Below are 55565 nucleotides of genomic sequence, written 5' to 3'. Positions count from 1 at the left end.
CGAGCACACGCCACATGTCTTCCTGCCGCCACATGACGCCTTTCGGCATGCCGGTGGTGCCGCCGGTGTACATCATGAACAGGTCGTCCGCGGTGCGAGTGACCGAGGGGCGGAACGGTTTTCCCGCCTCGACGAGCTGCTCGTACAGGACCGCGCCGGTCTCGGGGGTGCCGACGTCGCGGTCGTCGTCGACACAGATCGACAGGCGCACCCCCGGCGCGAGCGCGAGGCCGGCGCGGACTGTCTCGGCGTAACAGGCGTGGTACAGCAGCACTTCGAGGTCGGCGTTGTTGTAGACATAGGCCAGCTCGGTCGGGCCGTACCGGTAGTTGATATTGATCGGGACGGCGGCCAGCTTGAAGCACGCGAGCAATGTCTCCATGGTCTCGATGCTGTTGTGCATCTGGAATCCGACGTGCGTGCCGTGGCCGACGCCCGACTCGGCGAGCCGGTGCGCGAGCTGGTTGGCACGAATATCCAGTTCCCGGAACGTCACTCGACGATCGCGCTGAATCAGCGCGATCCGATCGGGCATGGCGTCGACGGAGTGTTCGAACAGGTCGGCGAAGTTGTTGGCCATGTCAATCCATCTCTCGACGATCTCTCACACGACGGTGAGCGGCAGGGGTTTGCCCCGGTCGGTGAAGGCGAAGCCCGCACCGGTGCTGAAGCGGGTCACCGCGACCTCGGACGCTTCGCGGAACGGTTGTTCGGCCAGGTCGATCTCGACGGTCCAGCCGTGCTGGTCGGTGGCGGCCACCCGTGCGACGAATCGCGGGTCGACCCCACGCACAAGGGCATCGAGCGGGCGAAGGTCCTCGGGCGTCAGCATCGAGGGCCACGCACCGTCGGTCCGCGCCCCGCTGGCATGCGGAAACCGCAGACGCACCCCGTATTCCACGACGGAGATGTCGATTCCCGTGTAGCCCAGCGGGTTCAGCGCGGGATGCACGCGCAAGACCCGGGCCAGCGCGTCCGGATCGCGGCCGAGGTTCAGGCAGTTGCGGATGCGCTCGGAGGTCAGTCCGGCGATTCCGGCGAACTGCTTGCGCCCGATCCCGAGGGCGGTCGCCGCATCGGCGCGTTCCCCGATGGCGACCATGAACCCGAGAGTCAGCAGGTGCTGTTGCAGGCAGATCTCGTCGGCCATCCGGCGCAACGCGGCATGGGAGAAATCGGCGAACCGCAGATCACTCAGCAGCGGCCCCGTGTAGTCGGCCCTGCCCTCCTCACCCACGTCGATGTCGGCCAGCTCGAGCTGCGCGGCAACGGAGTTCGTGAGCAGCGCGGCGTTGCGGGGAACCTCGGGCGGGACGTGCGCGGCATCGATGACGACCGTCCACGCGCACACCGGGGTCCGGTCGGCGGGCTTGCGCGGTGGGCGGTGCACCGGCCGCACCTGGGCGTGCGGATTGGTGGCCAGCGCCGTGGCATCGAAGGTGGGGTCCTCGATGTCGTGGCACATCGCCACCACGAACTCCTCGCCCATCGGCTCCACATCGGCCAGTGCCCCGCAGTGATCGAGCCAGAACTCGCCGTGATCGTGGTCGTCGACGCGGAACCGGAAGTCCATGAACTGCGGTGGCGCGCCGATGTCGAGTTGCAGCCCTTTGAAGATGGTTTCGACGCTGTCGCCGGTGAAGCGCAGCGCGCGCTGCATCCGGCGGGTGTAGATCGGACTGGCCAGCTGCCACTCCTCGATCGCGACCGCCGTCATTCCCTCGCGGCCGAAGGCGGCGATGGTGTGCGCCATCCCGGACCGGTCGATGAGGTGACCGCACAGCAGCAGTTCGGGGACCAGTGCGGCCAGCTGGTCCCGGGACAGCTCCGCGTATCTGCTCATCGACGTCACCACAGGGAAGCGGGCGATTCGCCGATGGGGTACCAGCCGGGCAGCGGGTCCCGCGAGACGGAGCGCTCGATGCGCTGGTGCATGCCCGGCGACAGCGCGTTGTCGGTGATCATGTCGAGGAACATCGCCGAGACATTGCCGAAGTCGAAGAAGTCACGCTGCCAGGACCATTGGAAGTCGCCGCCGTAGCGGAACCAGCTGCCGCCGATGCCCTCGGGGGAGTAATGGCGGCCGTCGGCGCGCTTGCCCTCGTTGATCTGCTTCCAGAAGCCGATGACGGTGCCGCTGCGCTCGTCGACGACGAACTCCTGATACGGGTAGGTCCAGCCCTCGAGGCCGAGCATCTCCTGGCCCAGGGCGTAGTCGCGGATCTCGTCGCGGCCGACGGCCATGAACTCCTGCTTGGGGCCGTAGTTCCAGCCGTAGGTGGCGTCGGCCGTGTACATCTCGGCCAGGGGCTTCCAGTCGCCCTTCTCCTCACATCGCTGGTTCTCCACGACCCAGCGCCGAACCATCTCGTCGAGTTCGGCCCGCTCGAAATTTGCCATCAGTCTGTGCCTTTCGCAGGGGAGTCGGATTCGCCGCCGTCGGCGATCGACAGAGCTCGGGTGGGGCAGTAGCGGATCGCGGCCTCGACGGCCTTGTGCTCCGCGGCGTCGGGGGTGGCGTCGGTGATCTGGACCGGGCCGCGCTTGGGCACGGTGAAGACCGCGGGCGCCTCGTCCTGGCAGACGCCGTGTCCCTGACACAGGTCGAGGTCGACCACGATTCTCATGACGCGCCTCCGTCCGGCGTCGGCCGCAGCGGTGCCTCGGGCTGCACCTCGACCAGCACCATGTGGGCACCTCGCGGGACCGAGATCACCGTCGCGACCGCGTCGGCGAGGTGGTGCGGTCGCAGCATGTAGGGGTGGCGGGCCAGGCCCCAGTCCTTCCAGTCCTGCAGTACCGGCCCGACGATCTCGGGAGTCGAATCCATGCCCATCCCGGTGAGGGTTGGGCCGGGACGTACCAGCGAGGCGCGAATTCCGGTGCCCTCCAGTTCCATGCGCAACTGACCGACCATCGCCTCCAGCCCGTTCTTGGCGGCGCTGTAGGCGCCGGACCGCGGCCGCGGGTTGTCGGCGCAATCGGAGCTGATCACGACGAGATCGCCACGGCGCCGCGCGGTCATCCCGGGCAGTACCCGGTGGACGAGACGTTGCGCGCCGACGAGATGGACCTGGACCTGGAACAGGAAGCGTTCCGGGTCCATCTCCCCGACCAGGGAGAATTCGATGTCGCCCGCGCCGGAGACGAGGATCTCGGTCGGGCCGAGCGTGCGCTCGGCGGCCGTCACGAACTCGTCGACGGAGTCGGCATCGGTGACGTCGAGACGGTGGGCGTACGCCTCGCCGCCGCCGGCCCGGATCTTGGCCGCGATCTCCTCGCACAGCTCGACCCGGCGCGCGCCCAAGGTCACCGGATGGCCGAGTTCGGCGAGCGCGACGGCCGTCGCGGCGCCGATACCGGAGGACGCGCCGGCGATCAGCGCGGGCCTGCGGTCGGGATGGGGTTCGAATCGGGGCACTAGCTGACCTCTACTGTGATGGGGAGTTTGGCGAAGCCACGGACGTTGGTGGAGTGCACCCGTTCGATGCCGTCGGCGTCGACCTCGTATCCGGTGACGCGCGAGGCGAATTCGCCGAGCACGATGGTGGCCTCGAGCCGGGCCAGGTGCGCGCCGAGGCAGAAGTGCACGCCCGCGCCGAAACTGGCGAGCGCGCTGCTGTCGTTGCGGTCGATCACGTAGCTGTCGCCGTCGTCGAAGGCGGTCGCGTCGCGATTGGCCGAGCCGATCAGCAGCAGCACCTTGGCGCCTGCCGGGATGGTGCCGCCGTGGTAGTCGAGGTCGACCGCCGCGGTGCGGGCCACGATCTGGCTGGAGGTGTCGTAGCGCAACGTCTCCTCCACCCAGTCGCTCACCAGTTCCGGGTCGGCGACCACCTTGGCGTACTCCGCGGGATTGGCCGCCGCCCAATAGAGTGCGTTGCCCAAAAGCTTGGTGGTGGTTTCATTTCCGGCGACGACCATCAGGAACATGAAGCCGATGATCTCCTCGTCGGTGAGGGTGTCGTCGTCGATTTCGGCGTCCAGCAGCGCCGAGGTGAGATCGTCGGCGGGCGCGGCGCGGCGCTGGGCGACCATGTCGGCGTAGTAGCCGAACAGCCGAATCGAGGCGTCGATCGCGTCGACGGGCACATCGAGAACGCCCTCTTCGCGGTGCACCACGAGATCGGCCAACCGGCGGATCTCGGCACGGTCGGGTTCGGGCACGCCCATCAGTTCGGAGATGACGTCCATCGGCAACTTGCCCGCGACGTCGTCGATCCAGTCGAAGCTGCCGCGCGCGAGGGCGGGCTCGAGATGCTCGAGGGTGATCTCGCGGATGCGGACTTCCATCTCGGCGACGCGTTTCGGCGTGAATCCCTTGAAGACGAGTCTGCGCATCCGCATATGCCGTGGATCGTCCATCGCCAGGAACGACATCACCCGATGCGCGTGCGGACCCCAGGCCGCCGGATCGAGGGAGACGCCATTGGCGCTGGAGAGCCGGTTGCTGTCCCGAAAAGCCGCGATCACATCGGAATGCCGGGAAAGGGCCCAGAAATCGAGATCGGGATTGTGATAAAGCGGCGCCTCGGTGCGCAGGCGGTGGTAAGTCGGATACGGATCATCGTGGAATCCGTAGTCGTACGGGTCGAAAGTCAGGGGTTGCACAGCGGCGCTCGTCATCGTGAATACCCCGGTTTCGATAGGTCGTCGCCGCCGGGTGCTGGGGTCGATCGCACCGAAGGAGACAGGTAGCTGGACATGTGTCTGGACGGTACCATCGACACAAGTTCAGCACAACGGTTTCCGGGCCGAAGGAGGGCCTCGACCGGCCGTTGTCGGCGGATTTCGAGGCTGGTCAGAAATCTGGACCAGTGTCTGGAATGTGGTCCAAATCATATGGTACGGTCACCGCCATGGCAGGGGTAGACGGCGAAGTCGCACCGGCTCGGGTCGGTGCGGCGGACACGGCCGACCCGGCTGTACCGGAGGCGGAACAGGCGAGTGCGGCCCGGATAATTCGGCGCAACTTCTCCGAGACCGTCCTTTCGAGCGTGGCAACGCTCGGCCGGGCATTGCGGATGGGCGCCGGCGCCGTCTATCTCGGGGCGAACGACGCCGTTCGCGGCCGATTCCAGATACACGAAACTCTCGCGCAGGCCTGGTTTCTGATCAGAGTCACCGCGGTGCCGAGCATTTTGATGGCCATTCCGTTCGGTGTCATCGTTTCCGCCCAGGTGGGCAATATCGTGTCCGAACTCGGCGCCGATTCGATGATCGGTGCCGCGGGTGGTCTCGGCGTCATCAAACAGGGCGCGCCGATGGCCACCGCGATGCTGCTCGGCGGTGCGGGTGCCGCCGCGATCGCCGCCGATCTCGGGGCGAGAACCATCCGAGAAGAAGTCGACGCGCTCCGGGTGATGGGCATCGACCCGGTGCAACGGCTGGTGGTGCCCCGCATCGCGGCCATGATGCTGGTCGCGCCGCTACTCAATATCTTGATCATCTTCGTCGGCATCAGCTCCGGGTTCGTGGTCGCGGTATCGGCGTTGAACGTCACCCCGGGCAGCTACTGGCAGTCCTTCGGTTCCTTCACCACCTCGATCGACGTGTGGGTCTCGCTGGTCAAGGCGTTGATCTTCGGGTTCCTGGTCGTCGTGATCGCCTGTCAGCGCGGGTTGGAGGCCAAGGGCGGGCCGCGCGGCGTCGCCGACGGGGTCAACGCGGCCGTGGTGATGTCGATCGCCGCGGCCGTTGTGCTGAACACCGTGATCACCCAGGTGGTCACCATGTTCTTCCCGGTGAGGATGGCCTGATGAGCGCCGCTCCGTACTATCCCGCCGGGCTGCGCTGGGTGGGCAGACTGCGGCGCCGCCGCATCCGTCCACTCGGTCCGATCGAATCGATCGGCTTCGTGATCGGCTTCGGTTGGCAGGTGCTCTCGTCGGTGCCCTACACGCTCGTGCACTACCGGCGCCAGACGGTCACGATGGTGACGGACATGACGTGGGGTCGCGGTTCGGTGATCATCGGCGGCGGCGTGGTGCCCCTGATGCTGTTGCTCGGCGCCGCCATGGGAGCGTCCATCGGCATCGAGGCGTTCAGCGCGCTGAACCTGTTGTCGCTGGGTCAGCTCAGCGGCCTGATCTCGGCCTTCGGCGTGACCCGCGAGCTCGCGCCGATCGCGGCCGGGATCGGCTTCGCGGCCCAGGCCGGGTGCCGGATGACCGCCGAGATCGGTTCGATGCGCATCTCCGAGGAGATCGACGCGCTGGAATCACTCGGGATCCGGTCGGTGCCCTTCGTCGTCACGACGCGGGTCATCGCCGGGATCTTCGCCGTGGCACCGGCATTCGTGGTCGCGCTGATTCTGAGCTACGCCTCTTGCGCCTTCATCGTGACGACCATCCACGGCACACCGACCGGAACCTACAACCACTACTTCGATCAGTTCGTGGTCGGGTGGGACGTTTTCGCCGCGACTGTCAAGGTGATGGTGTTCGCCATCGCCGTCGTGCTGATCCATTGCTATCAGGGCTATTTCGCCACGGGCGGCCCCGAGGGCGTCGGTATCGGCTCCGGGCGCGCCATTCGGGCGAGCCTGGTGGCCATCATCGCGCTCGACATGGTCGCCACCATCGCACTGTGGGGATTTCAATCCCCCGTCACGTTTACCGGGTGATGCCATGCCTGCTTACGCCCTGCCGGGCACCGAAGTCGGGCCGCTGCGCGCCCGGATCCTCGGCGCGCTCGCCATCGCGCTCGCGCTACTCGCCGTGCTGGTCTGGCGCGTGGTGCCCGACAGCGTGCCCGCCGACCAGATCCGGGTCGCACTGCTGGTCGGCGCGGTCGGCGAGGGCGTGGGGGAGGGCACCGATGTCCGGCTCGACGGCGTGCGGGTCGGCTCGGTCGACACGATCGACTTCGCCGGCCGGAGCAAGCAGCGAATCGAGCTGACGCTGAGCGGGTCTCAACTGTTCGGCCTGACCGACGCGCTGGCCGTCGACTACGCGCCGGGAAACCTGTTCGGCATCAGCGCCATCGAGCTGCACTCGACGGTGGGCGGTGCTGAGCTGGTCGACGGTTCGACCGTCGACCTGACCGGTCGCGACGCTGCTCGGGTACACGACGCCACGCTCTCCGCCCTGCTGAAAGCAACGGGACAACTCACCGACGAGGTACTGACACCGAAACTCGTCGCATTGCTCAGCACCGTCTCCCGCGATCTCACGGCGTTCACCCCGCTGCTGGAAGCGATCGGCACGACCGCCCGCTCGTACGCGGAGACCAGACAGCTACCGCCCTCGGTGCTGTTCGAACAGTTCGGTTCGGCGCTGACCGGTCTGCCGCCGATGCTGACCGGTGGCCTGACGTTGCTGAACGCGGAATACACGAACAAATACCTGGCGGTCCCCGATCAGCTCCAGCGGTTCGGCCGGATGTTCGAGGGTGTCCAGTACCAATTGCTGCCGACGGTCACGCGACTGTTCAGCACCTCTCAGCAGTACTTCGGGGAGATCCTGCCGATGCTCAGCCTTGTCCTCGACCGACTCGCCGCCTCGGTCAGCACCCCGCAGCGCTCGGCGCAGCAGCTGAGCGAGCTGCTCACCCGACTCGACACCGCCTTCCAGGACACACCCGAGGGCCCGGTGCTCCGGGCCGAGGTCGCGCTCGACGGTGTGCCGGGTCTGGCGGCGCCGCTGGCCGCGATGCTCGGGGGCGGGCGCTGATGACGACGCGTGCCCTGCTGATCCGGGTAGCCACCGCGGTCGCGCTGATGGCCGTGGTGCTGGTCGGCGTCCTGCGCGTGATCGAGCGACCCGTCGACGGCGAAACCGACACCTACACAGCGCTGTTCACCGATGCGAACGGCCTGCGCAGCGGTGACGACGTGCGCCTCTACGGGGTGCAGGTCGGCAAGGTGCAGGCCGTCGAGCTCGACGGCGCGCTCGCCCGCGTGCGCTTCACCGTCGCACGGGATCGGACGCTGTTCCTCAACTCCCGGATCGCCATCCGCTACCAGAACCTCACGGGTTTCCGGTATCTGGGCGTCGAGCAACCCGACCAGCCGACGGGCCGACGTGATCCGGCGTCGGTTTTCAGTACCGCGGAGACGGTGCCGGACTTCGACATCACCCGTCTGTTCAAGGGTTTGCAGCCGGTGCTGGCCGAACTCTCCCCCGAGGATCTCAACCAGTTCGCGACCAGCATCCTCGCCGTGATCCAGGGCGAGGGCACAGGTCTCGGGCAGGCACTGGGCGCCATCGACAAGCTCAGCCGCTTCGCCTCCGACCGTCAAATGGTCCTGTCGACCCTGGCGCGCAACCTCGCCGAGGTCGCCGATCATCTCGACGGAAAGTCGGGCAACGCCATCACGCTGCTGACCAATCTGACCAACCTGTTCATGGCCATCACCGCGAAACTGCCCGGGCTGGTGGACTTCTCGATCGGCATTCCCGGTGTGCTGAAACCGCTGCGCAGCATGCTGACCGTCTTCGGGGTCACCGGCGAGCCGAACAGCGATCTCGACGCGGCGCTCACCCGAGCCTTCCCCGATCCGTACGAGGCGGTGGCCGCGTTCGAGAGCCTGCCCGGTCTCATCCAGTCGATGACGCGGGCGATTCCGCAGACCGGGCCCGGCCTCACCTGCTCGCACGGTGACGCCACCGCACCGCCACCGCTGCAAGTGCTCATCGCCGGACAGGGGATCGTGCTGTGTCACCGATAACGCGCCGACGCGCCATCAACGATCCCCGCGCCGGCGAATTGCGCTGGGGGATAGCGGGAATGTGCGCCGCGGTACTGCTCCTGGTCGCGATCGGTTTCGTCTATGTCACCGGAACCACCTCGCAGAGAACCTATTCCGCCGACCTGACAGAGGCGGGTTCGGTCCGCGTCGGCGACGATGTGCGGCTCGCCGGGATCCCCGTCGGGAAAGTGACCTCGCTGGACCTGCTGCCCGACCGGGTCCGGATGAGGTTCACCGTCGCCGCCGACGCGTTCATCGGCGATCAGACCACCCTCGATATCCGGATGCTGACCTTTGTCGGCGGCTACTACGTGGCGGTACTGCCCGCGGGCACGCAACCGCTGGGTGATGCGGTGCTGCCCGCGCAGCGAGTGATCGTGCCCTACAACCTGACCCGGGCATTCCAGGACGCGGTGGAGCCGGTGCGCCGCATCGACGGCGAGGTCTTCCGGCGCGATCTCGCCGCGCTGTCCACCGCGATCGACACGAGCCCGGACGCGGTGCGCTCGGCCGTGCGCGCCGCCGGTGACGTGGTCGCGATCCTGGACGAGCAGAACGCGGACATCTCGCGCACCCTGTCCATCGCCGACGAGTACCTCAGCGCACTGCGGGCCAACGCCGATGTGCTGGCGAACCTGATCACCACCCTCGGCACGCTCGAGCAGATCATCCAGACCAACAAGGTGGTGGTCGCGGATTCCCTGATCGATCTGGCGGTCGTGCTGAAACAGGTCACGCCGCTCGGACGCGCGTGGGATGCCTCGATCCAGCAGCGGGTGGCCCCGCTCGCCGCGGCGGTCCCCGCGCTCGAAGAGCTCGGCACGCGCCTGGGCGCCCTGTTCGATTCCGTACGCGCACTGGAGGAGCGGTTGCTCCCGCTGCTCCCACCGGGCGGCGGGGTGAGTGTCGATCAGTCCGGGGCGACGATCCAGCTGCCCGCCGTCTGCGTGCCACTGCCGGGGGGCGGCTGTTGATATCGAAACAGCTACTCGGATCGCGTGGGCTGATGTCGGTCGCGGTGGTTCTGACTCTCGTCCTCGCCGGTGCCCTGGGTCTGCGACTGAGTACACCGAACCCGCCGATGCGGGTCTACTGCGCCGCAATGCCCGACAGCATCGGACTTTACGAAGGCAGCGCCGTCACGGTGCTGGGGGTGCAGGTCGGGCGGGTCACCGGCATCAGCGTCGACGGAGCCTCGGCGCGCGTCGAATTCACCGTCCGCGCCGATCGGAAGCTGCCGCTCGAGGTCGGGGCGGTGACGGTCAGCGACACCTTGATCGCCGACCGCCGACTGGCCCTCATCGGCAACGAACCTGTCGGGCCGGGCTGGAATTCGAGCGCGTGCATCACCAAAACCCTGACGCCCAAGAGCCTCACGCAGACCTTCGACGCCCTCGCCGGTCTGGCCGACCAGCTCAACGGCGCGGGCGATCCGGCGCAGCGGACCGCCCTCGGCGCCGGGATCACGGCCCTGGAACGCGCCACGGCGGGGACGGGCGAGCAGATCAACGACGTCATTGTGGCGCTGAGCCGGGCACTGGCCGCACCCGATGCGGCGATCGGTCACCTCGGGCAGTTGCTCGACGCGCTCACCGAGCTCGCCCACCGCGCACGCGGCGGCTGGTCGCAGGTGGAGACGACGGTGACCGGGTTGCCGCAGACTTTCAACGACATCGTCACCATCGCCTTTCCGCCGGTCATCGCGATCGTCGCCACTCTCGCCGATCTGCTGCCCCAGCTCAACGATGTGATCATGATGTTCGGCTCGCCCGGACTGCGCGCACTGGACGCGGTGCCCGACCTGTCGCGGATGATCGCGGCGGGGGTCGGCTCGCTGGCCGACGTGATCGCGATGGCGCCTGCCGTCGCCGGTGGCTTCGCCGGTGCTGTCGACCCGGCCACCGGCGCGCTGACCATCGGCTACGCGCCGCCGAAACTCGCACTCGCCCAGCAGGACTCGGACCGGATCTGCGCGGCCGTGCAGGTCGTCACCGGGCAGCCGTGCCTGCCTTCGGACAGCGGTGCGATGACGATTCCCGCGATGCCCGTCCTACTGGGAGCGGTGAGCGCCCGATGAAACGTGTCGCCCTGTTCGTCCTCGCGGTGCTGTTCGCCGCCACCGGTTGCGGATTCCAGCCCGCCGATCTGCCCGTGCCGGGAGCCGATGTCGGCGGACCCACCTATCCGCTGCGGATCGAGTTCGCCGACGTTCTCAATCTCCCGCAGGGCGCCAAGGTGATCGCGGCGGGTGTCCGCGTCGGCGGGCTCACCGGCGTCACCCTGGTCGACCCCGTCCCCGGCACGGCGGAGCGGGCCGCCGTGCCCGGGTATGCCGTCGTCGATGTCGAGATCCAGCGGTCGGTCCGGCTCCCGGTGGGCACCACCGCCGAACTGCGCCAGGAGACGCCGCTGGGCGACGTCCACATCGCCCTGAGCGAGCCCGCCGACCCGACCGCGGGCGAGTTGACAGCGGGCGCGACCATCCCGCTCGAAGACACCACCCAGTCGCCGCCGATCGAGGACATCCTGGCCGGATTGTCCACCTTCATCGGCAGCGGTGCGGTGACCGACTTCCAGGACATCGTGCGCACGACGAACGGGGTATTCCCCGACGACCCGCGCGAAACAGCGCGAATCGCAGACACTCTCGGAGCCGACATCACCGACCTCGGCGACCACCTGAACTCGGTCGACGCCCTGCTCGACGGCCTGGAAGCCACCGTCGACGACGGGATGCGGCACAACCTGCCGATTCTCGACGAGCTACTCACCCCCTACGGCGTCCAGCACACCACCGATGCGGTGAACACCCAGATCAGCGTCATCTTCGTGCTGACCGCCCTCGGCCCGGTCGCGCCGAGCGTCCAGTGGCTCGGCCCGCTGCTGTCCTCCCTGGACGACACCACCCGCGCCGTGGTGCCCATGCTGCTCGGCAGCCGCCCCCTCGACACCGACGCGCCCTCGAACATGAAGGCGCTCATCGACCTGATCAACACCGACCTGGTCCCGTTCGCGCAGCACGGACCCGCGATCGACCTGTCGATCACGCCCGGCGACCACACCGCCCGGATCGTCGACTCCCTGCGAATGATCGGTCTGGTGCGATGAACCTTCGTGCGACAGTGTCACTCTCGGCGATCATGGCGGTGCTGGTCTTCGGGGTCGGGTACATGTCGCTCGGTGTGCTCCGGCTCGATCCGCGCATCAGCTACCGCACCGCGGATCTGCGGCTGGCGCACTCGGGCGGGCTGGCGCCGAACTCGCCGGTCCTGCTCTCCGGTGTCCAGGTCGGGCGCACCGAGTCGGTGCGCAAACAGGACGGGGGTGTGCTCGTCCGGTTGCGGATCGACAGTCGCTACCGCATCCCGGTGTCCAGCGATGTCCGCATCGAGCAGCTGTCGGCGCTGGGTGAGCCCTACATCGCCTTCGCACCGGAGTCAGGGGCAGGCCCGTATCTCGAGGACGGCCAGGTCGTCGCGGCGGACCGCGTCCACCTGCCGACGACCATCACCGCGCTCTCGGCCCGGCTGGTCGAGCTGCTCGATCAGCTCCGTCCCGAGACGATCGCGAACCTGGTCGACACCTTCGATCGCGCGCTCGCCGGCACCGACGCCGCGATGGGGACGCTGCAGCGGTCATCGACGCTGCTCGCGGCGACGTTGCTCAGCCGCACCGAGGCGATCCGGCAGCTGTTCGCCGATATCCAAGCCCTCGGTGGTGACATGGCGTGGCTCGGGCCGTCGCTCGCCACGGCGGGCCCGCTGTTCGGCGAGTTCGGTGTCACGCTGAACGCGATCGTCGAGTCCGGTGCGGAGCTGGTGGAAAGCCGTCCGGTCGAGGACTACTTCACCGGCGACGGCCTTGTCCCCTTCCTCGACAACCTCACCGCCCTGATCACCGAGATCGGCCCGAGTATCGCCCCGCTGGGACAGCTTCTCGGGCCGGTGGTCACCGACGCGGTCCATCGGACGCCGGCCATCGACATCAGCACCCTGATCGACCAAGCACTGCAGAACGTGGACGCCGACGGCACCGTGCATTTCCGCCTCGGCGTCAAATAGCCGGACAAAGGACTGACCATGAGTACAGCGACCGAAGTAGAAGCCACCGCCGCCGACGAACAGACACCGCGCACCGTTTCCGTCCGGCTCTCGACCGTCCTGATCAGCGGCACGATCGGGGTGCTCGTCGCCGCGGTCGTCACGTTCGCGGCGCTGTATTTCTCGGCGCGGGCGACGATCGCCGAGCGCGACGCGCGCGCGGCCGACGCCGAGCGCGTGGAGCAGATCGCGACCGGCTACGGCGTCGGCGCGTCCACGATCGACTACCGCGACGTGCCTGCCTGGTTCGCCCGGCTCAAGACCGGCACCACCGGGCCCCTGGCCGCCAAATTCGACGCCACCGCACCGCAGTTGGAGCAGATCCTGCTCCCGCTGCAGTGGACGTCGAAGGCGAACCCGCTCTCGGCGAAGGTGATCTCGGAAGCCGGTGGCATCTACAAGGTCAATGCCTACCTCGATGTGGTCTCCACCAGCGCCCAGACGCCAGAGGGAACGCGGACCACCGTCACCTATTCGCTCACCGTCGACCGGAATTCCGACTGGCAGATCACCGAGGTGGGTGGCCTGCAGAACGCCCTGCCGACGAAATGATCAGTAGGCGATGAAGAGGATCTCGTCCGGGGTGTAGTCGTGGCCGGGGTGGTTCGCGGCCAGGTGCTCTTGGGTCTGCTTGATCAGATCGGCCTCGTCGGTGCCGCGAATGCTGACGCCACAGGGGCAGTTGAGACGAGTCTTCATCGATGTTCTCCTTGGGTTCCGGCTATCCGAGCATCTTTCCGGACAGTAGTCCGGATTGTATTCCAGGTCATGTGTTAGCGTCACCCGCATGGGAGCTGTAGACGAGATCTCCGCCGGTACCAGCGACCTGTTCGCCCTCGCCGAACAGACCGTCGGATTCATGCCGCCGGAAGAGGGACAGGCGCTCTACGCGGCCGCCCGCGCGTACGCGGGTGACGGAATCATCATGGAGATCGGCACCTACTGCGGCAAGTCGACCGTCTATCTCGGTGCCGCGGCCCGCGAAACCGGTGCCACCGTGTGCACCGTCGACCACCACCGTGGCTCCGAGGAGCATCAGCCGGGCTGGGAGTACCACGACACCAGCATGATCGACCCGGAGACCGGCGTCTTCGACACCGTGACCACGTTCCGGCGCACCATGATTCGCGCGGGTCTCACCGACACGGTGACCGCGATCATCGGCTCGTCGAGTGCCGCCGCCCGCATCTGGCGGGCCCCGCTGCGCATGCTGTTCATCGACGGCGGCCACACCGAGGAGGCCGCCCAGCGTGACTACGACAACTGGGTGCACTGGGTGGCCGGTGGCGGGCTGCTCGCCATTCACGACGTCTTCCCCGATCCCGCCGACGGCGGTCGCGCGCCGTACAACATCTATCGACGCGCGATCGACAGCGGCAAGTTCCGCGAACTCTCGGTCACCGGTTCGCTGCGCATCCTGCAGCGAACCGCCGCGTGTAACTGAGCCGGATCACCGGGGGAATGCGTCGCGGAAGATGCCGTTGCCCGCGGTGGTGCGGCTGAGGGCGTCGGCGGCGAGCACGACCGCCGCCGCGGTCCACGTGGTGCGCTCCTCGGGCCAGCGCTTGCCGTCGGTGAAAACGAGTCCGGTCCAATAGGACCCGTCCGATTCGCGCAGATGCTGCATCGCGGTGAACAGCGTGCTCGCGGCGGCGGTATCGCCGATGGCATCGAGGGCGAGCACCAGTTCGCAGGTCTCGGCGCCGGTGACCCACGGTGCGTCGGACACGCAGCGAATGCCGAGATCGGCGACCACGAATTCGTTCCAGTGCCGCGCTATCCGGTCCGCGGCCGCCGCGCCGCGCACCGCGCCGCCGAGGATCGGGTAGTACCAGTCCATGGAGTAACGGCTCTTGTCCAGGAACGCTTCCGGATGATGGCGCAGGGCGTTGCCGAGCCGGCTGCGAGCCGCCGCCCAATCCGGTCGCGGGTCGCCCACCCGCTCGGCGAGGGTCACCGCACAGCCGAGGCTGTGGAAGATGCTGGAGCAGCCGGTCAGCAGAGCTTCTCCCGATGATCCGGATTCGCCGGCCGACCAATGGATCTCGCCGTGCTCGCCGTGTTGCAGCCCGAGGACGAAGTCGATGCCTGCGCGGACCGTCGGCCACATCTCCGCGGCGAACCCGGTATCGCCGGTGATCGTGAGGGCGTGCAGAACACCGGTCGCCAGGTAGGCGCAGAAGTTGGTGTCGGCGTCGTGGTTCTCGATCACGCCCGCGCGTACCTGCGTGGGCCACGACCCATCGGAGCGCTGCGATTTCGCCGACCAGATGTAGGCCTCACGGGCCACGTCCCACAACCCGCCCACGGTGAGCGCCATCGCGGACTCGATGTGATCCCACGGATCGGTGTGGCCGCCGCTGAACCAGGGGATCGCACCGTCGGGTTCCTGTGCGGCGGCGATGGATTCGGCGGTCTGCCGGATCTCACGCGCGGAGACGACCCCGGGAACGGCCGGTAGCTCAACGGGCATCGCCGCGCACCGCCGGTTTCGTGAAGTAGAGCGCGACCGACTTGCCGACCAGCGGATTCAGCACACGTTCGGCGGTGCGCGTGAGCGCGGGCGCCGACATCATGTCCCACACCAGCATGCGGTGATAGGCGCTCACCAGCGGGTGCTTGTCATTGCGCACGCCGACAGCGCATTTCAGCCACCAGAAGGGTGCGTGCAAAGCGTGCGCGAAGTCCTGGTGGTGGTAGCGCAGACCGCGCGCGGTGATCTTGTCGCGCAGCTCGTCGGCGCGATAGATGCGGACGTGACCACCCTCGTTGGCGTGGTACTCGTCCGAGAGCGCCCAGCAGATGCGTTCGGGTAGCCAGCGCGGCACCGTGACCGCCAGCGCGCCACCGGGTTTGACCACCCGCGCCAGTTCGGCGATCGCCTGTGTGTCCTGCGGGACGTGCTCGAGGATCTCCGAGGCGATGACCACGTCGAATTCGTCGTTGCCGTAGGGCAGGTCGAGCGCGTCGCCGCGCACGGTCTCGGCCTTGGCGTACTCCGGTGCCTCGCCCGCCGCGGCCATGGCCTCGAACATGATGTCGACATCGGCCAGGTCGGCGGCGTTCTGGTCGAACGCGACGACGTCGGCTCCGCGGCGGTAGGCCTCGAAGGAATGTCTGCCCGCGCCGCAGCCGATGTCGATCACCCGTGATCCGGGGCCGATGCCCAAGCGGTCGAAATCGACGGTCAACATGAGGCCTCCAGGTGCTGCGCGGGGTCGGGCGGTGTCGTCATCGGGCGGTGCCCGGCGGGGTAGGGGAGTGGCGGGTGATCGCCTGGTCATAGATCGCGAGTGTTTGCGCGGCAACGGCCGACCAGCTGAACAGTTCGAGAACGCGGACACGACCCGCCGCGCCGAGGCGCTCGCGCCGGTCGGGATCGTCGAGCAGTTCGCCGAGCACCCGGGTCAGTGCGTCCACATCGCCTGGCTCGACCAGCTCGGCGCACTCGCCGACGACCTCGGGCAGCGCGCCTGCCCGGCTGGCGACCAGCGGTGTCGCGCTGGCCATCGCCTCGACGGCGGGCAGCGAAAACCCCTCGTACATCGACGGAATGCAGGCGATCTCGGCAGAGGCGAGCAACTCGGCGAGCTGCTCGTCGCTCATTCCGCTGACCGGGGTGACGATATCGGCGATACCGAGTTCGGCGATCAGCTTCTCGGTGGGGCCGTTCGATTCCAGCTTCGCGACCAGCCGGAGCTCGACATCGCAGGTATGGCGCAGCCGGGCCACGGCTCTCAGCAGGTGTGCGATGCCCTTGAGCGGCTTGTCGGCACTCGCGACCGCGACGATGCGCCCGCGCACCCGCGGTGTCTCGCGCGGCCGGAACAGGTCGGTGTCCACGCCGAGGGGGACGGTATGCAACTGTCCGGGCCGCACGCCGAAGTCCTGCGCGATATCGGCGGCCGAAGACGAGGACACCGTGATGAGGTCCGGAATCTGCTGTGCCACTTGCTGTTGCATGCCGAGGAAGCCGTACCATCGCCGCACGAACAGCTTGCGCCGCCACGGGGTCGCGGCCAGATCGACCGCGCGGTCGCGAGTGATCGGATGGTGGACGGTCGCCACCAGCGGCAACTGCTCGGCGATGGCGAGCAGACCGTAGCCCAGGCACTGATTGTCGTGCACCACATCGAATTCCGTGGCGCGCGCGGCCAGCAGCTTGGCCACCCGCAAGCTGAACGTGCGCGGTTCGGGGAACCCGGCCGTCCACATGGTGGCGAGCTCGAGCAGGTCGACACGATCCCGGATCTCGCGGGGATGCGGTGTGCGAAACGGGTCTTCGTCGCGGTACAGGTCCAGGCTCGGCACCTCGGTGAGCCGCACCCGCGGGTCGAGATCCTCGGGATAGGGCTGGCCGGAGAACACCTCGACCTGGTGACCGAGATCGACGAGCCCCTGGCTCAGGTACCGGACGTAGACACCCTGCCCGCCGCAATGGGCCTTGCTCCGATATGACAGCAGCGCGATCCGCATCAGTGCACCGTTCCCGACTCGTAGCTGACCTGCCAGTGTTTGATGCCGTTGATCCAACCCGATCGCAGCCGCTGTGGCTCCGAAACCTGGGACAGATCGGGCATCACGTCGGCGATTGCGTTGAAGATCAGCTCGATCTCGAGCCGGGCCAGGTTCGCGCCGACACAGAAGTGCGCGCCGGTACCGCCGAAGCCCAGATGCGGATTGGGGTCGCGTGAGATGTCGAAACGGAACGGGCTCTCGAAGGCATCCTCGTCGAAATTGGCTGAGCTGTAAAACAATCCGACCCGCTGACCGGCACGGATGAGTTGCCCGCCGAGCTCGGTGTCGGCGGTCGCGGTGCGCTGGAACACCGTCACCGGCGTCGCCCAGCGCACGATCTCGTCGGGCGCGGTCCGTGGCCGCTGTCGCTTGTAGAGCTCCCACTGATCCGGATTGTCGATGAACGCCTTCATCCCGTGGGTGATGGCGTTGCGGGTGGTCTCGTTGCCCGCGACCGCGAGCAGGATCACGAAGAACCCGAACTCGTCGGAGCCCAGCGCCTCCCCGTCGAGATCGGCGTGCACGAGCCTGCTGACGATGTCGTCGGCGGGATCGGTGCGGCGCTGCTCGGCCATGTTCCAGGCGTAGCCGAGGATCTCCATCGCCGCGGTGGACGAGGCGTCGGTGGTCGTGGCGTCGCCGTACTCCGGGTCGTCGTAGTTGAGCATCTGATTCGACCAGTCGAACAGCTTGCGGCGGTCCTGCTGGGGGACGCCGACGAGTTCGGCGATGGCTTGCAGCGGAAGCTCACACGCCACCTGTTCGACGAAATCACCACCGCCGGCCGCGCGCGCCGCGGCCACGATCGCGCCCGCTCGTTCGGTCAACGCCGCGCGCAACCCCTCGACCGCGCGCGGCGTGAACCCTTTGGCGATGATGCGCCGGATCTTGGTGTGTTTGGGCGGATCCATGTTCAGCAGCAGGGCACCGGTGAGTTCGATCTGCTCGGGTGTCACCTCGCCGGGCAACCGGATCACCGAGCCCTTTCGCTCGGAGGAGAACAGCTCCGGATTGCGCGAAACCTCCTTGATGTCCTCGTGTTTGGTGATCACCCAGTAGCCGCCGTCGCGGAAGCCGCCCGACTGCGCGTCGGTCTGGGCGTTCCACCACACCGGTGCGGTCCGGCGGAGCTCGGCGAATTCCTGGACGGGGTTGCGGGATTCCCACAGGGCCGGATCGGTGAAATCGAATCCGGCGGGGATGGATGTCGCGGACACAGTGACCTCCGCTCGCGCTCAGCGCTGCCTGCGGCGGTAGCGGACGCGGCAGGGCTGCTGCAACTGCACCACCATCTTCGAATGGTCGTTGCGGTAGGTGTCCGACGGCTGTGCTAGCTCGAACTCCCAGTCCCGCAGCAGAATCGAGAAGATCGCCTTGAGCTGCATGAGCGCGAACGGCGCGCCGACACAGCGGTGCCTGCCCGCGCCGAACGGAATCCAGGTCCAACGGTTGAGGATGTCGTCCTGGCGTGGGTCGAGATAGCGGGCGGGATCGAAGGCGTCCGGGTCGGGGAAGTCCTCCGGAATCCGGTTGGAGACCGCGGGGGTGGCGGCCACCATGTCGCCGGGCTCGATGCGGTGCCCGCACACCTCGAACTCACCGCGCGCCAGGCGCATGAGGATGATCAGCGGCGGATGCAGTCGCAGTGTCTCCTTGAGCGCGGCTTCCAGATTCGGAATCTGGCGCAGCGCATGGTGACTCACGTCGGCACCGTCGGCGTAGAGCTCGTCGAGTTCGGTGACCACCCCGGCCAGTGTCTCGGGGTGGCGCAGCAGTTCGATGATCGTCCAGGCCGCGGTGCCCGAGGTGGTGTGGTGGCCGGCGAACATCATCGAGATGAAGATGCCGGTGATCTCGCTGGCCGAGAACCGCAGCGCCCCGTTCTCGTCCTTCACCGAGATGAGGACATCGAGCATGTCGCGATCGTCTTTGCTGGTGGGCGGATTCGCCTCGCGTTGATCCATGATCGCCTGCACCAGCTCGACCAGCGCCGCGCGCGCCGCGTCACGCCGGACGAAACTCTCGATCGGCGCGTACGGGTCCACGTAGGCCAGGGCGTCGGTGCCCTGCTCGAGCTCGTGATAGAGATGCGCGAAACGTCCGTCGAGCTGATTGCGGAACTTCACCCCGATCAGACACGCCGAAGAGGTGTAGATGGTCAGCTCGGCGAAGAACTCGAGCAGATCGATCTCGCCCTCGTCGTCCCACTGCGCGACCATCTGATCCACTTCACGGGCGATGGTGCCCGCGTGTCCGCGCATGTGATCCGCGCGCAGCGCCTGGTTGTGCAGCATCTCCTTGCGGCGCTCGGGGGGTGCGTCGAACACCACGCCCTCGCCGAAGATCGGCTTCATGAAGGGGTAGGCCGCGCCCTGGTCGAGATCGTCGTCGCCGGCCCGGAAGAAGAATTCGTTGGCCTCGGCGCCGGACAACAGGACGACATCACGTCCGGCGAGCTCGAAGGATCCGACATCGCCGCACTCGGCGCGAACGCGTCGCATCAGGGCGATCGGATCGGTACGGAACTCGGCCAGGTGCCCGTGTTCGTCCTCGCCTCCGGACACGCGCTGCGGTTTGACCAGCGTCATTGGAAAGTCCTTCCCGGAATACTGTCCAGACACTAAATGGACATGTGTCTGGACAGTACTACGGTTTCCGGATGTGCGACAAGGTTCGGACCGAATCCGGCGGACGGTGTGTTCAGCTGTCGGTGGCGGGCGTGGCCAGCAATCGTCGCGCGCAGATCTCGAGCAGATCGGCGACTTGCGCGTAGGACAGCAGGCCCATTCCGCCCTGGAGAAGCGCCCCGGAGTACAGCAATTCGAGCGCGGCCAGGCTCTCTGGATCCTTGGTGCCCAGGGCGTCGCCGAGTCGGTGGCGGATCTCGCGCCCGATGCGCACGCGGAGGTGCCGCACGTCGGGATCATCGCCGAGCATGGCGCTGCTGACCGCCCCGGCCAGGGCGGGTTCATCGGCCACCAGCATCGAGACCTGGCGAAGAACGGCGACCACGCGCGCGGTCTGGTCGGCCTCGCCGGTCGCCAGCGGCGGCATGGCGACCAATCGCCGCCAGAACACCTCGGAGATCAAGTGTTCCTTGGAGGAGAAATAGGTGTAAGCGGTGGCGGTGCCGACACCGGCCGACGCGGCGACGAGCCGGATGGTCGTCCCCGAATAGCCCTCGCGCGACAGCACATCGACGGCGGCGACGGTCAGGCGGTCCACCGTATCGGCCTGCTTTTCGGTCAAGCGTCGTCGAGTTGCTTCGATGCCGGTAGGCGCGATTTCGGACATGTGTCTGGATGGTACTACAGCCTGGTGTACGGACCAATGAACGAGTTATGGCCTTGCGTCTGATCGATAAACCGAACTATATTCCGTACACCTGTCCAGACACGTATCGGAGCCTCGCTATGAACGGCCTCGTCCCCGCCGAAGGCACACCACTGTTGATCGGCGGCAAGTTGATCCCGGGTGGCTCCGGTGTCTTCGCGACCATCAATCCCGCCACCGAGGAGGTGCTCGGCTACGCCGCCGACGCCTCCGGCGCCGACATGGAGGCGGCCATCGCCGCGGCGCGCACCGCCTTCGACGAGACGCAGTGGTCACGCGACCCGAAGTTTCGCGCGCACTGCCTGCGCCAGCTGCGCGATGTACTGGGCGAGCACCTCGAGGAACTGCGGGCGATCACGATCGCCGAGGTCGGCACTCCGGTCATGCTCACCAGCGGGCCGCAACTGGAAGGGCCGATCGCGGACCTGTCCTACGCCGCCGACCTGGCCGAGAACTACACGTGGGAAACCGATCTCGGCACCAGGGACCTGATGGGTATCACCAGCCGCCGGGTGATCAGGCGCGAGGCCGTCGGTGTCGTCGGCGCCATCACGCCGTGGAACTTCCCACACCAGATCAACCTGGCCAAGATCGGGCCCGCGCTGGCCGCGGGCAACACTGTGGTGCTCAAGCCCGCTCCGGACACACCCTGGTGCGCGGCGGTGCTGGGCCCGCTCATCGCCGAGCACACCGACATCCCGGCCGGGGTGATCAATATCGTCACCTCCTCCGATCACGGCCTCGGCGCACAGCTGGTCCTCGATCCGCGGGTCGACATGATCACCTTCACCGGCTCGACCCAGACCGGTCGCTCGGTGATGGTGGGCGCCTCGGCGACGCTCAAGCGCACCTTCCTCGAACTGGGCGGCAAATCCGCTGCGATCGTGCTCGACGACGCCGACATCGCTGCCGCCGCGAGCTACACCGCGTTCACCGTCGCCGTCCACGCGGGCCAGGGGTGCGCCCTCACCACGCGGCTGCTGGTGCCGCGCGAGTCCTACGACGCCGCGGTCACCGCCGCGGCGGGTGCGCTCCGCGGCCTGGCTGCCGGTGACCCGACCAACCCGGGAACCGTCTGCGGCCCCGTGATTTCCGAGCGTCAGCGAGCCCGGGTGGAGCGCTATCTCGAGATCGCCCGCACCGAAGGCGGACGGATCGAGGTCGGCGGCGGCAGGCCCGCGGACAAGGAACGCGGGTACTTCATCGAACCGACGTTGATCAGCGGACTCGACAACACCGCGACCGTCGCGCAGGAGGAGATCTTCGGGCCCGTGCTCGTCGTGATTCCACACGACGGCGACGACGACGCGATCCGGCTGGCCAACGAATCGCCCTACGGCCTGTCGGGTTCGGTGTGGGGCACCGACCCCGACCGGCTCGACCGGGTCGTCTCGGGGGTGCGTACCGGGACCCTGAGCGTCAACGGCGGCCTCTGGTACCACGCGGACGCGCCGTTCGGCGGTTACAAGCAGTCCGGCATCGGCCGGGAGATGGGCGTCGCCGGTTTCGAGGAATACCTCGAAACCAAGCTGATCGCCACCCCCGCCTGACCTCACCGACCCATTCACACTCAGGAGCTGAACACCATGGCACGTTTCACCGGTCGCACCGCGATCGTCACCGGCGCCGCGCAGGGCATCGGCGCGGTCTACGCGAGCGCACTGGCCGCCGAAGGCGCCAATGTCGTTGTCGCCGACCTCAATGCCGAGCGCGGCGAGGAGGTGGCCGAGCAGATCGTCGCCGACGGCGGGGTCGCCGCCTTCCGTCGCGTCGATGTCGCCGATCCCGAATCCGCTGTCGCACTGGCGGAATTCACCGTCGCCGAGTTCGGCGCGATCAACCACCTGGTCAACAACGCGGCCATCTACGGCGAGATGAAGCTCGATCTGCTGCTCACCGTGCCGTGGGACTACTACAAGAAGTTCATGGGCGTGAACTTCGACGGCGCGCTCAATGTGACGCGCGCGGTCTGGCAGCCGATGATCGCGGCAGGCGGCGGCTCGATCGTCAACCAATCATCCACCGCCGCATGGCTGTACTCGGGGTTCTACGGGCTGGCCAAGGTCGGTATCAACGGCCTCACCCAGCAACTCGCCACCGAGCTGGGTGGTTCGCGGATCAGAGTGAACGCCATCGCGCCCGGCCCGATCGATACCGAGGCCACCCAGACCGTGACGCCGGGAAACATGGTCAAGGACATGGTCAAGCGCATCCCGATCAAGCGGATGGGCACCCCGCAGGACCTGGTAGGCGCCTGCCTGTATCTGCTGTCGGACGAGGCGAGCTGGGTGACCGGCCAGATCCTCAACGTCGACGGCGGGCAGATCATCCGATGACGACCGAATCCGTCAGCGCCCCGGTCGGATTCATCGGACTGGGCAATATGGGCGCGCCGATCGCGCGGCGGCTGCTGGACTGGCCGGGCGGGCTCACGGTCTGCGATGTCAGGCCGGAGGTCATCGAGCCGTTCGTCGACGCGGGTGCGCGTGCGGTCGCCGAGCCGGCGCAGGTCGCGACGCACGCGCGGATCATCTGCGTGACGGTCATCGACGATGCGCAGGTGACCGAGGTGCTCACCGGCCCTTCGGGAATTCTGCGTACCGCGGCACCGGGCACGGTGGTCGCCGTGCACTCCACCATCAGTGACCGGACGGCGCAGGAGCTGGCTGCCCGGTGCGCCGAGCACGAGGTCGAATTCGTCGACGCGCCCGTCAGCGGTGGCGCACCCGGCGCGACCCGGGGGAGCCTGGCCGTGATGGTCGGCGGTAGCGCCGCCGCGGTGGACCGGATCCGGCCGCCGTTCGGGTGCTTCTCCGACCTCGTCGTGCACGCCGGTCCGGTCGGCGCGGGAACACGAATGAAGCTGGCGCGCAATCTCCTTCACTTCATCTCGTTCACCGCGGCCACCGAGGCGCAGCGCCTGGCCGAGGCCGCCGGGCTCAGTCTCACCGCACTCGGCAAGGTAGTTCGCCACTCCGACGCGGTGACCGGTGGGCCGGGTGCGATCATGCTGCGCGACACCACCGCGCCGATCGACCCCGACGACTTCTGGTTCCCCATCCTGGGCCATGTGCGCGATCTCGGCGAGAAGGACCTCGCGCTCGCGCTCGACCTCGGCGACCGGCTCGCGGTCGACCTGCCACTGGCGCAACTGGCCCTCGCCCGCCTCGCCGAGGGACTCGGCGTCGCCGAACCCGCGCTCGACAAGGAGATCTCATGACCGCCCACGGAGAAACCCCCGCCGACGTCCGCAAGCGCGGCCTGGCCAAGATGGCCGAGGTCTACGGCTGGGAATTCGAGGACGGCCCCGGCGAGCACTTCGCCGTCACCGCCGACCACCTGTTCGCCGACATCTGGTCGCGGCCGGCCCTGACCGTGCGCGAGCGTCGGCTGCTGCTGCTCGGGGCACTCACCGCGCAGGGCAATGTCGATGTCGCCGAGATCCAGATCGGCGCCGCTCTGCGCAACGGGGAGCTGTCCGAGGAACAGTTGCGGGAGATCGCGCTGTTCCTGTGCCACTATGTCGGCTGGCCCGCGGGGACGAAGCTCGACGGCACCGTCGGCAAGGTGATCGCGCAGGAGCGTCGCAAGAAATGATCGACCCCGTTATCGCCGATCCGCGATCGCTGTAGCGTGCGGACGATGGTTATGCCGAAGAATCAGCCGAAAGGGCTGAACTCGCCGATGACGACCCGGATCATCCGATACGGGTCGCGCGCACAGGCGTGGGTCTATCGCCGCACCAACGGCCGCGTCGGCGGTACCTGGCGCATCGGTGCCGGGTTCCGCAGCCCGGTGCCGACGCTGCTGCTCGAACATCGAGGTCGCAAGTCCGGCAAGATCTTCGCCGCGCCGCTGCTCTATCTCGTCGACGGCGATGACCTGGTCATCGTCGGCTCCCAGGGCGGCCTCGCGAATCATCCGCAGTGGTATCGGAACCTGCTCGCGGATCCGAACGCCCATGTCCGGATCCGCAGCGAGCACTACCCGGTGCTGGCCCGCGTGGCCGACGCCGGCGAGCGTCAGCGCCTGTGGCCGTTGCTGACCGGCCTCTACGCCGATTTCGATGCCTACCAGTCCTGGACCGACCGCGAGATTCCGGTCGTGATCCTGTCGCGCACCTGAGCCCTCAGTCGGCCGCGAGCCGGTCGTCGTAGGCACGACGGGCATCGCGGTCGACATCGATGAAGGTGCGGTGCACGCCCAACCGCCGAGCCATGAACTCACCGAACGGGCGCGGGGTCAGCTTGTTGACCGCGGCGAGAACACCTGCCGTGCGGGTGACCGAGACACGTCGGCGTGGCCGGGCGATCAGGGCGGCGACCGCGGCGGCGACGTCGGCCGGTTCGGCGAGCAACGCACGCGGAGCGCGAGTTCCGGCGATCATCTCGGTGCGGGTGAACGTCGGCAGCACCGCGGAGAACCGCACGCCGGTGCCGCGGTGTTCCAGGCGCATGGTCTCGGTGAAGCTGAGCACCGCCTGCTTGCTCGCGCAGTAGGTGGCCATTCCCGGCGTCGGGTTCTCACCCGCCATCGAGGCCATGTTCACGATGTGGCCGCGGCCGCGGGTGAGCATCGGGGGCAGCGCGAGCTTGGTGCCGAGCAGGACGCCGTAGACATTGATGCCGAGAATCCGGCGGGTGATCTCGTCGGACTCCTCGGTGAACCGGCTGACCGGCATGATGCCCGCGTTGTTGATCAGCACATCGACAGGGCCGCAGGTCTTTTCGACCTCGGCGAGGAAGCTCGCGAACGACGCGGGTTCGGTGACGTCGAGGTGCCGCGCCATGGTCGCGCCTATCTCGGCCCCGGTACTCGCGACCGTGCTCGCATCGATATCGCCGAGGGCGAGAACCGCCCCGGCCCCGGCCAGTTCGCTCGCTACCGCACGTCCGATGCCGCGCGCACCGCCGGTGACAACGACTACTTTGCCTGCGGTGGACGGCGTGTTCGATGCATCAGACATGTGTCCAGATTGTATTCTGGACAGGGTTACGAATCAACCCCGGCCCCCGCGCCGCCATGGTCTGGTTCACCGACGCTGCGGGACTGGCGAGTAACATCCGGACGCATGTCTGAAAGCGATTCCATCAGCCTCGAAGCGACCCGGCGTCGATTGACCGGGAAGCAGGCCGACACCGTCGAACGGCTGACCAGGGCCGCGCTGGTGGTGCTGACACGCGATGGCTTCTCCGGCATGACGATCCGGCTGGTCGCCGCGGAGGCGGGCGTCGCCACCGCGACCGCGTACACCTACTTCTCCTCCAAGGAGCACCTGGTCGCCGAGATCTTCTGGCGGCGCCTGCTGGCCTCGCACTCGCCCGCGATCGAGGACCCCGACCCGACGGTGCGGGTGCTGGCCGAGTTGCGCAACATCGCACTGCTGGTGGCCGAGGAACAAGAGTTGTCCGGTGCGGTCACCGGCGCGCTGCTGGGCTCGGACCCGGATGTCGAACACCTGCGCACCCGCATCGGCATCGAGATCCGCAGCAGGCTCGCGCGCGCACTCGGCCCCGACGCTGACAACGAGGTCATCGAATGGCTCGAGATCATCTACGCGGGCGCGCTGGTGCGGGCGGGCATGGGCTACGAGTCGTACACCGAAATCGCCGACCGCATCGAACGAGCCGCACTGAGGATCCTGCGCACCGCCTGACAATCAGGGTTCGAAGCTCACCAGCATCTGTTCCAGCGCGGCCTGATCGGGACCGACGAACGGCGCGGCCTGCGGCGCCTCGGCAAGCATGTCCCAGTACTGCGACGTGCGTCCCCCCGCGGGCGGAAGATGCGTACTGAGGATCCGTCGCGGGTCGAAGGCGCGCAGCGCCGACACGGTGGCGAGGTATTTGCCCTCGTCCACGACGTGCACCCACGGGCTGTCCACCGCCGCCCAGAGATGCTGTGCCGCGCGAATCGCGGCCGGCGGCGTGTAACCCACATCGTCGGCGGTCGCGAGTTCGGCGCTGGGCAGCGGAGCGCCGAAACAGTCAGAGGTGAAGCATGATTCGCTGCGTTCGTCGTAGAACCCGACAGTGCTCGGATTGTCGAACAACGGTGGGCGAAACGCGGTGAGGCGTCGGTCGCCGACATCGAGGGACTGCCCCGGGTTCAGCAGGTACACGCGATCCATCGGGACCGGTCGAGCGCACGACATGATGCCCAGGCCGGCGAATGTCGTGATCAGCCGGGCGTTCGGGGCGGCATCGAGCAGGTCGAACAGCGATCCGGTGTGGTCGCGATCGGGATGGGTGAGCCAGATCCATTCCACGTCGGCCGGATCCACGATCGAACTCAGGGCCGCCATGAACCCGCGGTCGGGAAGGCTGAGACCGGTGTCGACGACGACAGGTTCCGCCGCGTGCAGAACGTAGGCGTTGACCGGGATATGGCCGATGCCGGGGACCTCCAGTTCATCGGCGAGAACAGTGATGTCGTGCTGGATTCGATTGATACGCATGATGTTTCCTCACTCCTCGACATCGACCCGGATGATCGAGCGCGCGATGGCGGCGAGGTCGTCGGCGGTCGGGTCGTAGCCGCGCGTGACCTTCAGCCCGAGTTCGAAGGGGCTGGCGCCGTCGTCCATCGCCGCTCGCATCGCGGCGCCGACTCGGGCAGGCGCGGCATCGAGGAGCACGGCGTGACCGTGGCGGATCTGCCCGCGATGGGTGATGGTGACGGGCGCGCCGCCGACCAGATTGTGGCGCCATGGTCGCTCGGTGAAGATCAGCGTCTCGTCGTCGACATGGTGCAGGCAGACCGGGATCCGCAGCGTGCGGCCGGTGCGGCGGCCGGTGAATTCGACCATTCCCTGCCGGCGAATGCGACTGCCGAGCAATCGCGTCGCCAAGATTCGCCGCACGACAGGATTGATCAGGCGCATCAATTGCGGTGGTGGCGGACTGAGGCGCACAGGTGTGGTTCCGGTATTCGTCATACACCGAGGCTAGGAATATCCCGGTCGCCGCGACATTCCACAAATCTGGTATTTCCCCTGGTCCGGCCGCGGCCTACCGTTGATCTGTGAGCACGGATGCGAGGCAACGCGCCGCCGACAAGATCGGGCGGTTGTGCCGAGAGCCGCACGATCTGGTGTCGCTGTGGCAGGAGACGACGGAGGTGCTGGCCACCGCCGTCCCGCACTACTGGACGCCGTGCTGGTACACCCTCGATCCCGCGTCGCTGCTGATGACCAGTCATTTCCATCTCGGCCTCGCCGAGTTTCCGCCGCAGTGGCTGGCCGCGGAATACGGCGAGGAACGCCACGGCATCGTCGATGTGGTCAGGTCGGCGACCGGACTGTCGACCTTGCACGAAACCGTCGGCGGCGACCCGTCGAAAAGTGAACGGTGGCAACGCAATATGACGATGGGTGGGGATCAGGAATTGATCGCGCGACTGCGCACCCGATCCGGCGAGGTGTGGGGAGCGCTCGCGCTCTATCGCGAGCCCGGCGCCGCGATGTTCGACGCCACCGAGAAGGAGTTCGTGGCCACCGTGGCGCCGACCCTGGCCGACGGCGTGCGCCGGGCGCTGCTGATCGGGCAGGCAGGCGAACCCGAATACGCGGACTCGCCAGGTCTGCTGGTGCTCAACTCGGCGTGGGAGGTCGAATCGGCCAGTGCCGGGGTGCGGCGCTGGCTGTCGGACCTCCCCGACGGCGACTGGGACCGGGAGAAACTGCCCAGTGCGGTGATCACACTCGCCGCCCGCGCGTTCCGCAACGCGGCGGACGACCGACCCGACGAGGTACTCGTGTCCCGAGCGCTGACCAGGTCGGGAACCTGGGTGGTGTTGCACGGCGCCCGCCTGACCTCGTCAGCACAGACCAGGGTCGCGGTGATCATCGAACCGGCCCACCCCAGCCGCATCTACCCGCTGCTGATGTCGGCCTATGGGCTCACCGAGCGTGAACGCGACGTCACCCGGCTGGTGCTCCAGGGTGCCTCGACCTCGCAGATCGCCCACGACATGACCGTCTCCGCCCACACCGTGCAGCAGCATCTGAAGAGCATTTTCGACAAGACCGGCGTCCACAGCCGGCGAGACCTGGTCGCCAAGGTGTTCTTCACCCACTACGAACCCCGCTTCCGGGACAACGAGCAGCGCGTCACCGCCACCAAACCGATCCGGGGTGGGCCCTGGCCGACGTACTGACCTAGGTGCCGACGGCGGTGGCGAGCAGGACGCGCAATTCTTCGACGACCTCGTCGAGCGCGGTAGTCGAGCGGTGGACACGGCACAGGATCACCGCGCCTTCGACGCTCGCGATCGCCATCGTGGCCAAGCGTTCGGCGCGTGCCGGTGCGACGCCTTCCGCGGCGATCGCGACGGCCAGGGTGTCGTGCCAACGCTGCAGGATGGCGGCGACCTCGGGTCGCAGGTGGCGGTCCTCGGGTGCCCCGCCTACCGCCACCGACACCACCGGACAGCCCGCCTCGAAATCGGACATCAGCAGGATCGCCGTCCAGAACTCGGCGATCCCGGCCAGCACCCCCGCGGCGCCCCGCTCGGCGGCCGCCTCGATGAGGGCGCTGATCGTATCGCCTGCGAGAGTGAGCGATTCGGTCATGATCTGGGCGCGCCCGCCGGGGAAGTGGTGATACACCGAGCCCCGCGGAGCGCTACTGCGGGCGAGTACCGCGTCGACGGTCACGCCCGCCGCGCCGCGTTCGCGCAGCAGTTCGATCGCGCTGCCCAGCATCTTCTGCCGAGTGTTGGTACGAGCTCCCACCGTCAGGCCTCCTTCACCGGCGCCGTCAGCACCTCGATACGGGCGGGAACGTTCTTGTGCCAGGGGCTGCCGAAGAATTTGTCGCGTCGCGACGTCGAGGTCAGCGTATTGAGCGCGACACCGACGACTGCGTCCGCGCCCGGATAGGCGACACCCATGCCGTTGGGGAGTGAAATGTGTCCTGCCTGCATCATCTCGCTGATCTCGATCGACGTGGTCGCCGAACCGGATTCGGTGACCACACGCACCCTATCGCCGGTGCTCAGCGCGAGCCGCTCGGCATCGGCCACCGCGATCCGCAGAGCGCCCTCACGGTCGCGGCGGCGCCAATCCGGGTTGCGGATGATCACGTTCGCCGTGAACGCGCGCCGCTCACCGGCGGACAGGGTGAACGGGTACTCCTCGCTGGTGTAGTCGGGGTCGACCGCGCAGACCGCGCGCAGTTCGTCGAGCAGTTCCGGGATGGCGGCGTGGATCTTGCCGTCGGCGTGCTGGATGTAGCGCCACGCGTCCTCGTAGCGGTCATCGGAGAACAGCACCCCTTCCGGGTGCGCGCGCACAGCCTCGAACAACTCCTCGGCCTGTCCGAACCCGGATCCGGTGAAGCCCGCCCTGGCCACGGCGTCGGGCTGGGAGATCACGCACAGCAGCGCGAATCCCCATGCCAGCGCCAGCGCGGCTTCCCCCTCCGGAAGGCTCGCGCCCAAGGTCCGGTACAGCAGATACGGTGTCAGCCCGGCCAGCTCGGGGCGCGCCTTCAGCGTGGAGAAGAGTGCGAGCGCGAACGCCTCCCGGCTCACCCGCGCCGCCGCGGCCAGCTCCGCCAGCAGCCGGGGCTCGACCACGCCGAGACGGTCGATCACCGCACCGTAGATCTCGGGTTCGGGACGGGTGCCCGGCAACGGCGCCATCAACGGCGCGCGCACCTGAAAGCTGTTGTGCGGAAAGTGCAGCGTGAACAGCGACGCCTCGTACTTCTCGAACTGGCTCGCCGCGGGCAGCACATAGTCGGCCTGGCGAGCGGTCTCGGTCATCGCCACATCGACGACCACCGACAGCTCCAGCGACCGCATCGCCGCCACGAATCGCGCCGAATCCGCCAGCGAGTGCGCGGGATTCGACGAATCGATCCACATAGCCCGCAACCGGTCGGGGTGGTCGGTGAGGATCTCGTCGGCGATGGAGTTGCACGGGATCAGGCCGTTGAGAATCCGGGCCCCGGAAACCGGTGTGCGCGTGGGGCTGTCGGCCATGCTCAGCTTGTCCGCGATCGTGCGGGCGATCGGCACCGCCACAGCGTCGAAGAACACGTCGAGCGTGGTGCTCGCCGTCAGCCCGGCCACATTCCGCGAGATCGCGCCACGCCCAGCGGTCGCGGCGATCAACCGGCGCGCGGGCGTGGCACCGTAGCGCATCGCCACGGTCGCGACGCCGCGCCGCACGCGCTGTGCCCTACCCGCCCCGGCCGCCCTCGGGATGGCGTGCCAGCGGCCGGCGAGCGGGAACATCCATGAATGAATATGGACCCCGCCGGGTTTGGCGAAGTTGCCGGTCAGGATCCACATCATCTTGTTCAGGTAGGCGACCAGGGTGCTGTTGGGGGACTGCTGCACGCCGAGGTCCTCATAGGTGGCGACGCTCTTCGCGGCGGCGATCCGGCGCGCGACGGTGCGGATCAGCGTCTCGTCGAGACCGCAGCGGTGCGCGTTCGCGCTGATGTCGACCGCCCGCAACGCTCGCAACACCGGTTCGGCACCGGTCGTGTGTTCGGCCAGCCACCCCTCGTTGTGCAGGTTCTCCTGCACCAGCGTCGCCGCGATCGCCGACACGCACCAGGCGTCGGTGCCCGGCTTGACCTGCAGGTGATAGTCGGCCAGCGCCGCGGTCTCGCTGACGCGCGGGTCGATGACGATCATCGTCCGGTTCGGATCCCGCGCGATCTCGCGCAGTACCGGCCGCGCCTGCGCGATGCCGTGGGACTGCCAGGGGTTCTTGCCGACGAAGATCGCGACCTCGGTGTGCTCGAAATCGCCGGTGGTGTGATTGCCGTAGAGCTGGGAATCGACCCAGGATTCGCCGGTCTTCTCCTGCGCCAACGCATTCGACATATACCGGCCACCGACTGCGTGATACAGCGCCCGGCCGTAGGCGCCACCGAGGTGATTGCCCTGCCCGCCCCCGCCGTAGAAGAAGATCGACTCGCCACCGTGCGCGTCACGAACCCCGGCGAGCTTGGCGGCGATCTCGTCGAGCGCGGTATCCCAGTCGATCGGCTCGTACGTACCGTCGGCGGTGCGCCGCAACGGAGTGTCGATGCGGTGCGCGCCCGCCTGGTACTTGTCGAGGCGCAGCGGCTTCTCACACGTGTAGCCCGCCGACCCCGGATGTTGTTTGTCGCCACGAATCTTCACCAGGTTGCGGCCATCTGTCTGGATCTCGAGACCGCAGTTGCATTCACAGAGAATGCAGGCCGTCTTGCGCCACTGCGCGGTCTCGGCGGTGTTGTCATCGGATTCCGGGCTGGTCAGACGCATGCTATGCAGTATTGCATAGAACAGGTCATCGGCGCGGGCTGCTGGCAATCAATACGGTCGATGACCTGGTCTTCCGCGTCGGCCGACACGAATCGGCGGTCGTTACGCCGAACAGCCCGGTGGTGGAGATTTTGTGACGAGCGCCGCAAGTTTGCTAGGACTATTGCCGGGAACACAGTCCGCGTCTCATGATGGTCTTCTGACCAACTTGATGCCGAGGGACTGCTGTGACGCACTTCGCTGCCCGCCTCAACGAACTCTTCGACAACCCCTCGGGTCCGGACGTGCGTCAGTGCACAAACCGTCAAGTGGCGCGCATGCTCCAGGCGGCCGGTCACAGCATTTCCGCACCGTATCTGTCCCAGCTACGGTCCGGGAATCGCGAGAATCCCTCGGCGAAAACTGTTTCGGCGCTGGCCGAGTACTTCCAGGTCACGCCCGATTACTTCTTCCTCACCCCGCATCACGGCGTCGACGACCACACACTCATCCGAGCCCTCGAACTCGAGGAACCGCGCGCCCTGCTGCTGCGTGCTGTCGGCTTGTCGAGCGAGGCCATGGACATCCTCGTCGCGATGGCCGAGCGTCTCCGCGTCAGTGACCGATTGCTCGCCATTTGCCTCGACGATTGACCTAACGGTCCGCGCACTGGATCACCGCAACCGCTCGTCCGAAGATCTTCCTGCCGTCCTGTGTGGCGGTGACCGCGATCGTCGCGGTCTTGCGGTCTGCGTCGACCGCCTTCACTCTGCCGGTGTATTCGACGATCGCTCCGCTGTCGCCGACATAGACCGGGCTGGTCAATCGCACCGCGTATTCGGTCACCACACCGGGACCGCCCGCCCATGAGGTCACGTACCCTGCGCCGATCCCGATCATCAGCATGCCCTGTGCGACAGGCGATTCCAGATTCACCGACGCCGCCGCCTCCTTGCTCCAGTGGATGGGGTTCGGGTCGCCGGCCACGCCCGCGTAGTTGACCAGGTCGCCCAGCGTCACAGCCACGATCCTGGGCGGGAGCTCGTCGCCGACAGCGACGGTGCTGAACGGCACCATATTCCGGCCCGGGTCCGCGGTCGGTGCCGGGCGCGGTGGCTCGGCACGCTCGGCTGTGTGGTGTTGTCGCGGAATCGACGAGCCATGACGGAAGTTCTGCATCAGCAGTCGGTCGCATATTCGCGCGGCGGCGAAATTCACCTCCCGCCGGCCGACGAAGGACGTGCGGGTGGTGACGACTTCCTTGCCGTACTGGTCGGTGACCGCACACTTGAATCCGAAGATGTCGCCCCCGAACGCCTTACGGCGCGATTCGAGTCCGACCTCGAAGCGCAACGAATCGCCCGCGAGGATCGGCCTGTTGACGATGAGGCCGTGGTCGGTCTGCATGATCTGGCTCAGGTCATAACCTTCGGCCACACGATCGAACATCTCGATCTGGGCCAGAAACGCGGGGATCGAGACGAAGGTCAACGGCGCGACCAGGCCACCGTAACCGTGGTCTTCAGCCGCTTGCTCGCAGCGGTGAGCGGGATGATCATCCTGAACCGCACGGGCGAACTCCCGGATCTTCTCGCGCCCGACGACATAGCAGTCGCCGGTTCGATAGGACTGCCCAACCGTCGTCGCGGAGGCGACCGAATCGGCGGGTGAATCGAGCAACCTGGAGTCGTCTGGAGTTGTCCGCACACTCAGCAAAGTAACCAATAGTTAGCCGCGCGAGCGATATTTGCTGTTCTCAGAGTGTCGCGGTCTGATCGATCTGCTCGCGCAAGATGTCGCCGTGCCCTGCGTGGCGGGCGAATTCCTCGATCATGGCGAGCAGAGTCCACCGCATGCTGACAGTCCCCTCACGGGGATTGTGCTTGGTGTCGTCCAGGTCGAACCGGGCGGCGATCGCCCGTGATCGGCTGCTCGCACGCTCGAACTCCGCGATGACATCGGCCAGCGACTCGTCGTCGGCCACGGCGAACGTGCCCTCGTCGCGTTGCGAGTACCCGTCGCATTCGGCTTCGTCGAGCCCCGCCCAGAACCGCTGGAACCAGATCCGCTCCGCGGCGGCGGCATGTTTGATTAAGGAAATCGGTGTCGTCAGCGACGCGACAAGCCGTCGCCGAGCGTCGGCGTCGGACAACCCGCGTGCGGTCGCGATGAGCGCTTCACGGTTGCGATCGAGTGTGTTCTCGATGATCGTTCGCTCGGCGCCGGTAGTAATTATGTTGGTAACCATGGACTTTCGCTCCATTCTCTTGCTGATCGAAGGCTCGGGGGTGTCTGGCAGTCGGCAGGGCACGGCTCGGTGGGCTTAACACGGCCAGTGACGGAGGCGAACCAGGGGAGGGGAAATCTGATGTGTTTCGTCGCGGAACGCGCGCTGACCAAGGCGATGCGGGTCGATCTTCACCGCAGCCGATACCGGTCGAGCGCCGAAGAGCTCGACGCCGCCTGCCGTCAGTCTGTCATGTCACTGGGGTTTCTGTGGGATTCGGCCAAACCACATCAAATCCCGGGACACAAGAAAACCCCCTCCGATCCAGGTCAGAGGGGGTTTTCGCTGTCGGGCTGACAGGATTTGAACCTGCGACCACCTGGCGTGCGTTCCAGTTTTCCAGAACCTACTCATCAGAGCCCAATAGTGCTCAGCACTAGTCCTTTTCGCGAAACCACTCTTCTCAACGATTCGCATGAATTCGCGTTGATTCCGGTCAAAACTGTGGAGTTTCTGTGGGGTGGTTCCAGCTCGCTCTTGCACGGTATAGCCGCACCGACTTCGGCCAGAGGAGACCGACGCCGGAGACCCGCTCGCGCCTATTCCGGCGACCGCTATGACGCGCTCGACCGCGCCTGATCCAGCTCACCACCGACCTCAGCCTCGATCTTTCGTCGGGCTGACGTGCCGGCCCGACGGGTCTCGGATTGCCGATTCGATCGTAGAATTCCGGATCTACCTCGGCCGAAGGGAAGGTTCGTCGGTGCTCAGCCAGGCTGCAACCGGGCATCGGTGGTGGTGAGCAACTCGGTCCATGGTGCGTGCCGGGTCAGATAAGGCGAAACGAGTAGTCGGCTACCCATGCGCTGGATTCACCTCGACCACCAAAATTGATTCGAGTTCGCACTGTGACTCGCACTGTGAAAGGAGTGGTCAGCATGGCGGATCTCCGGGTCGATCAGACGTTGAACGCGGTCGCTCAGACCGTCGAGGATGCGGGGGGAAACAGCAGCGTACTTGCGCTCTCATCGACGGCAGTCGGTATCGGAACGACGTCACCAGAAGCGCTGCTGCAGGTTGCTGGGAACGTGCGGCTGGAGAAAAACGGCTCCCCGAAGCTGGGGATCCGGTCACGGGGAAACGGCACCCAGCACTACAGCCTGCGGGCAACCAACGATGCCGACGCCGCCGGCGGCCGACGCTTCGTGATCCGCAACGAAAGCGAGCAGCGAGATGACCTTATCCTCGACAGCGTCGGCAACATCCAGACCCCCGGGGACGTGCGGCTCGAAAGGAATGGCTCCCCGAAGCTGGGGATCCGGTCACGAGGAAACGGCACCCAGCACTACAGCCTGCGGGCAACCAACGATGCCGACGCCGCCGGCGGCCGACGCTTCGTGATCCGCAACGAAAGCGAGCAGCGAGATGACCTTATCCTCGATAACGTCGGAGATGTCCGGCTCAGTGGGGATCTCCAGCTCGACCGGCGGCTAGCGATTCAGCCGCGTGGGCTCGGAGTGCAGAACTACAGCCTGCGTGCCACAGACCTTGCAGATACCGCCGGGGCCGGTTGCTTTGTGATCCGGAACGAGAGCGACGGGCGAGATGACCTTGTTCTCGACAGCGTCGGCAACATCCAGACCCCCGGGGACGTGCGGCTCGAAAGGAATGGCTCCCCGAAGCTGGGGATCCGGTCACGGGGAAACGGCACCCAGCACTACAGCCTGCGGGCAACCAACGATGCCGACGCCGCCGGCGGCCGACGCTTCGTGATCCGCAACGAAAGCGCGCGGCGAGATGACCTCGTCCTCGACAACGCCGGGAACATCCAGATCGCCGGGGACATCATTCTGCAGAATGCCGACTGCGCCGAGGACTTTCAGGCCGAGGATCCTGGAGCCAGCGAGCCAGGGACGATCATGGTGGTCGGAGACGACCTGCAGCTCCGCGTGAGCGACGCGCCGTACGACACGTGTGTAGCGGGCGTCGTCGCCGGCGCCGGCGACCTTCGGCCCGGGATCGTACTGGGCCGCAGCACCGCAGCCACCGCTGGCGTGCCGATCGCGTTGATCGGGCGCATCATGTGCAAGGTCGACGCCGATGCCGGGGCGATCCGGGTCGGCGACCTCCTCACAAGCTCGGCCGTTCCAGGTCATGCGATGCGGGCTACCGATCCGCAGCGCGCGTTCGGCGCCGTCATAGGCAAGGCGCTGGGCACGCTGGCGTCCGGCCGAGGCCTGATTCCCATGCTCGTTGCGCTGCAGTAGGCAAGGCTGAAGGTTAGGTGCATGGCCATGCTGAGCGTCGCGGGTGTCGCCTCCGGAACCGGTGCGAACAGGCGTGGTCTGCTCCTAAATGCAGGAATCAGACAACCTTCGGACGCCGGTCGCCTTGACGGTGAACGCGTGGACCTGGCTGACGCCACAGCGCCACCCATCGAGGTCGGCGATCTTCATCGGCGAAGGGAACAGCAGATGAAGCCCCACCTCCCGAAACAGCATCAGCGAGGAAGAGAAGAGGAGTACATGATGCTAAGCCTGCGTGATGTGGCACGACGGTGCCTGGGCGTCACCGGATCGATGTCGGTGAATCGCGACGTCTTCGGCTACATCTTCCGCGATACCGACGGGTCGCTGTTCGGTCAGCTTCAGGTCGGCGACATCCTGCCCGGCTCGGGCACGGCCACGAATCGTTCACTCCAACGGCACCTGCAGACCATCAACGGCAGCGCCTTTGACCTGGTGCCCATCTTCGTAGGCCACCAGAACGACTTCTCGGGCACCTTCACGCCCGACCAGGCCACATGGGTCCAGTACGCCATCCAGATCGCACGAGATATCTACGCCCAGCGAAACGTGGGGATCCGGCGCATCAAGTGGCAGTTCATTCCCGATACGACAATGAGGCCGAGCGTCTACGCCGACATCAAAGACCGGGCTGAGGCCCAGAATCTGACCGACGACTTCTCCGGCCCGCCTGGGGGGATCGACGTCTTCTTCGTACAGTCCATCGGCGACGCGGATGGCTGGTCGAACGTGGACGGGCCATGCGACAAGGATTCCAGTGATGGCTTTACTGGAGCGGTCCTCGAGGTCTCGGGATCGCGACGCTTCACCGGTATCTTGCTCGGCCACGAGGTCGGACACTATCTCGGGCTCGGTACCGGCACATCGGCCACGAACGTGATGGGCGTCGATATCAACCCTCCCGACGGGATCGACGAAATCGGCGTCAACAGCACCGGTCTGACCGCTGCGCAGGGGACGACCATGCGCAGCCACTGCTCCGTCGATGTGAGCCCGTCCGATTAGGGACCTAGGAGAAACAATGCCTTCAGTGAACGTCGGGTCGCTCACCCCCGCAATTCGTGAGCTTGTAATGGGCGAACCGTCCGGGCGGCACCGCGTTCGCTCCCTCAGCGATGCCGAACTCCAACTACTCATTGCCGCTGCCCGTGACGAGCAGGGCGTCGACGTTGCCCTTAGCCGCCACCGGGCCTTGGGCGTGCTCGCCGCCGTGGCCAGTGCAGACGTTGTCCTCCCGGTGCTAGAGGAGGTCGCCGGTGATCGCTCCGCCAGGCGAACCGATCGCGTCACCGCCCTTCGGGGTCTCGGCAGAGTCGCCACCCCCGCTGCAGAAGAACTGCTCCTCGGGCACATCGCCGATGCGGACTCCGCCGTGCGTCGGGAGGCGTTCGCCGCCCTCGGCACCTTCGCCGGCACGTCGGCGCTGAACACGCTTATGGCCCTCGATGAGACTGGTGACGACGCGTCACAACGTCAATTGACCCTGACCCGGGCGATGATCGCGCATCGGGAGGGAGCAGATGGGCCGTTCCTCCCCGACGTCAGCGGGAGTCGCCCAGGCGCCCGAGGAGACGATGACACGCGTGAGGTGAGCCTCGAGTTGAAGTCGACGGAGGACACGACCGAGTACGCTGAGCGATTTCGCGGACCAACGTTCGGCATCGACCTCGCCGATCGGGCATACGGACTCCGTTGCGGCCGGGCCGAGTGGTCGGTCTTCGTGAACCGTGATCTCGGCAGCTCGTTCTCGGCGCGGGAACGGATGCTCGAGCGGCCGTGGATCGCCGCTCTGATGGCCCGCTGGGCGCTTCCCGCTCTGGCCATGACCACGCAGTACATGGTGATGACCCGCCCAGTGGGGCTGTCGGTGAGGGTCGATGTGGTGAGGTCCGACGGAGAAATCGCGTACACAGGCTCCGCTGAGCTTGTAGGCGAGGAGCTTGCCTTCTCGGTGACTGACGTCGACCGCCCACAAACCGTGCCCACCACACTCTCTGGGGCCATTGAACCCGACGGCGTTCGGCTCGACGTTGCGGCGGTATCGACCAAGCGGGTTGGGAAGCGCCAGACACAACTAGCGAGACCAGACCCGGACTGACGCCCTGTTTAGCGGGTGCCCCAAAGTTGGTCGAAGCGGTCGTCGACCGTGGCCGCCTCACTCTCGTACTTATCCAAAGCCGTCGACCTCAGCCATACAGCATTCTCCGCCGATGCCACGTATTCGAGGCAACGTCCACCGGCAGGGCCATGTTTTCAGCAGGACTGGGAACCTAGGTACCGGGCTCCCCAGTTCACACGAGATGACTTGCGTCGCAGGTGCCCTCGGTACGCGCAATGACCTACCGTACGGACCTGGTGCGGCATAACGCATCTGCCTCACTTTGAACCCGGCTGCAGACAGTGCGAGCTCTCCGCAGCGGCACGAGACCGATCCATTGACCTGTCGCGCCCCCGCTGTCACGATCAGCCCCGGTACCAGCGCCGGACTGGCCAGTCCGGCGCGGTTGCGTCGACAGACCACCGGCTCCATCGCCTGACTTGGCCGACAAGAACCGCAAAGGCCGAGTCCTCATCCATGGCTTCGACGGTAGCGTCATCAATTATTGGAGCCTGCGGTCGTGGCGGCACCGTGACACCGAGCGCGATCTGATCACCCGGTCGTTCGAAAACCGTTCTGTCAGCTGCGGCGACGATTTCACGATTGATGTCGGCGGTCTCGTCGCTGGTGAGGGTGAAGGACCCTCTGTGGTGGAGGTCAGGCCGTAACATGACGAGCAGATGGTGGGCGTCAACGGGATACAGAACGACCGCGCTCAGCCCTGCGAGCCATCTCGTTCTCGGATGTGGCGGGCCAGCAAGAGCCACTACAGGGTCGTCACAAGTTGCCAGGGGATTCGTCGAGCGATACACCGCCCACCGGCGCCGGTAGAGCGAATTGGCGTGCGTTCGCTGTACATCGGAAAACATGAGGTGAATCGCCTCATGCTTGGGATCCTCGAACTGAGGTCGCATGCGTTCTTCGAGTTGGGCCTCAGTCGCCTGCGGCATGATTTCGCGCAGATACCGACGCTTCCCAGCCGCAGGGCCCTTGATCAGCATCAAATACCGCTCTCGCGCGGCGGGAGTACGGCTTATCTGAAATCCCAGAAACACGGAAAGGTCCGCCTTCAGCTCGCCTATTGGGAGCTTGCCAGCCCCGATCTCGGCGAGTTCGTTGAGTCGCTGAGCACAGACGCCTTCGATCCGAGACAGATGCTTCTCCACCCATCTAAGTGGCAGGTCCATCGTCTGACCGCTCACAGGAAGGGTGTACAAATTCTTCCTGGTCGCCACCTCGACTGGCCTCTGTGGAACGTAAGCAGTTCGAGTATCGACCTGAACAGGCTGAACCAGGCCATCGACTGCCCATCTGTCCAGGTAGAACTTTGGAACGAAGTGTTGCTTTCTTCCTCGTTCATCGATGGCCAGTCTTCTCGACTCGGCCACGAACTCGTCTCCCAGCCATGGATGTTCGAACGGTGCCGCGGTGGCCTTGACTATGGCATTGATAAGGGCCCTGTCGGAGGTGCGCGTCATGGCGATAAGCGTAGGCCGCAGCCTTCGCCTCGGTTGTCCAGATTCTCCCAGGCGGTCTCTGCAGCATGGCCGCCGACATCTCCTCCAAGCGCGTCACAACCGGTCCTCGAGGCCTGAACTGTCACTACCGCACTGGGACTAGGCAGAGACCTCGCGACTGGAAATTGGTTGTGATGCGGGTAGGAGCAGAGGTCAGACCGAGCCGGGCCAAGCATCCCAGAACCCGTCCCGAACTGCTCATACCGCCCAAATAAGGGGAATCGAACCCCTGACCTTCTCGGTGCAGAGTTCGACTTTCACGCCCGAGCAGTCTGACCAATCGACGACAACCCGACCGTCCATGCCGTGCTTGGTCAAGTCGATTGTTCACGAATTCGGACCCGGGCAAGCGCTCGGCGACCTCGCGCCGTGACGCTGGCGACTCGAAACCCGCGCTCGCTCTGATGGATCCATACCAATTCGAGTCGGACAAGCTCATCGAGATGACGACCACACCGGTACTGCGCTCCAGTCGTCGGACCAGATGCGAGTTCCCTGAGCACTCGATACACCTCGATTTGCTTGTACATCGCAATAGCAGACAACAGTTGACGCATCCGCCTGCGGCGTTGGAGAAGTGCTGTCATGCTCGCTCCCCGAGGAGTGCCGCGCTCCATCAGCGACTCCGGCCCAGCAGAACCCTGAGCGCCTTTACTGCCGTCTCACGGCGCTTGCTGTCACGATGAAGGACCGCACCGGTAGTGGCGAGCAGAATAGCTGCAGGAACCGGAAGTGCGACCAGGCTGAGCCCAATGGTCGCCGCGAACGCGCTAGTCATGGATTCAATCTGCAATTTATGCGCCGATCAGCGCAAGCGCAACCGCCCCCGCTGGAATGTCCATCCAGTTGGCGACGCGGAGCGCCTGGTCAGCCTGGGTGAATTCCCGTTCTGTGATTCCCATCACTGAACTAACCACGCTCGGCGAGTCGCGGTCTGACCGCAGGTCAAGTTCAACCTCCGGGCGGGAGTGGGCAGCACGGAAGCACGGGACATGATCCTCGCGCGGCGGCCACGGATTTGGTGAAGATCGAGCTGTCCCAGCAAACGACCTCGTGGACTGACTGGCCATGAACCGCCACCGCGAGCGACATCAAATCAACAAGTTGGACCGCGCCGAGTACTTGATGAGCGTCGCCCACTGCTACTGAACGGCCCCGAATGCTTCATCGTCTGCGGCTTCTTCCGACACGCACCGGTCGCGTCTGAGCTCCTCGGCGGCCCGAGATCCGCGCTTGCCCTCTCTCCTGACATTCCGAGTTCATCAAACGTGTGCTGAACTCGGCAGCACGGAAGGGACGTTGGATTGCTTTGGGGCCGTACGGAATCAAGGTGACAAGCCACCCGTTTCGGAGATCGGGTGTGGAATTTCGGCGTATATGTCTGCGGCGCTTCAGCAACCCGTGGAGGCGGGGATGATGGCGATGCCGTTTGTCGAGGAGTGGCCGGACGGCGAGCAGGGCGTTGCCGACAGTGCAGGGGTTGACACCGAACAGTTCGGCCAATGCGGCGCGGGTACAGAGGTTGCGCATGTGCAGGGCAGTCGCCAGACTCGTCGGCGTCGGTGGTTTTTCTGCAGGAAGACACCGCCTCGGCCGCCGGACATGCGGTCGCCGCCGCGACGGGCGTAGCGGTGCCCCTCAACTAGCGCGGCTTGTCGCGGGCAGTCGTTCTATGAGTCGGTGGAGGTCTTCTCGACTCGTCCCGGTGCGAGCCGGGGACGACAACGCTTCCGATCGCGTGGTCCCGGTTCGGGTCCAACCACGGGGGCACCTGTTCTTTCGCCTGTTAGCGCTCGCCACGAAGGTCTCCGGCAGACTGCGTGCGCATCATCTTGAACGCGGTCGCGCTGGCAGCGGGATATCGGACCGCGACGGAGCGGGAGCGGGACTGGATGCACCCCATAGAACCCCACAGTTTTGACCGGATCAACGCGAACTCTTGCGAATTGTCAAGAAGGGTCATTTCACGAAAACGGCTGGTGCTAAGCACTATTGAGCACTGATGGTAGGGTCTGGACAACTGGAACGCGCGCCAGGTGGTCAGAGATCTCAAGGCGGAGTGCAACCCCGGATTTTGCGAATGCCTGCTCCGACCGCGTAGAAATCCGCGTCCCGGGCTGATCGCAGCCGTAGTACGGCCGAGCGACGTGGCGGGCCCGTCGCGAATGACCGGTGCGCAGCAGAACTGACCTCGCGATCTGTACGACGGCCGAACGTGAGCGGTTCCCTCTGCCCGGGTGGCGGCCCGTCAGTCGCGACCCGGGGGCTAGCAGACATCCTGAGCACACCCACGCCGACGAGCTGTAGTGCGGACCGATCAACTTCCAGCGGCGGCTGCCGGTGCACCTGGCGAGGCTGCGCTACACCGCGTTCTCGGCAGGCCGCGAAATTCAAAAACGTGGGGTTTCTGTGGGAATTGGCCGAAAAACGTCAAATCTCCGAAAATGCGAAACCCCCTCCGACCGAGGCCAGAGGGGGTTTTCACTGTCGGGCTGACAGGATTTGAACCTGCGACCACCTGACCCCCAGTCAGGTGCGCTACCAAGCTGCGCCACAGCCCGTTCTTGCCCCCCTTGCCGGGTGCTCGAAAAGATTACCTCTGTGAATGCCGAAACGTTGTGACGCAAACCCAGGTTCCACGCTGATCACTATTCGTAAGCGTTCGACGGAGCGGGCCGAGTGGGCACCAATGTAATACGCGCATCGGTAGCAATACCGACCTGCCCGAGCGTCAAAGGGTTCATGCAGTTCCGCTGCGGGTAGTTGAAGATCGGGTCCAAAGTCGGATCTGTATGACCGACGACTGACTTGTAGTACGGCCCGAACGGCTGCCCACCGGACACGCTCACGCCGAAACAGTCGACCTCCAGAATATAGGTCCCATCGCCTCCACAATGGGCACTCGCTCCACCCCACGATCGGTCCAGTGTGCAGCCCTGCGGCTCCGCCATCGCAGGCCCTGATGAGATCATGGCCGTGGCACTCGCTATCAGCACCGACGTACCGAACACGCGCCACTTCATGTTTGACATTCAGGTCTCTCCAACGATGGACGGGTAAGTGAGTAAGTCGGGTCATCATACGATCGCGGCAACGGCCCCACGGCAAACCGACACGGCACCCGCCACGACCGAGCTGACGAAAGCATCGACTGCCGAACCCACAAACCACCAACACGGCCAGCCGTCTCCACTCCCGGGCCGGCAAGCGTCAGATAGTTGGCTGATCAGGCACGAAATCGACGGCGCCCATTCCGAATCGACGCGCGTGCCGTTCGCGGTAACTCGACCACGCGATCTCGCCCAACAGCTGATACTCATGCTGGCCGCTTGCCGGCCCACCACCTCCAAGGTCCGCGTGCGCTGACGGCACACCGCACCTGCTTGTCACCATAGACAGATGAACGCCCATGGCCTGCGGGCAGTTTGCGGCAACAGCCACGCCCAGGAAACACGGTGCACAGGCGGAGGAGTGACCGCCGCGAGAATGCGCCGAACGGGCGCACGTCACGTCCGAGGGCCACACGAACCGACTCGCGCGCACAAGCCATGAACGCTCTGGCAAGGTCGGGCTCCTGACACGCACAGACCTCTATGGGATCCCTACGAACTCGGCGCGGTTGTGGGCTTCGGCGCAAGACGCCGACACTCTTCGGGATCGACAAAAAGGTGCCCCTACCAGCCGATTAGTACCTTCACCAAGAGGTGAGGTAATCTTTTCGAGCACCCGGAGACGGGGGCAAGAACGGGCTGTGGCGCAGCTTGGTAGCGCACCTGACTGGGGGTCAGGTGGTCGCAGGTTCAAATCCTGTCAGCCCGACAGTGAAAACCCCCTCTGACCTCGGTCGGAGGGGGTTTTCGTGTGTCCCGAGATTTGACGTGGTTTGGCCAAATCCCACAGAAACCCCACGTTTTTAACCTGAACGACCGTCCAGTCGTCTCGCGGGGCCGCTCAATCGGGGTCGCCGGAGAGGCGGTCGATGTGGTCGGTCGACGTGGCTGTCGCGGCTTTTATCCAACGACTGACCGCGCGCCGAGCTTCAGGGGATCGCCTCCTCCGGAGGAGGGAACGGACCACTGGATCGAGGGGAGTTGACACCGCAGCGCGGACCTCTTCGATGTGCGTTACTCGGATTGGGGGAGCACGGTGCATGGCGACCTCTTCAGACCGGCCGGACGATGGAGATGCCGGTCTGCGTCGTCGCACAGGAGATCAATGAACAACCCATTCGAATCAACAAACGGCGGCGCGTGCCAGCTCAGTCTTGAATCCACTCACCGCCGGAGTGCTCGGCGCGCAGATTCGCCCGCAGCTCGGCCTGCTCAGTCTCCCGCTCGGCGGCCAGCGGTGCGATCTGCATCGTGTAGTCGTCCTGGTCCTGCTCCGACCAGCTCATGCGACAATCAAGTGCTACTCCGGCGTGAGCTCTTCCGCCCAGCGGCGACACTCCTCCAACGAGAACCCCGCACGGCGTCCCACAGGGTCAACGCCGTCGCGGTCGCGGGTCAGCCACCAGAACCCTTTCCGGAAGGTCGCGAACATCCCGTTGCCCACGGGGTGCGGGCCAACCGTGGCGGCCCACTGGCGGCACTCGTCTATGGTGGCGGCCAGGTATCGGCCTATCGGTTCCTTACCCTCGCGATCTGAGGTCACCCGCCACCAGCCGTGATACCGGTTCGCCCACATGCCATTTGCGAGGATGACCGGCCCAATTATGTCGACGAGCTCGGCCGAGGCCAAGGCTGCGACAACATCCGCGTCCAGGGCCGCCAACTCCTGTGCTGTGCGATCATCGGTCACATCGACCCGTTCGCCGGTCGCGGAACGATACGACCCGCCGTGACGAGCACTTCCCACGCCGCGGCCTTCCGCGCGCATTGCCACCGTTCACACGTCCGATGGTTTTGCATCACCGTGTGGGCTTGATCGTCTGTCAGCGGTCCGGCTGGTGCGGAGTGATCGAGCACCGGCGAGGGCCTGCCTTGTTGTTCGGCCTCTTGCGCCAGGCGGGCGATGATGTCCCACACCGTCGGCTGTTTCGGCACGGCCGTTGTCTGCCCCCACATGGTGGCCCTCTCTCTCAAGGGTTGGTGTGCCCCCGCCGCCGGGGATGAGGGTCACCCGGCGGCGCGGCTGAATTCAGCGTCCGCTGATCGGCGGGACGACGAAACCTCCTATGTTTCCCACTTTGGGACGTCCTACTGGGTGTACAACGTCCCTATGTCGAATGAGCGGTTGCGCGCCGCGATAGCCGCGCGCGGATGGACACACGCGAGGCTGGCTGAGGCGACGAGTGTGGATCCGAAATCGGTTGAACGCTGGGTGAACCTCGGTCGAGTTCCTCGGCGGCGCACAGCGATCCAGGCCGCCGAGTGTTTGGGCGAGGACGTCCACGCCCTGTGGCCTGCCCTGCGGCAGGCTCGCACGGCGCGTGCTGTGAGCACCGAACTCGTTGCCCTCTACGACCGGAGAGCAGATGTGTCGGCGTCGATGTTCGTCAACCTGCTCGCGCCGGCGCGAGACCACATCGACATCCTGGTCTATGCGGCGGTCTTCCTCCATGAGGCGTATCCGCGGCTCAACGATCTGTTGACCGAGCGCGCCGAAGCGGGTTGCGCGATACGGATTGCGGTAGGTGACGCCGACAGCGTCAACGTCCAACAACGTGGCATGGAAGAGAGATTCGGGCACGGCATCGAATCGCGCTGTCGTCTGGCCTTGATGCATTACCGGGCGTTGGAAGCAACGCCAGGCATCGAGCTGCGGACCCACGCAACGACCCTCTACAACAGCATCTTCCGCGCCGATGACGAAATGTATGTCAATGCCCACGTGTGGGGTGTGAACGCATACGGTGCACCCGTCTGGCATCTGCGCCGTACCGTCGACGGTGGCCTGTTCGACACCTACACCGACAGTTTCAACGCGGTCTGGCAAACCGGCCGACCGGTGGAAGACTGAGCCGATGGCGCGTACCGAATACTATGACGACCCAGCCGCACCGGAGCCGAACAGCCTTGTGGTCGCGGCGTCCGCAGTGGTGTGCGACGACGTCGGCCGCGTCCTGCTGCAACGCCGCACCGACAGCGGTCTGTGGGCGTTGCCCGGTGGCGGCATGGAGATGACCGACAGTCTGCCTGGCTGCGCGGTCCGAGAGGTCAAGGAAGAAACCGGACTCGACATCGAAATCACCGGTCTCGTCGGTACTTACACCGATCCGCGTCACGTGATCGTCTACAGCGACGGTGAGGTCCGGCGCCAGTTCAACGTGTGCTTCCTGGCTCGTATCATCGGCGGTGACCTTGCGATCTCCGATGAGTCCACAGAGCTGCGGTTCGTCGCCCCCTCCGAACTGGACAGCCTCGACATGCACCACACGCAGCGGCTCAGGCTGACCCATTACCTCGCGGGGCGAAGCGCGCCATATCTCGGCTGACGATTCGGCGACAACCGCGCGTGAGTGCGCCAGATGGCCGAGCGCATTGCTCGCGACGGTAGAAGCTGCGCGTGTCAGCTGCCCGACCTCGCCGCCCGTGAAAGGTGGCCGGTGCGCGCGGGTCGGTTCGTGCGGCACTCGGACGTGACACGCGCCCGTTCGGCGCATTTTTCGAGGTGGTCGATCGCTGTGTCCAGTAGCCGATTTCCAACCACTGATAAGTGGGTCTAATCGGCGGCCGGCACGAGTGGTGGGACACCACCGCAACCTGGAAACAATGGGCACTGAGGTCGCCACTCCCTGAGCGACGTCCGCTATGCACGGGTGGCGGTGCGACGGGTCGTGCGCTTGTGGCGAGACGACTGGCTGACGTCCTGGCGCGGCCGATACAGCGGGCGTAGGAAACTTGCCGTTCGTTGTGGGCTCAGCGTTGGTGGGCGCGGAGTGCGGGGGCGACCCAGGTCGTGAGGTAGGCGCGCAGCTGCGAACCTTGCCGCGGCGGCCGACCGGGGTCGATGACGAAGGACTGCACGATCCGCAGCATGTGCTCCACGAGTTCATCGAGACGAGCGTCATCGATCCCCGCGTCGCCCCAATCGACAGCGAAGCGTTCGAGAATGGAGCGGCCGAAGGTTAACGCGGTATCGGAGGTGACACCGGGGGAGAATGCGCCCGCGCGGCCAGGGGTCAACAACAGGCCGAGATACCGGTCGGTGGAGAGGCGTTCGAGGGTGTATGCGATCCCTTCGACCACGGCCTCGGCGGGATCGGTGAGATGGTCCAGATGCTCGGCGAGGACATCGAGAAATCGACCCGTTTCCGTCAGGGCCGTGGCGGTCAGCAAAGCGTCGGCATTGGCGAAATACCGGTACACGGTTTGACGGGTGACGCCGAGGTCGCGGGCGATCTCGGCCATGGTGAAATCCCCGCCGCTGCGTTCGATGGCCACACGGGCGGCGCCGATGATGCGCGCGATGGCTTCGGTGTCATCGGCCGGAGTGGTCCCCGACCAGCCGTGCGTGCGCATCGATTCCTTCCGGGCCGGTGATCGTGTTCTGCCGACCCTATCGTCTGCGCCGAGGTCGACGAGCGTCCCGTTCCGTCGAAATAGACCATACAATTGGCTAGATATGTATGGTCAACTCATGACCGCTCAGATCGAACCCGGCGCCGCCGGGCTGACCGAGGACCTGACCCGCCGCGCCTTGGGGTTGGTGCTCGACCACACCACCGATATGGCGCCCGCTCCGCTGCGAGTGCCGCTGCACTACTACAGCGACCCGAAGATCGCCGAGGTCGAGCAGACCCAGATCTTGCGCCGCACACCGCTGATGATCGTGCCGTCGGCGCGCATCCCCGCACCGAACGACTACGTGGTGCGCACCGTGCTCGAAGATTCACTGTTGGTCACCCGCGACCGTGATGGCACCGCGCATGTGTTCCTGAACTACTGCCGCCACCGCGGCGCGCAACCGGCATGCGGCTCGGGCAACGCCACCCGCTTCACCTGCCCCTATCACGCCTGGACCTACCGCAACACCGGCGAACTGGCCGGGGTGCCCGGCAAAGAGGGCTTCACCGGCATAGACCGCGCCGGCTACGGATTGGTCGAGCTACCCAGTCAAGAACGCCACGGGTTCATCTGGGCAGTGCTCTCTGCCGAGGGCTCGATCGACATCGACGCCCACCTCGGCGCGATGGGACCGGAACTGGCGCAGCTGAACTACGCTTCCTACGGCTACCACGACGAGCGGGAATTCACTTCCGAAGTCAGCTGGAAGGGCGCACTCGAGGCTTTCGCCGAGAGCTACCACTTTCCCTTCGTGCACGGCCAGAGCGTGATCGGCCAGAACACTGTGGCCAACACCTCCACCCACGACGCCTTCGGCTGCCATCACCGTATGGGATTCCCGTTCAACTGGATCACCGCGCTCGAGGCCGATCCGAGCGGATCCTGGGACCCGCTGATGAACATGGGCGTCATCTATTGGATCTACCCGAACCTTGTGCTTGCCAACAGCCCTGTCGGTGTCGAGATCCTCGACATGCTGCCTGCCGGCGCCCCGACCCGCTGTACCGTCCGCCACAGCTGGATGGCCAAGATCCCCGCCACGACCGACGAGCAACGCGCCGTCTACGACGACATCTACGCCCAAGTCCATGCCGCGGTCCGCGACGAGGACTTCGCCATGCTGCCCCAATGCGGCGAAGGAGTTCGCCGAGGCCAGCACGATCACATGATCATCGGCCGCAACGAAATCGGCGTCCAGCACATGATCAGAACCCTCGCCGCCGAACTCGGCATCGCACTGGACTAACGGCGAGACAGGAACACCGATGACCACGCACACCCACCCCGGCCTGTCAGAGGCTCATCCGGGCTCCGCGGCGGTGACCCCGCGCCGGGCGAGGCGCTGGCCGAGGCTGTGCGCGCTGCGGCCTGGCGTGACGGTCGTCGGTGTCGAGCGTGACATGATGCGCCGGGCGGTACTGGCGAGCTCGGGCCGGTCGCGATAGGCCGAAGGTAGGCGGCGATGCCGGGCTCCGCCCTATCGAGGCCCGGGCATGCATGTCGTGGTCGGCTAGCCGAGGCGGCATTCGGCTCGTTTCGAGTTGCCCGGACGGCTGAGGTCTTTCGGGAGTTCGCCGAAGAACTCGGAGTCGACTCGTGGCCGATGTGTCTTGACGGTCAGGACGACTGCATGATGAGTGCCTGCGCTGAGTCGAGAGTCCAACGCGTGCATGCGTATCAGCGACCGGAGCGGCGGTATTGTCGCCGGCATGTGGGGGTGCGTGATCTGCGACAAACACAACGGGACCGGACCACTGGTGAGCCCGGTGATCCACATCGACGACTTCGTGGTGGTGACCCACCGGCCTGCCCATGGCGAGTGGGTCCGGCCGGGCTACCTGTTCGTCGAGCCTCGTCGTCACGTTGCGAGCCTCGATCTGCTGGATGACGCTGAGACGGTCGCGTTCGCTCGCGCTGTCCGCTCGTCGATCGGCGCCCTGCGCCAGGTTCTCGAACCCACCCATGTCTTCACGTTCGTCGCGGGACTGAGCGCGGCCGGTGTTCACCTTCACCAGCACATTTTCACCCGACCTGTCGGTACTGGACGAGATGTACCGTGGCACAACGTCGATTCTCCGGACGCGCCTCAAATCCCTGCCTCCGGACTGGATGCGCTCTGTGCGGAGCTGTCTGCGGCGGTGCGGGGCTAGAGGGGCGTACCCAAGGACGACGCAGCGCCCGCCGGCCCTGTGTATCGCCTTGCGAGCGGCGCGATTCGAAGTGGAGACGCTTACTTCTTAGGCTACCGGCCCCGAGGCTCAGCATGTATCGACCCATCGGGCGTTGGCCCGAGGCGTTCTCCTCCGGCGACGGGTCGATCACCCAGTTGCCGTCGGGCCCGGCTATGGCGGAGCCGACGGGTTTGCTGTGAGCAATGAGTTCAGTGCGGAGCGGGAAGGCGGTGGTGTTCGACCCGCTTGCATCGCTCGAGGTACTGGATGGCCGACTCGTGCAATGTAGGCATGTGCACGAGGCCATGGGTCGTGAGCGAACTCGGCCCGGGTGCGATGCCAGTGCCTTGCGCATAGTTCGTCGAGGCTCATAGATATCGGATTCGGCTGGTACCCGGTGTCGGGTTCGGCGGCGCGAGAGGCGCGAAGCAGTTCCTGCTCTGGTGTCCATCCGCAATGATCGAAAGCCCATGTGCCGTCCGATACATACACGTGGCTCGGGTTGTCAGCGCCGCTCGGCCACAGTCCGACCGGCCGGAACTTGCTGGTATGGATCTCCAGAAATGCGTAGGTGAGGATGTGGCACGCGCCGGCAGCGAAGAATGCCTGATCGTCTCGGTTCCACGACAGGTGTTGATCGGCTCGCTCCAGTGGGCTCCGCCGGAACACCGAGCACGGGACATACACGCCGCCAGTCTATTCCGACGCTGCCAGCCCCTTCTCCGGTTCTCGATTCGAAACGGGTGATGACAACGAGCGTCGTATGTGACCGACGAGAGCTGTCGTCACCGTTCTCCCGTTCGGCAATTACATTGCCGGACAGCGTGCTCGACCTGGAGAAGGACGCCCGGCCGCTGTTCGAGATCGCCAATGGCTGTCACAATCCGTCGCGCCGGTGAGCAGGTCGTCGGCTAGGGCGAGCAGTAGCTCGGCTCGTTGTCGGTGGCAGTCAGCGAGGGTTCGCGACAGTGGGCAGGAGTGCGCCGTCGAGGGCGAGATCCAGCAAACGGTCGGCCTGTCGCCGCGACGTATGCTCGCGAGACCAAGCGAGGGCGTTGATCAGCGCGAACACATCATCCCCGGTCACGTCGGCGCGCAGGGCTCCCGCCAGGCGGGCATTCGCGACCAGACGATCGCCGATCTCGGTCATCCGCAGGCATGCCGCGTGCAACGCCGATGCCGCGTCATCGGCTCCCGCACTGAGAATCTGGGCCAGTCCCTGGTAGGTCGAGGCGTGGTCCAGGACTGCCCGGATCCACGTGACGAGCGCTTCCGCGCTGTTGCCGGCTTGCGTCAGCGCCTCGCCGTGGTCGAACAGGGCGGTGTTGCGCTGGTCCAGCAGTGCGCCGATCAGTGCCCCGCGGTGGGGGAAGTGCGCGTAGAGCGTGCCGATCGATACTCCGGCCCGACGAGCGATTTTGTCCAACGGGGCTTCGGCGCCGAACTCGGCGAAGACTGTGTCGGCCTCGGCGAGCAGCCGATCGTAATTGCGACGCGCGTCGGCCCGGGGTCGGCGACCAGCGGTCGGCGGGGTCTTCGCCACGGCCTTGCTCCTAACTCGAGGTACCCTCGACTTATAGATCGAGGCACCCTCATTTTAACGGGAGACAGTGATGATCCTTGTAACCGGCGCGACGGGCTCCATCGGACGACACCTGGTCCGCCTGCTCCGACAGCGGCAGGCACCGTTCAAGGCGCTGGTCCGAAACCCCGTCCGTGGCCGAGAACTCGGTGGCGAGTACGTGGTCGCCGATTTCGACCGACCGGACTCGCTGCAGGCCGCGATGTCGGGCATTGATCGACTGTTTCTGCTCTCCGCGGGCGCCGAGCCGGCATCGGGGCGTCAGCCGATGGTCGCACAACAGGTCGCCGCGATCGATGCCGCCGCACGTGCGGGGGTCCGCACGGTGGTCAAGGTTTCGGTCCAGGGTGCGAGCCGATCCGGGAAACTCGCCAGCGGTGCGCACTGGTCGATCGAGCAGCACCTCGAAGCTTCCGGGCTCGACTGGTCGATACTTCAACCGAGTGGATTCATGCAGAATTTCCGCACCGGTGCAGGCACTTTCACTGCCGAGGGTGACATCATCGGCGCGTACGGAGATGGGCGGGTGCCCTACATCGATTGCCGCGATATCGCCGCGTGCGCGGCGGCCCTGCTGACCGAATATCGCGATTCGGCACAACGTTTCGTACTGACCGGATCAGAAGCGCTCAGCCATACCGACATCGCCGCCAGGCTATCCGCTGCCTACGGTCGGACTATTTCCTACGTCGATCTGCCACCAGCGCAATTGGCCGCACGACTCACTGCCCAGGGTCTTCCCACGCAATTCGCCGAAGACGTCGCCGAACTCCAGGCCGGAATCGCCGAGGGCACCGCGGCGCACATCACGTCCGCGGTCTCAGACCTCACCGGTCGCGGCCCCAGAACATTCGGCCAGTTTCTCGCCGACCATCAGCCGGCAACCGCCGAGCCTCACTAGCGTTGCGTCGGCGAAGGCTGTGTCGAGCGCCGGGTGTCCTTGATCAACGACGCGCAGCATGCAACGACATGCCATGGTTTCAGTGAGAAGGAGCGATGTGAACGGCGGCTGCCTCTGCGGGAATATCCGGTTCTCCGCGACCGGCGATCCGGACTTTCCTCATCTTTGCTCGTGCGAGCACTGTCAGCGGCTTTCAGGGGCTCCGGTGATGTCGTGGGTGTCCTTCCCGGAGGAAGGATTCGCGTGGACTGGTCAAGGCGGCGAACCGGCCTGGTTCGAGACCTTCCCGCAGATCTGGCGCGGGTTCTGTCCGAAGTGCGGCTCCTCGGTCGCGTCCAAGGGTGATGAAGCGGGCCTGGTGGGGATCACGATCATGGCTTTGGATGATCATGCCCACCTGGTACCGATCAAACAGAGCTTTGCGCACAACGCGGTCCCGTGGATGGCCCCGTTCAGGTGAGGCACTGGCGTTGTGGGACAACCGATCTCGGCTGCCCCACATCCTCGCCGGGTTCGGACTCCTGACCGTGTGACCGCCGCGACGGTACTTCGATCTGTCGAAGGGGACGTACTGCCCGCGGCTGTAGGCTGGTGATCGGCTGTTTCGCATGACTTGCGGACCGGCCCTTGTTGTTTCGGCCGCGGACAGGCGGTCATTGGTGCCCTTGCCGGATACCTGGTGACATCTTCGGGCCGACCCTGGTTCGGCCTGTCCGCCTCGGGAACCGTTGAGCTCGTATGGATCCTCACCCGTGATGCCCCGCGGCCAGAATGCGTGCCGCGGTAGTGATCGACGCACGCGGATCGCAACCTTTGACCACCGTTACTGCTCCTGTCAGGCTACTCGAGTAGACCAGCAGATCCATCAGATTGTGCACGCTGGTCGATATGTATGGTCGCGCCGGGCAGGCCCGGCGCCGCGGCTCGATGAGGAAGACCTGCCGGTGAACAAACTCGTCCCCACTTCGCGACTTCGATCCCGGACGCTGTGGCGGTCCCTGTCTGTGCCGTTGATCGCGTCGGTGCTGCTCACCGCGTGTAGTGCCGGATCGGGCGAGAACACGCAGCCGCCGCGCACCGGCGGCACGCTGAACTTCGCGATCGGGACTGATTCCGGATGCGTCGACCCGCACCAAGCCGGCAGCAGCGACACGATGTATTCGCTGCGGCAGACAGTGGATTCGCTCCTGGACCAGGATTTCTCGACCGGGGAACTGGTTCCGTGGCTGGCGGAGTCCTGGCAGGTCAGCGACGACGCGCGCACCTTCACCTTCCGGCTGCGACCGAACGCGACATTCAGCGACGGCACCCCCGTCGACGCCGCGGCGGTGAAGGCCAGCTTCGACGCGATACCCGGACTCGGTGCTCTCGCGATCCAGGCGACGTCCTATCTCGAAGGCTACGTGGGCACCGCGGTCGTCGACGATCGGACCGCCGCGGTGAGCTTCGCGCAGCCCAATGCGCAATTCCTGCAGGCAACCACGACATCGTCGCTCGGTGTGGTCGCGCCCTCGACCGCGAGCCGGCCCGCGGCCGAGCGATGCAGCGGCGGCGTGATCGGGTCGGGTCCGTTCGTCCTCACCGAATACCTCAGGAACCGGTCGGTCACCCTGACCAAGCGGCAGGGCTACGACTGGGGCTCGGCGCGGTGGACGAAACCGGGCGAGGCATACCTCGACACCTTGGTGTTCCCGGTGATTCCCGAGGCCGGTGTGCGCACCGGCAGCCTGATCTCCGGTCAGGTCGACGCGATCGGGCGCGTTGCCCAGGCCGAGGAGTCGGCGCTGGCCGGGGCCGATGTCACGGTGCAGGCGTACACGATTCCCGGCGTCGGCTACAACCTGGGTTTCAACAACAGCAAGCCGCTGTTCGGCGATGCCCGTGTGCGCCAAGCGATCCAGATCGCCGTCGACCGCAAGCAGATCGTCGAGACGGTGTTCTCCCGTGGTACCAACCCGGCGACGAGTGTGCTGGCGAAGAACACCCCCGGCTACGTCGACCTCGGTGCGGTACTGGCGGTCGACATCGCCCGGGCGAAGCGGCTGTTGGACGAGGCGGGCTGGGTCCCCGGGGGCGGGGGCATCCGGGAGAAGGACGGTGCGCGGCTGAGCCTGAAGACCGTCTGGTTCACCACCGCGGCCACCTTCCAGCCCGCGCTGGAACTGATCCAGCAGCAGCTCAAGGACATCGGTGTCGAACTGGTCCTGCATCAGTTGCAGGTCGCGCAGTTCCCGGAGCTGATCCGCTCCGGTGATTTCGATCTGTTCTGGGGCGGCAACTACAGCCGCGCCGATCCGGATGCCCTGCGCACGCTCTACTCCACCAAACTGCGCAACGCCTACCGCGTCCCGGCGACCGAGCTGGAAGGGTTGCTCGACCAGCAGGCTGCCACGCTGGATCCGGTGGCCCGCCACCGGATCGTCGCGCGAATCCAGGAACTGATCGTCGCCAACGCTTATGTGGTGCCGATCGTCGACCAGCAGTCGGTGCTCGGCGTCCGCACCGCCGTCCACGATCTGCGGTTCGCCGGTGCGGGTGACGTCCACCTGCACGACACGTGGAAGAGCTGAACAGTCATGTGGCAGTTCGTATTCCGTCGAGTCGCACAGGCGGTTGTGGTGCTGTGGGCGGCCTACACCGTGTCGTTCCTGCTCCTGTTCGCTCTGCCGGGAGACTCCGTGGATGCCGTGGCGGGCGCGTCGGGAGCGGCGACGACGGTCGATCCCGCGGAACTGGACCGTCGGCGCGCCGAGTACGGCTTCGACGAGCCGCTGTTCACCCAGTACGCGCATCATCTCGCGGATGCGCTGCGCGGCGACTTCGGCGCGTCCTTCGCCAGCGGTGAGCCGGTGGGCGCGCTCATCGCCGAGGCGCTACCGCAGACTGTGCAGCTGACCGTCCCGGCCCTGGTGCTGGCGATCGTCCTCGGCACGACGGTGGCCACCCTGGCCACCTACCGGGTGAGCCGCTGGCTCCAGCAGTTGCTGCTGTCGCTGCCCTCGCTGGCCATCTCGATCCCGACGTTCTGGATCGGGTTGATGCTGATCCAGGTGCTGTCGTTCCGGGTGCCGGTATTCCCGGCGTTCGGCAACGACGGATGGCGTGGCCTGGTGCTGCCGACGATCACCCTGGCCGTGCCGACCGCGGCTCTGCTGGCACAGGTGCTGGCAAAGAGCCTGTCGAAGACACTCGACGAGCCCTATGTGCAGACCGCCCGGGCCAAGGGCGTGGGTCCGACCAGGATCCGGCTGCGGCACGCGCTGCAGAACGCGTCGTTGCCCGCGCTCACCGTCGTGGGATTGCTCGTCGGCGGCCTGCTGGCCAACGCCGTGCTGATCGAGATCGTGTTCTCCCGCAACGGATTG

Annotated in this window: 55 protein-coding genes, 2 tRNA genes and 1 pseudogene (2 of these 58 only partly in view); 31 read left to right on the top strand and 27 right to left on the bottom strand. The window is 66.2% G+C overall.

The features are described from left to right. The 6 genes in view from ACWGCN_RS03900 to ACWGCN_RS03875 are tightly spaced (at most 24 nt apart) and all read right to left on the bottom strand, a layout consistent with a single transcriptional unit that may run on beyond the window. Positions 1-580: the 5' portion of an acyl-CoA synthetase gene (locus tag ACWGCN_RS03900; RefSeq protein WP_449971125.1), read on the bottom strand. The gene continues 1031 nt to the left of window position 1, outside the view; only the first 580 of its 1611 coding nucleotides appear in the window; its start codon is at positions 578-580; the stop codon falls past the left edge of the window. 24 nt (positions 581-604) lie between these two features. Further along, positions 605-1843, bottom strand: a complete 1239-nt coding sequence (locus ACWGCN_RS03895) for a hypothetical protein (RefSeq protein ID WP_452457431.1) — start codon at positions 1841-1843, stop codon at positions 605-607. A 5-nt stretch (positions 1844-1848) separates the two neighbouring features. After that, the gene (locus ACWGCN_RS03890; protein ID WP_378992706.1) at positions 1849-2400 is read right to left on the bottom strand and encodes a Cif family virulence factor; all 552 of its coding nucleotides are present in this window, start codon (positions 2398-2400) and stop codon (positions 1849-1851) included. Continuing rightward, positions 2400-2627: a ferredoxin gene (locus ACWGCN_RS03885; protein ID WP_379295003.1), complete on the bottom strand. Its 228-nt coding sequence runs from the start codon at positions 2625-2627 to the stop codon at positions 2400-2402. Before ACWGCN_RS03885 ends, ACWGCN_RS03890 begins: the two co-directional genes overlap by 1 nt. Continuing rightward, positions 2624-3421 (bottom strand): SDR family oxidoreductase, encoded by a 798-nt coding sequence (locus ACWGCN_RS03880; protein ID WP_452457430.1) that lies wholly within the window; start codon positions 3419-3421, stop codon positions 2624-2626. Before ACWGCN_RS03880 ends, ACWGCN_RS03885 begins: the two co-directional genes overlap by 4 nt. After that, a complete protein-coding gene (locus tag ACWGCN_RS03875; protein WP_378992709.1) occupies positions 3421-4626 on the bottom strand; it encodes a cytochrome P450 in 1206 nt (401 codons plus the stop codon). The genes ACWGCN_RS03880 and ACWGCN_RS03875 overlap by 1 nt, the downstream gene beginning before the upstream one ends. Positions 4627-4859: 233 nt before the next feature. On the opposite strand from ACWGCN_RS03875, the gene ACWGCN_RS03870 reads away from it, so the two are divergent. The 9 genes from ACWGCN_RS03870 to ACWGCN_RS03830 are packed head-to-tail and all read left to right on the top strand — an operon-like array spanning position 4860 to position 13344. After that, complete coding sequence (locus ACWGCN_RS03870) at positions 4860-5759, top strand: MlaE family ABC transporter permease (protein WP_452457429.1); 900 nt, start codon at positions 4860-4862, stop codon at positions 5757-5759. After that, entirely contained in the window at positions 5759-6625 is an 867-nt protein-coding gene (locus ACWGCN_RS03865) for an ABC transporter permease (RefSeq protein WP_378992711.1), read from the top strand. The genes ACWGCN_RS03870 and ACWGCN_RS03865 overlap by 1 nt, the downstream gene beginning before the upstream one ends. Positions 6626-6629: 4 nt before the next feature. Next, complete coding sequence (locus tag ACWGCN_RS03860; protein WP_378992713.1) at positions 6630-7673, top strand: MlaD family protein; 1044 nt, start codon at positions 6630-6632, stop codon at positions 7671-7673. Further along, on the top strand, positions 7673-8671 hold the full coding sequence (locus tag ACWGCN_RS03855) for an MlaD family protein (RefSeq protein ID WP_378992715.1): 999 nt from the start codon (positions 7673-7675) through the stop codon (positions 8669-8671). Before ACWGCN_RS03860 ends, ACWGCN_RS03855 begins: the two co-directional genes overlap by 1 nt. After that, positions 8659-9666: an MlaD family protein gene (locus ACWGCN_RS03850; protein WP_452457428.1), complete on the top strand. Its 1008-nt coding sequence runs from the start codon at positions 8659-8661 to the stop codon at positions 9664-9666. Before ACWGCN_RS03855 ends, ACWGCN_RS03850 begins: the two co-directional genes overlap by 13 nt. Before the next feature lie 32 nt (positions 9667-9698). Then, positions 9699-10769: an MlaD family protein gene (locus tag ACWGCN_RS03845; RefSeq protein ID WP_452457427.1), complete on the top strand. Its 1071-nt coding sequence runs from the start codon at positions 9699-9701 to the stop codon at positions 10767-10769. Continuing rightward, complete coding sequence (locus tag ACWGCN_RS03840; RefSeq protein WP_452457426.1) at positions 10766-11800, top strand: MlaD family protein; 1035 nt, start codon at positions 10766-10768, stop codon at positions 11798-11800. Before ACWGCN_RS03845 ends, ACWGCN_RS03840 begins: the two co-directional genes overlap by 4 nt. Further along, complete coding sequence (locus ACWGCN_RS03835) at positions 11797-12753, top strand: MlaD family protein (RefSeq protein ID WP_378992721.1); 957 nt, start codon at positions 11797-11799, stop codon at positions 12751-12753. The genes ACWGCN_RS03840 and ACWGCN_RS03835 overlap by 4 nt, the downstream gene beginning before the upstream one ends. A gap of 18 nt (positions 12754-12771) precedes the next feature. Beyond that, a complete protein-coding gene (locus ACWGCN_RS03830) occupies positions 12772-13344 on the top strand; it encodes a hypothetical protein (RefSeq protein ID WP_452457425.1) in 573 nt (190 codons plus the stop codon). Here the strand turns inward: ACWGCN_RS03830 and ACWGCN_RS03825 are convergent, their stop codons facing one another. Then, positions 13345-13491, bottom strand: a complete 147-nt coding sequence (locus ACWGCN_RS03825; RefSeq protein ID WP_378630312.1) for a DUF1059 domain-containing protein — start codon at positions 13489-13491, stop codon at positions 13345-13347. Between the two features lie 88 nt (positions 13492-13579). On the opposite strand from ACWGCN_RS03825, the gene ACWGCN_RS03820 reads away from it, so the two are divergent. Beyond that, complete coding sequence (locus ACWGCN_RS03820) at positions 13580-14236, top strand: class I SAM-dependent methyltransferase (protein ID WP_452457424.1); 657 nt, start codon at positions 13580-13582, stop codon at positions 14234-14236. Positions 14237-14242: 6 nt separating this feature from the next. Here the strand turns inward: ACWGCN_RS03820 and ACWGCN_RS03815 are convergent, their stop codons facing one another. The 6 genes from ACWGCN_RS03815 to ACWGCN_RS03790 all read right to left on the bottom strand — a co-directional run bounded on the left by ACWGCN_RS03815 (position 14243) and on the right by ACWGCN_RS03790 (position 20604). After that, on the bottom strand, positions 14243-15265 hold the full coding sequence (locus ACWGCN_RS03815; protein WP_452457423.1) for a prenyltransferase: 1023 nt from the start codon (positions 15263-15265) through the stop codon (positions 14243-14245). Beyond that, positions 15255-15986 carry a class I SAM-dependent methyltransferase gene (locus ACWGCN_RS03810; RefSeq protein ID WP_387446582.1) on the bottom strand — a complete coding sequence of 244 codons (732 nt, stop codon included), beginning with the start codon at positions 15984-15986 and terminating at the stop codon, positions 15255-15257. The genes ACWGCN_RS03815 and ACWGCN_RS03810 overlap by 11 nt, the downstream gene beginning before the upstream one ends. A 37-nt stretch (positions 15987-16023) precedes the next feature. Beyond that, positions 16024-17268, bottom strand: coding sequence for a glycosyltransferase family 4 protein (locus tag ACWGCN_RS03805; RefSeq protein WP_452457422.1), 1245 nt, complete (start codon positions 17266-17268; stop codon positions 16024-16026). Further along, a complete protein-coding gene (locus ACWGCN_RS03800; protein WP_387446584.1) occupies positions 17268-18527 on the bottom strand; it encodes a cytochrome P450 in 1260 nt (419 codons plus the stop codon). The genes ACWGCN_RS03805 and ACWGCN_RS03800 overlap by 1 nt, the downstream gene beginning before the upstream one ends. Positions 18528-18545: 18 nt before the next feature. Next, positions 18546-19898, bottom strand: coding sequence for a cytochrome P450 (locus tag ACWGCN_RS03795; protein ID WP_378630323.1), 1353 nt, complete (start codon positions 19896-19898; stop codon positions 18546-18548). Positions 19899-20010: 112 nt separating this feature from the next. Next, positions 20011-20604, bottom strand: a complete 594-nt coding sequence (locus tag ACWGCN_RS03790) for a TetR/AcrR family transcriptional regulator (RefSeq protein ID WP_378992731.1) — start codon at positions 20602-20604, stop codon at positions 20011-20013. 119 nt (positions 20605-20723) lie between these two features. Between ACWGCN_RS03790 and ACWGCN_RS03785 the strand changes: the two genes are divergently transcribed. Genes ACWGCN_RS03785 through ACWGCN_RS03765 form a run of 5 tightly spaced genes read left to right on the top strand, consistent with a single transcriptional unit; the run spans position 20724 to position 24768 of the window. Next, the gene (locus ACWGCN_RS03785) at positions 20724-22193 is read left to right on the top strand and encodes an aldehyde dehydrogenase (RefSeq protein WP_452457421.1); all 1470 of its coding nucleotides are present in this window, start codon (positions 20724-20726) and stop codon (positions 22191-22193) included. 36 nt (positions 22194-22229) lie between these two features. Then, positions 22230-22979 (top strand): SDR family oxidoreductase, encoded by a 750-nt coding sequence (locus ACWGCN_RS03780; protein ID WP_378992734.1) that lies wholly within the window; start codon positions 22230-22232, stop codon positions 22977-22979. Continuing rightward, positions 22976-23863 carry an NAD(P)-dependent oxidoreductase gene (locus tag ACWGCN_RS03775; RefSeq protein ID WP_452457420.1) on the top strand — a complete coding sequence of 296 codons (888 nt, stop codon included), beginning with the start codon at positions 22976-22978 and terminating at the stop codon, positions 23861-23863. The genes ACWGCN_RS03780 and ACWGCN_RS03775 overlap by 4 nt, the downstream gene beginning before the upstream one ends. Further along, positions 23860-24240, top strand: a complete 381-nt coding sequence (locus ACWGCN_RS03770) for a carboxymuconolactone decarboxylase family protein (RefSeq protein ID WP_378992738.1) — start codon at positions 23860-23862, stop codon at positions 24238-24240. Before ACWGCN_RS03775 ends, ACWGCN_RS03770 begins: the two co-directional genes overlap by 4 nt. A 51-nt stretch (positions 24241-24291) precedes the next feature. Continuing rightward, positions 24292-24768 carry a nitroreductase family deazaflavin-dependent oxidoreductase gene (locus ACWGCN_RS03765; RefSeq protein WP_387447009.1) on the top strand — a complete coding sequence of 159 codons (477 nt, stop codon included), beginning with the start codon at positions 24292-24294 and terminating at the stop codon, positions 24766-24768. Positions 24769-24772: 4 nt separating this feature from the next. Here ACWGCN_RS03765 and ACWGCN_RS03760 read toward each other — a convergent pair whose 3' ends face one another. Continuing rightward, positions 24773-25609, bottom strand: a complete 837-nt coding sequence (locus ACWGCN_RS03760; RefSeq protein WP_452457419.1) for an SDR family oxidoreductase — start codon at positions 25607-25609, stop codon at positions 24773-24775. Positions 25610-25714: 105 nt separating this feature from the next. Between ACWGCN_RS03760 and ACWGCN_RS03755 the strand changes: the two genes are divergently transcribed. Further along, complete coding sequence (locus ACWGCN_RS03755; RefSeq protein ID WP_452457418.1) at positions 25715-26299, top strand: TetR/AcrR family transcriptional regulator; 585 nt, start codon at positions 25715-25717, stop codon at positions 26297-26299. Between the two features lie 3 nt (positions 26300-26302). Here ACWGCN_RS03755 and ACWGCN_RS03750 read toward each other — a convergent pair whose 3' ends face one another. Next, the gene (locus tag ACWGCN_RS03750) at positions 26303-27100 is read right to left on the bottom strand and encodes an MBL fold metallo-hydrolase (RefSeq protein WP_449971179.1); all 798 of its coding nucleotides are present in this window, start codon (positions 27098-27100) and stop codon (positions 26303-26305) included. A gap of 9 nt (positions 27101-27109) precedes the next feature. Further along, complete coding sequence (locus ACWGCN_RS03745) at positions 27110-27580, bottom strand: grhN (protein ID WP_452457417.1); 471 nt, start codon at positions 27578-27580, stop codon at positions 27110-27112. A gap of 86 nt (positions 27581-27666) precedes the next feature. Here ACWGCN_RS03745 and ACWGCN_RS03740 point away from each other — a divergent pair, with 86 nt between their 5' ends. Then, complete coding sequence (locus ACWGCN_RS03740) at positions 27667-28800, top strand: LuxR C-terminal-related transcriptional regulator (RefSeq protein ID WP_452457416.1); 1134 nt, start codon at positions 27667-27669, stop codon at positions 28798-28800. Between the two features lies 1 nt (position 28801). Here ACWGCN_RS03740 and ACWGCN_RS03735 read toward each other — a convergent pair whose 3' ends face one another. Beyond that, positions 28802-29377, bottom strand: coding sequence for a TetR/AcrR family transcriptional regulator (locus ACWGCN_RS03735; protein ID WP_452457415.1), 576 nt, complete (start codon positions 29375-29377; stop codon positions 28802-28804). 2 nt (positions 29378-29379) lie between these two features. Beyond that, entirely contained in the window at positions 29380-31911 is a 2532-nt protein-coding gene (locus ACWGCN_RS03730; RefSeq protein ID WP_452457414.1) for a molybdopterin-dependent oxidoreductase, read from the bottom strand. A gap of 227 nt (positions 31912-32138) precedes the next feature. Between ACWGCN_RS03730 and ACWGCN_RS03725 the strand changes: the two genes are divergently transcribed. Continuing rightward, complete coding sequence (locus tag ACWGCN_RS03725; protein WP_378992752.1) at positions 32139-32543, top strand: helix-turn-helix domain-containing protein; 405 nt, start codon at positions 32139-32141, stop codon at positions 32541-32543. A gap of 1 nt (position 32544) precedes the next feature. Here ACWGCN_RS03725 and ACWGCN_RS03720 read toward each other — a convergent pair whose 3' ends face one another. Beyond that, entirely contained in the window at positions 32545-33597 is a 1053-nt protein-coding gene (locus ACWGCN_RS03720; protein WP_452457413.1) for a fused (3R)-hydroxyacyl-ACP dehydratase subunits HadA/HadB, read from the bottom strand. A gap of 49 nt (positions 33598-33646) precedes the next feature. Next, on the bottom strand, positions 33647-34138 hold the full coding sequence (locus ACWGCN_RS03715; protein ID WP_452457412.1) for a DinB family protein: 492 nt from the start codon (positions 34136-34138) through the stop codon (positions 33647-33649). A gap of 917 nt (positions 34139-35055) precedes the next feature. Here ACWGCN_RS03715 and ACWGCN_RS03710 point away from each other — a divergent pair. From ACWGCN_RS03710 to ACWGCN_RS03700, 3 genes are read left to right on the top strand one after another with little or no spacing between them, the layout of a single operon-like run. Next, complete coding sequence (locus tag ACWGCN_RS03710; protein ID WP_452528957.1) at positions 35056-36384, top strand: hypothetical protein; 1329 nt, start codon at positions 35056-35058, stop codon at positions 36382-36384. Positions 36385-36405: 21 nt separating this feature from the next. Next, on the top strand, positions 36406-37428 hold the full coding sequence (locus tag ACWGCN_RS03705) for a hypothetical protein (RefSeq protein WP_452457410.1): 1023 nt from the start codon (positions 36406-36408) through the stop codon (positions 37426-37428). Between the two features lie 16 nt (positions 37429-37444). After that, positions 37445-38521 carry a HEAT repeat domain-containing protein gene (locus ACWGCN_RS03700; RefSeq protein WP_452457409.1) on the top strand — a complete coding sequence of 359 codons (1077 nt, stop codon included), beginning with the start codon at positions 37445-37447 and terminating at the stop codon, positions 38519-38521. A 365-nt stretch (positions 38522-38886) separates the two neighbouring features. Here ACWGCN_RS03700 and ACWGCN_RS03695 read toward each other — a convergent pair whose 3' ends face one another. From ACWGCN_RS03695 to ACWGCN_RS03685, 3 genes and pseudogenes are all read right to left on the bottom strand, one after another. After that, a complete protein-coding gene (locus tag ACWGCN_RS03695) occupies positions 38887-39999 on the bottom strand; it encodes a DUF4238 domain-containing protein (protein WP_452457408.1) in 1113 nt (370 codons plus the stop codon). Between the two features lie 1467 nt (positions 40000-41466). After that, positions 41467-41769, bottom strand: a pseudogene (locus ACWGCN_RS03690) (ISAzo13 family transposase); the annotation flags it as partial. A 756-nt stretch (positions 41770-42525) separates the two neighbouring features. Further along, a tRNA-Pro gene (locus tag ACWGCN_RS03685) sits at positions 42526-42599 on the bottom strand. A gap of 1184 nt (positions 42600-43783) precedes the next feature. On the opposite strand from ACWGCN_RS03685, the gene ACWGCN_RS03680 reads away from it, so the two are divergent. Continuing rightward, positions 43784-43857, top strand: a tRNA-Pro gene (locus ACWGCN_RS03680). 439 nt (positions 43858-44296) lie between these two features. On the opposite strand, the gene ACWGCN_RS03675 is transcribed toward ACWGCN_RS03680, so the two are convergent. Next, on the bottom strand, positions 44297-44434 hold the full coding sequence (locus tag ACWGCN_RS03675) for a hypothetical protein (RefSeq protein WP_452457407.1): 138 nt from the start codon (positions 44432-44434) through the stop codon (positions 44297-44299). Positions 44435-44448: 14 nt separating this feature from the next. Continuing rightward, positions 44449-44838 (bottom strand): hypothetical protein, encoded by a 390-nt coding sequence (locus tag ACWGCN_RS03670; RefSeq protein ID WP_449971197.1) that lies wholly within the window; start codon positions 44836-44838, stop codon positions 44449-44451. Positions 44839-45333: 495 nt separating this feature from the next. On the opposite strand from ACWGCN_RS03670, the gene ACWGCN_RS03665 reads away from it, so the two are divergent. Next, positions 45334-45999 (top strand): XRE family transcriptional regulator, encoded by a 666-nt coding sequence (locus ACWGCN_RS03665; protein WP_452457406.1) that lies wholly within the window; start codon positions 45334-45336, stop codon positions 45997-45999. A 4-nt stretch (positions 46000-46003) separates the two neighbouring features. After that, on the top strand, positions 46004-46474 hold the full coding sequence (locus ACWGCN_RS03660) for an NUDIX hydrolase (RefSeq protein ID WP_379316710.1): 471 nt from the start codon (positions 46004-46006) through the stop codon (positions 46472-46474). Positions 46475-46898: 424 nt separating this feature from the next. On the opposite strand, the gene ACWGCN_RS03655 is transcribed toward ACWGCN_RS03660, so the two are convergent. Then, positions 46899-47501, bottom strand: a complete 603-nt coding sequence (locus tag ACWGCN_RS03655) for a TetR/AcrR family transcriptional regulator (protein WP_452457405.1) — start codon at positions 47499-47501, stop codon at positions 46899-46901. Positions 47502-47619: 118 nt separating this feature from the next. On the opposite strand from ACWGCN_RS03655, the gene ACWGCN_RS03650 reads away from it, so the two are divergent. From ACWGCN_RS03650 to ACWGCN_RS03640, 3 genes are all read left to right on the top strand, one after another. Beyond that, a complete protein-coding gene (locus ACWGCN_RS03650; RefSeq protein ID WP_452457404.1) occupies positions 47620-48792 on the top strand; it encodes an aromatic ring-hydroxylating oxygenase subunit alpha in 1173 nt (390 codons plus the stop codon). A 19-nt stretch (positions 48793-48811) separates the two neighbouring features. Then, positions 48812-48991, top strand: coding sequence for a hypothetical protein (locus tag ACWGCN_RS03645; protein WP_452457403.1), 180 nt, complete (start codon positions 48812-48814; stop codon positions 48989-48991). Positions 48992-49216: 225 nt separating this feature from the next. Further along, positions 49217-49696 carry an HIT family protein gene (locus tag ACWGCN_RS03640; RefSeq protein ID WP_452457402.1) on the top strand — a complete coding sequence of 160 codons (480 nt, stop codon included), beginning with the start codon at positions 49217-49219 and terminating at the stop codon, positions 49694-49696. Positions 49697-50666: 970 nt separating this feature from the next. Here the strand turns inward: ACWGCN_RS03640 and ACWGCN_RS03635 are convergent. Next, complete coding sequence (locus ACWGCN_RS03635; RefSeq protein ID WP_378992767.1) at positions 50667-51260, bottom strand: TetR/AcrR family transcriptional regulator; 594 nt, start codon at positions 51258-51260, stop codon at positions 50667-50669. A 70-nt stretch (positions 51261-51330) separates the two neighbouring features. Here ACWGCN_RS03635 and ACWGCN_RS03630 point away from each other — a divergent pair, with 70 nt between their 5' ends. The 4 genes from ACWGCN_RS03630 to ACWGCN_RS03615 form a co-directional block, all read left to right on the top strand. Further along, the gene (locus ACWGCN_RS03630; RefSeq protein WP_452457401.1) at positions 51331-52200 is read left to right on the top strand and encodes an SDR family oxidoreductase; all 870 of its coding nucleotides are present in this window, start codon (positions 51331-51333) and stop codon (positions 52198-52200) included. A 58-nt stretch (positions 52201-52258) separates the two neighbouring features. Beyond that, the gene (locus ACWGCN_RS03625) at positions 52259-52660 is read left to right on the top strand and encodes a GFA family protein (RefSeq protein ID WP_452457400.1); all 402 of its coding nucleotides are present in this window, start codon (positions 52259-52261) and stop codon (positions 52658-52660) included. Between the two features lie 484 nt (positions 52661-53144). Continuing rightward, positions 53145-54770, top strand: a complete 1626-nt coding sequence (locus ACWGCN_RS03620; RefSeq protein WP_452457399.1) for an ABC transporter substrate-binding protein — start codon at positions 53145-53147, stop codon at positions 54768-54770. A gap of 6 nt (positions 54771-54776) precedes the next feature. Continuing rightward, positions 54777-55565: the 5' portion of an ABC transporter permease gene (locus ACWGCN_RS03615; protein ID WP_387446601.1), read on the top strand. It continues 165 nt past the right edge of the window; the window shows 789 of its 954 coding nt (coding positions 1-789); the start codon lies at positions 54777-54779; its stop codon lies off the right edge, out of view.

The sequence above is a fragment of the Nocardia sp. NPDC055050 genome, assembly GCF_053608345.1.
The sequence above is the reverse complement of the archived record's forward strand: the minus strand, read 5'-3'. Positions and strand labels throughout refer to the sequence as shown.

What these genes read in the sequence shown, in the direction of transcription:
- ACWGCN_RS03895 (WP_452457431.1), bottom strand. Translation starts at nt 1,843, where the DNA reads ATGAGCAGATACGCGGAGCTGTCCCGGGACCAGCTGGCCGCACTGGTC.
- ACWGCN_RS03890 (WP_378992706.1), bottom strand. Translation starts at nt 2,400, where the DNA reads ATGGCAAATTTCGAGCGGGCCGAACTCGACGAGATGGTTCGGCGCTGG.
- ACWGCN_RS03885 (WP_379295003.1), bottom strand. Translation starts at nt 2,627, where the DNA reads ATGAGAATCGTGGTCGACCTCGACCTGTGTCAGGGACACGGCGTCTGC.
- ACWGCN_RS03875 (WP_378992709.1), bottom strand. Translation starts at nt 4,626, where the DNA reads ATGACGAGCGCCGCTGTGCAACCCCTGACTTTCGACCCGTACGACTAC.
- ACWGCN_RS03870 (WP_452457429.1), top strand. Translation starts at nt 4,860, where the DNA reads ATGGCAGGGGTAGACGGCGAAGTCGCACCGGCTCGGGTCGGTGCGGCG.
- ACWGCN_RS03865 (WP_378992711.1), top strand. Translation starts at nt 5,759, where the DNA reads ATGAGCGCCGCTCCGTACTATCCCGCCGGGCTGCGCTGGGTGGGCAGA.
- ACWGCN_RS03860 (WP_378992713.1), top strand. Translation starts at nt 6,630, where the DNA reads ATGCCTGCTTACGCCCTGCCGGGCACCGAAGTCGGGCCGCTGCGCGCC.
- ACWGCN_RS03855 (WP_378992715.1), top strand. Translation starts at nt 7,673, where the DNA reads ATGACGACGCGTGCCCTGCTGATCCGGGTAGCCACCGCGGTCGCGCTG.
- ACWGCN_RS03845 (WP_452457427.1), top strand. Translation starts at nt 9,699, where the DNA reads ATGTCGGTCGCGGTGGTTCTGACTCTCGTCCTCGCCGGTGCCCTGGGT.
- ACWGCN_RS03840 (WP_452457426.1), top strand. Translation starts at nt 10,766, where the DNA reads ATGAAACGTGTCGCCCTGTTCGTCCTCGCGGTGCTGTTCGCCGCCACC.
- ACWGCN_RS03835 (WP_378992721.1), top strand. Translation starts at nt 11,797, where the DNA reads ATGAACCTTCGTGCGACAGTGTCACTCTCGGCGATCATGGCGGTGCTG.
- ACWGCN_RS03830 (WP_452457425.1), top strand. Translation starts at nt 12,772, where the DNA reads ATGAGTACAGCGACCGAAGTAGAAGCCACCGCCGCCGACGAACAGACA.
- ACWGCN_RS03825 (WP_378630312.1), bottom strand. Translation starts at nt 13,491, where the DNA reads ATGAAGACTCGTCTCAACTGCCCCTGTGGCGTCAGCATTCGCGGCACC.
- ACWGCN_RS03820 (WP_452457424.1), top strand. Translation starts at nt 13,580, where the DNA reads ATGGGAGCTGTAGACGAGATCTCCGCCGGTACCAGCGACCTGTTCGCC.
- ACWGCN_RS03815 (WP_452457423.1), bottom strand. Translation starts at nt 15,265, where the DNA reads ATGCCCGTTGAGCTACCGGCCGTTCCCGGGGTCGTCTCCGCGCGTGAG.
- ACWGCN_RS03810 (WP_387446582.1), bottom strand. Translation starts at nt 15,986, where the DNA reads ATGTTGACCGTCGATTTCGACCGCTTGGGCATCGGCCCCGGATCACGG.
- ACWGCN_RS03805 (WP_452457422.1), bottom strand. Translation starts at nt 17,268, where the DNA reads ATGCGGATCGCGCTGCTGTCATATCGGAGCAAGGCCCATTGCGGCGGG.
- ACWGCN_RS03795 (WP_378630323.1), bottom strand. Translation starts at nt 19,898, where the DNA reads ATGACGCTGGTCAAACCGCAGCGCGTGTCCGGAGGCGAGGACGAACAC.
- ACWGCN_RS03790 (WP_378992731.1), bottom strand. Translation starts at nt 20,604, where the DNA reads ATGTCCGAAATCGCGCCTACCGGCATCGAAGCAACTCGACGACGCTTG.
- ACWGCN_RS03785 (WP_452457421.1), top strand. Translation starts at nt 20,724, where the DNA reads ATGAACGGCCTCGTCCCCGCCGAAGGCACACCACTGTTGATCGGCGGC.
- ACWGCN_RS03780 (WP_378992734.1), top strand. Translation starts at nt 22,230, where the DNA reads ATGGCACGTTTCACCGGTCGCACCGCGATCGTCACCGGCGCCGCGCAG.
- ACWGCN_RS03775 (WP_452457420.1), top strand. Translation starts at nt 22,976, where the DNA reads ATGACGACCGAATCCGTCAGCGCCCCGGTCGGATTCATCGGACTGGGC.
- ACWGCN_RS03770 (WP_378992738.1), top strand. Translation starts at nt 23,860, where the DNA reads ATGACCGCCCACGGAGAAACCCCCGCCGACGTCCGCAAGCGCGGCCTG.
- ACWGCN_RS03765 (WP_387447009.1), top strand. Translation starts at nt 24,292, where the DNA reads ATGCCGAAGAATCAGCCGAAAGGGCTGAACTCGCCGATGACGACCCGG.
- ACWGCN_RS03760 (WP_452457419.1), bottom strand. Translation starts at nt 25,609, where the DNA reads ATGTCTGATGCATCGAACACGCCGTCCACCGCAGGCAAAGTAGTCGTT.
- ACWGCN_RS03755 (WP_452457418.1), top strand. Translation starts at nt 25,715, where the DNA reads ATGTCTGAAAGCGATTCCATCAGCCTCGAAGCGACCCGGCGTCGATTG.
- ACWGCN_RS03750 (WP_449971179.1), bottom strand. Translation starts at nt 27,100, where the DNA reads ATGCGTATCAATCGAATCCAGCACGACATCACTGTTCTCGCCGATGAA.
- ACWGCN_RS03745 (WP_452457417.1), bottom strand. Translation starts at nt 27,580, where the DNA reads ATGACGAATACCGGAACCACACCTGTGCGCCTCAGTCCGCCACCACCG.
- ACWGCN_RS03730 (WP_452457414.1), bottom strand. Translation starts at nt 31,911, where the DNA reads ATGCGTCTGACCAGCCCGGAATCCGATGACAACACCGCCGAGACCGCG.
- ACWGCN_RS03715 (WP_452457412.1), bottom strand. Translation starts at nt 34,138, where the DNA reads ATGGTTACCAACATAATTACTACCGGCGCCGAGCGAACGATCATCGAG.
- ACWGCN_RS03710 (WP_452528957.1), top strand. Translation starts at nt 35,056, where the DNA reads ATGGCGGATCTCCGGGTCGATCAGACGTTGAACGCGGTCGCTCAGACC.
- ACWGCN_RS03705 (WP_452457410.1), top strand. Translation starts at nt 36,406, where the DNA reads ATGGCCATGCTGAGCGTCGCGGGTGTCGCCTCCGGAACCGGTGCGAAC.
- ACWGCN_RS03700 (WP_452457409.1), top strand. Translation starts at nt 37,445, where the DNA reads ATGCCTTCAGTGAACGTCGGGTCGCTCACCCCCGCAATTCGTGAGCTT.
- ACWGCN_RS03695 (WP_452457408.1), bottom strand. Translation starts at nt 39,999, where the DNA reads ATGACGCGCACCTCCGACAGGGCCCTTATCAATGCCATAGTCAAGGCC.
- ACWGCN_RS03675 (WP_452457407.1), bottom strand. Translation starts at nt 44,434, where the DNA reads ATGAGCTGGTCGGAGCAGGACCAGGACGACTACACGATGCAGATCGCA.
- ACWGCN_RS03660 (WP_379316710.1), top strand. Translation starts at nt 46,004, where the DNA reads ATGGCGCGTACCGAATACTATGACGACCCAGCCGCACCGGAGCCGAAC.
- ACWGCN_RS03655 (WP_452457405.1), bottom strand. Translation starts at nt 47,501, where the DNA reads ATGCGCACGCACGGCTGGTCGGGGACCACTCCGGCCGATGACACCGAA.
- ACWGCN_RS03650 (WP_452457404.1), top strand. Translation starts at nt 47,620, where the DNA reads ATGACCGCTCAGATCGAACCCGGCGCCGCCGGGCTGACCGAGGACCTG.
- ACWGCN_RS03645 (WP_452457403.1), top strand. Translation starts at nt 48,812, where the DNA reads ATGACCACGCACACCCACCCCGGCCTGTCAGAGGCTCATCCGGGCTCC.
- ACWGCN_RS03640 (WP_452457402.1), top strand. Translation starts at nt 49,217, where the DNA reads ATGCGTATCAGCGACCGGAGCGGCGGTATTGTCGCCGGCATGTGGGGG.
- ACWGCN_RS03630 (WP_452457401.1), top strand. Translation starts at nt 51,331, where the DNA reads ATGATCCTTGTAACCGGCGCGACGGGCTCCATCGGACGACACCTGGTC.
- ACWGCN_RS03625 (WP_452457400.1), top strand. Translation starts at nt 52,259, where the DNA reads ATGCAACGACATGCCATGGTTTCAGTGAGAAGGAGCGATGTGAACGGC.